Source organism: Mesorhizobium sp. M1006, from assembly GCF_040318825.1.
Taxonomy (GTDB): domain Bacteria; phylum Pseudomonadota; class Alphaproteobacteria; order Rhizobiales; family Rhizobiaceae; genus Mesorhizobium.
In genome coordinates this window covers 1-41,300 of the sequence record NZ_JAMYMZ010000046.1, presented here as the reverse complement: position 1 = coordinate 41,300, position 41,300 = coordinate 1, and the positions used below count along the sequence as shown (strand labels likewise).

Below are 41,300 nucleotides of genomic sequence, written 5' to 3'. Positions count from 1 at the left end.
CGAAAGCTCATCATCCTCGCAAACGCACTACTCAGGGACAATCGGACCTGGACACCATCTCTCCCTTGACCAACACGGATACTCTAGGAAGCGATCGAATCCCTGACGCTGCTCAGCAGGGTCTTTGCCCCAAGCGAAATCAGCGAATGCTCGGAACCCAACGCCAGCAGCCGGTAGCCCATCGACACCACGCGACCGGCAACGGCCGGTTCCATCACATAGATCGCCGCATGCTTGCCGGCCTTGCGGGTGCGCTCGGCGATTGAGGCGACGGTCTCCATCATGCTCTCCAGCGTCGAACTGACGGTGGTCCCCTTCGACCAGGCGATCGAGAAATCCGACGGGCCGAGGAAGATCCCGTCGATACCCGGCGTGTCGAGAATGCCGTCGAGTGCATCAAGCGCGGCGCGCGTTTCGACCATGGCGAACGCCATGGTGCGCTGGTTGCTGTCGCGCAGCCAGTCGGCATAATCGCCCTTGCCATGGCGCGGAAAAGCATAGGTGGGACCCCAGGAGCGCTCGCCGAGCGGCGGGTATTTCATGGCGGCGGCAAACAGCTTTGCGTCCCCCACTGAATTCACCATCGGCGCAATCACAGCCTCGGCGCCGAAGTCGAGCGCGCGGCTGGCCATGTCGAAGCGGCCGACCGGGATGCGCACCAAAGCCGGCTTGTTGGCGGCCAGCACCGGCACAAGCCCGCGCAGCACGCTGTCCTCGTGATGGCCCCCATGCTGCATGTCGAGCGTAACCGCGTCGAACCCTTGCCTGGCCAGTATCTCGACCGTCAAGGCATCCGGCACGCCGGACCATGCGGTGAACAGCGTCTCGTCGACCGCAAGGCGTGACTTCAGGGACATTGGCGATTTCCTCTTTGCTTGCAGCAATTCAGCCGGAAATGACCGCAAAGGCAAAGAAAAACCGCGCGGTTAGGCCGGGCGGTCGATTGGTCCAGCATTCGATCGGTACCGGCTGAAAAATCAGGTGTTCTTGATCTGCTCGATCGCCTGCGCCATCAATTCATCCATGGTGCGGCGGATCTGATGGTCCGACTGGTCGATGCCCGCCGCATCGAAATCCTTGCGTATCTTGCGGAAAACGTCGTGATCGCCGGCTTCCTCGATGTCGCTGACGACTACTTCCCTGGCATAAGCGTCGGCATCGGTGCCGGATTTGCCGAGCTTTTCGGCAGCCCACAGGCCGAGCGCTCTGTTGCGGCGTGCCGCAGCCTTGAACCGAAGTTCCTCGTCGAATGCGAATTTGCGCTCAAAGCCCTCTTCGCGGTCTTTCATGCTGCTCATGGCATCCCTCCGTGAAATCCGATTCGTTGTGCCAATATGTGTTGCCGGAGCACAAACCAAAAGGGCGCAGGCCGGTCAATATGCTACATTGCTTGCTGCGCTGCGGCATTTCGGTGCCCGAAAGCGGTTGATTGAAAGGATTTGCCGATTGAGCAAACAGTGCGATTGGGATAGACACCGGCATTGAACCCCACCGTCGCCATCTTATTTTAGGCAGACGGACAGGAACTGGTCGCTTGCCGCCTGCCCGCAAATCCAGAGAAAAATCAGATGAAAAATCGCCGCCGCATTTATGAAGGCAAGGCCAAGATCCTTTATGAGGGACCGGAGCCTGGCACGCTGATCCAGTTCTTCAAGGACGACGCTACCGCTTTCAACAAGAAGAAGCATGAAATCGTCGATGGCAAAGGCGTGCTCAACAACCGCATTTCCGAGCACATCTTCAACCACCTCAACCGGATGGGCATTCCGACCCACTTCATCCGCCGGCTCAACATGCGCGAGCAGTTGATCAAGGAAGTCGAGATCATCCCGCTCGAAGTGGTGGTGCGCAACGTCGCCGCCGGCTCGCTGGCCAAGCGCCTGGGCATCGAGGAAGGCACCGTGCTGCCGCGCTCGATCATCGAATTCTATTACAAGGCCGATGCACTCGACGATCCGATGGTATCGGAAGAGCACATCACCGCCTTCGGCTGGGCGAGCCCACAGGAGATCGACGATGTCATGGCACTGGCCATTCGCGTCAACGACTTCCTTTCCGGCCTGTTCATGGGCGTCGGCATCCAGCTCGTCGATTTCAAAATCGAATGCGGCCGCCTGTTCGAAGGCGATATGATGCGCATCGTCGTTGCCGATGAGATCTCGCCGGATTCCTGCCGGCTGTGGGACGTGGCGACACAGGATAAGCTCGACAAGGATCGTTTCCGCCGTGACATGGGTGGGCTGGTCGAAGCCTATCAGGAAGTTGCCCGCCGCCTCGGCATCATGAACGAGAACGAGCCGCCGCGCCCGGCCGGACCGGTGCTCGTCGCATCGACCGACGGCGTCAAAGGCAAGCCACATTGATGGCTTGCCAGCTCAACAGGTGAACAGGAGCATGTCCAGCGTGATCAAGGCCCGCATTACCGTAACCCTCAAGAACGGCGTGCTCGACCCACAAGGCAAGGCAATCGAGCATGCGCTGTCCGGAATGGGTTTCGGCGGCGTCGGCCAGGTGCGGCAAGGCAAGGTTTTTGATATCGAGCTTGCCGAGGGCGATAAGGCCAAGGCCGAGGCGGATCTGAAAGCCATGTGCGACAAGCTTCTGGCGAATACGGTGATTGAGAATTATAGTGTGGCCATTACCTGAGGTTGTCCCGGAGGGTAGATGACCGAGATCGATGGAAGCCTGATTTTTGAAGTCCTCAAATCCATTCAGTCGCGGCTGGACAGGATGGATTTGACACTTGGCGAAGTAAAGTCCGAGTTGGGTTCGATCCGTGGTCATCTCATCGCCACCGAGGGCGATGTGAAGAACATTTACGGTGTGCTGGCGCGGCAGGACGATCGCCTTGGGCATAGCGAACGCCGCTTAGAGCGCGCCTAAAACGAGAGCCAGTTTGTACAGCCCGTGAATTCCTGCGGCCAAAAAGAGGCCCGCCACTACCACTGCCGATAACTTCCATCGTCGAGCCTGGGTTGGCCGCCTCACACCGCCGTATTTAGCATGAATGTCCAGTATTTCGGCATGCAGCCCCGAGTCAGTTGGCAAATCGTTATGGTTTCGACGGAGAGCTATCGCTCGAAAGCACAGAATATCCATCATAATAAGCATCCAAGACCCAAAACCAAGCCAGATGCTCATCACGTAAATGCGAATAAAATTAGTATTGTGACTCTGTAGGCATGCGTCAGCTATGCTCAATCGCCGCCCGAAAAATCTGCGGCCTGTTGAACTTAGCCAAAACCCGTCGTCGTTCATCGCCATTGCCAGCAAGATGAGAATGAACGCAGATGTCCCAAGCAGAAGCTTGAGATATCCGGCCCTGTTCGCAGCGTCTCGAACACAAACCACGGCAAGGCACGCCATGAGGCCCAGAAGCACCAGGCAGATCGTCAATGCATAGGAAATCTGCGCCATGATCAGATTGGCAAAAGACGAGGAGCACCGCCCGAGATCGACTTTCAGAGAAAGCGCTTTCGAAAACGCCGTCGCAAAGGTTGCGTCAGCTTGAGAAAAGAACGCATAGATAAATGCGGAAACAAGCAGGACAATCGCACCGGAGACCCCGGCGGCCCAGTGTCGGTCTTCGAATTTCAGTTCCCAGCCGCTCTTCAAATGCGTTCGCCCGGTTTGCCGTCGTTAAATAGCCCAAAAGCCTTAACTGCCGCTTGACCCGTGAATACGCCGCCGATACGCCAAACTTGGATATGCCTCGTGATTCAATTGGACACGCCATGAAATCAGCCGTCGTCCTGCTCCCCGGCCTCAATCGCGACCGCGACATGATCGCGGCGCTGACCAAGATTTCCGGCACGCCGCCGGTCACCGTCTGGCAGACCGACACCGACATTCCCGATGTCGACCTGATCGCCATTCCCGGCGGCTTTTCTTTTGGCGATTATCTGCGCTGCGGCGCCATTGCCGCGCGCATGCCAGTAATGCGGGCTGTGGCCGAAAAGGCGGCCAAGGGCGTCACGGTCATCGGCGTCTGCAACGGCTTCCAGATCCTGGTCGAGGCCGGCCTGCTGCCGGGCGCATTGATGCGCAATACCTCGCTGAAATTCGTCTGCCGTCAGGTGAAGCTGCAGATCGCCAACGCCAACACGATGTTCACCCGCCGCTATCAGCCGGGCCAGATCATCCGCGCGCCGGTGGCGCACCATGACGGCAATTATTTTGCCGATGCCGAAACGCTGGCCCGCCTCGAAGGCGAAGGCCAGGTGGTGTTCCGCTATGCCGTAGGCACCAATCCCAACGGCTCGATCAACGACATTGCCGGTATCGTCAACGGCCGCGGCAATGTGCTCGGCCTGATGCCGCATCCCGAGAACCTGATCGAAGCGGCGCATGGCGGCAGCGACGGCCGGGCGCTGTTCGAAAGCGCGCTGGGCATCGCCGCTTGATGCCTTCAATTTTCCTCCTGGAGCGACGGTCATGAAACTCTATTCGCGGCCGTTGTCGCCCTATTCGTCGATCGTGCGGGCGTTGGCCTACATCAAGAACGTGCCGCTCAAGCTCATTGTACCGCCGCCGGGGTTTCCCATCCCCGAGGCATTTCGTGCCATCTCGCCGCTCAACAGGATTCCGGTGCTGATCACCGGTTCCGGCGAAACGATCGTCGAATCGGTAGTCATTGCCGAATATCTGGAGGAGCGTTTCCCCGAGCCGGCGCTGCTGCCCAAGGATACGAAAGACCGGGCGTTGGTGCGCATGTTCGCCCGCATCACCGACCTCGACGTGCTCGCCCCGACCATGAAGCTGTTCGAACTCTATTTCGTGCCGCAGCGCAACGAGGCGGAGATCAAGGCACAGTTCGCCCAATTGCATCACGGGCTTGCGGCAATCGAGGCCCGCATGGCGCATGGCCCGTTCGCGCTCGGCGACGACATCTCCTTCGCCGATGCCTGGCTGACGCCGACCCGCTTCGTCTTCAACAATTTCAGGGCGACGATCGGCCGCCCCGATTTGCTTGACGCCTATCCGAAATTCGATGCCTACGAGCAGATTGCCTTGCAGCATCCGGCGCTGTCGCGCGTCTGGGGTGAGATGACAGACGGTCTGAAGGTGTTTCTGTCCGAACTCGAGATGGGCGCCGCTTGAACATGAGACCGACGACCACGCGCCTCGCCGTCGCTACTGCCGCCGGGCTTGTACTCGCCTCATGCCAGTCAGGCCCGAAGAGCACGCCGGCGCCGGCGGGCAAGAGCGCGTCACTGCTTGCCATGGAACAGGTGGCAATCGCTGCCCACAAATGCTGGATCGCCAGCAAGGACCCTGCCTTCAAATCTTACCAGATGGCCAACGAACTGAATTCGTTTGGCGGCACGCCCCGCTTCCTGCTGGTGCCGGCCAAGCATTATGGCGGAAAGCCGCTGCTGGTCGTGCAGGCGCAAGGCAATTCGAGCCGCGTCGACGTGTTCGGCCCATTGATGGCGGAACCGCTCGGCGCGCGCATTGGCTCGGACATTGCCCGCTGGCAGGCGGGTAATCCGGCCTGCGGCGCTGCTGCCTAGCCCAATGGGTCGCGTGCTGCAGATCATCGGTCTGGTCGTCGGCCTGGCCGGGCTCGTCCTGCAGCTCTGCATCACCGTCCCGGCATCAATGGAAGCCGGCCGCGGCTTTGCCGGCTCGCTGGTCTTCTATTTCAGCTTCTTCACCATCCTGACCAACATCGGCGCGGTGCTCGTCCTTGCCTCGTTGCTGTCGTCGACGGGTTATGCATGGTTTCCGGCCTTTGCCGCGCCACGGATGCGGGCGGGCGTAGCCGTCGCCATAACGCTGGTCCTCATCGTTTATGCAACGGTCCTGGCGCAGCTTTGGCAGCCGCAAGGGCTGTTCCTGCTCTGCGATGTGCTCCTGCACTATGTGACGCCGGTGTTGTTCGTGCTGTGGTGGCTTGTGGCAGGCGCCGACGGCTCGACGCGGTGGCGCGACATCTCCTGGTGGATGATCTATCCGATCGCCTATCTGGCCTACGCGCTGCTGCGGGCGCCGATTGCCGGTGAAGTGCCCTACCCGTTCCTCGATCTCGCCAAGAACGGCGCGACCAGCGTCGCCGTCTCGGCTCTGGCCATCACCGGGCTCTTTCTGATGCTGTGCATTGTGGCGGTGCTTGTGGACCACGGTGTCACGCGGATCAGGGCGGCGGGCGTCCGCTAACGCGCGATAGCGCCCCGTCGAACTCCTCAGTCCCAGAACGGCCTCAGACCTTCACGATGGGCATCGCAGCGTGAAATGCCGATATCCTTGAGCTGGGCGTCGGTCATCTCGAGCAGGACCAGCCGACTGCGGCGGCGATCCAGCAGGCTGTCGATCCATCGGACGAATGACGTGACCACTTGCACGAGCCCGCGAACATAGGATCTCCGGCCCGACGAGCGGCTTCCGGTCAATTCAACTGCCGCGTAGCGGATTGTCTCTATTGTACCCATTTTCTTTCTGCCAAGATTGCAATTGTGCCTTTTCGTACGGCCCGCTCCATATGTATTGACTCTCATTTCGGTGCAATGTAAAAAATTGTCACCATGACAACTTGGCTTCCAGACCTGACCGCCCGCACCGGCCCGCTCTATCAGCGGCTTGCTGATTCCATCGAGACGGACATCGACCGCGGCCTGATCGGTGCAGGGGCAAAGCTGCCGCCGCAGCGCGATCTGGCATACGACATCGGCACGACCGTCGGCACGGTTGGCAGGGCCTATCAATTGCTGCGCGAGCGGGGACTGGTCAGCGGCGAGGTCGGCCGCGGAACCTATGTTCTCGCTCAACAGTCGGAGAGCGCAAAGCCGGATTTCCTGGGGCCGGTCGAACAAGGCACGCGCTATATGGATGCGCCCGGCGACAAGCTGCGCTTCGATAGCACCGCCGCACCGGATGTCGGCCAGGGTGCCATCGTCGCCGATGTGTTGACACGCACGGCGCAAGACCATCCGCATGAGATTTCAAGCTATACTCGTGATTTCCCGGACCGCTGGTTCGAAGCCGGCAGGCGCTGGCTGTCGCGCAATTCCTATCGCCCGGCGACGGATGCAATCGTTCCCACGCTCGGCACCCACGTCGCCGTGATGGCAACCATTGCGGGGCTCACCGCCCCCGGCGACTATGTCGTCTTCGAGCACCTCACCTATTCGCAGATCTCGCGCAGTGCCGGCCTGATCGGTCGCCGGACCGCACTGGTGGCGACTGACGACGAGGGCATCGATCCCCAGGATTTCGAGCGCGTCTGCGCACAAAGGCACCCGAAGATGATGTTTTTGATGCCGACGGCCAAGAACCCGACGCTGACAACGCTGTCGGCATCGCGCCGCGAGGCAATCGCGCATGTCGCCCGTCAATATAACGTCGTCCTGATCGAGGACGATCTCTATGGCGGACTGACCGATGACCCAACGCCTTTAATGGCCGAATATGCTCCCGAACGGACCATCGTTGCCGGCGGCCTGTCGAAATCGGTTGCGGCGGGTGTTCGCGGCGGCTGGCTCGCTTGCCCGCCGGCCTATCGTCACCGCATCCGGGTTGCCCACAAGATGATGACGGGCGGCCTGCCCTTTCTGCTGGCGGAGGTGGGCAGCCGGCTGGTGCTGTCCGGTCAGGCCGCTGAGGTGCGCAAGCGCAGCATTGCCGAGATCGGTGCGCGCATCGCGATCGTGCGCGAGACACTCGACGGCTTCGATTTCAAGGCGCTGGATAACGTGCCATTCGTCTGGCTCACTTTGCCGGACCCATGGCTTTCCGGCACTTTCAAGCAGGCCTGCCTCGAACATGGCGTGCTCATCGACGACGAGGACGAGTTCAAGGCAGGGCGTTCCGAACAGGCCTTTCACGGCGTACGGTTTGGCATCTCGCAACCGCGACAGCGGGACGATATCGCGCACGGCGTCGCGGTAATCCGGCGGCTTCTGGACGAAGGCCGCGCCGGCTACGACAGCTTTTCCTGAACCGGCTTGAAACCGGCGGGTCGAGTGGCGATCTTTCGCTACTTGCGGTCAGCTGTTGCTTTCCGTCGTTTTAGTCATCCAACGGGGTGTATCGGCTGCAAAGCTTGCGATAAGACGGGACTCGATCCCAAGGACACAAATTGCCGATCATGACCATTTCCAATTCCGTGCCGATCACTCCGGAACTCATTGCCGCGCACGGGCTGAAGCCCGACGAGTACCAGCGCATTCTCGACCTCGTCGGGCGCGAGCCGAGCTTTACCGAACTCGGTATTTTTTCCGCGATGTGGAACGAGCATTGTTCCTACAAATCCTCGAAGAAGTGGCTGCGCACGCTGCCGACCACCGGGCCGCAAGTCATCCAGGGCCCGGGCGAGAATGCCGGCGTGGTCGACATCGGCGACGGCGACTGCGTCGTCTTCAAGATGGAGAGCCATAACCACCCCTCCTATATCGAGCCATATCAGGGAGCGGCGACCGGCGTCGGCGGCATCCTGCGCGATGTCTTCACCATGGGCGCGCGGCCGATCGCGGCGATGAACGCGCTGCGTTTCGGCGCGCCGGACCATCCCAAAACCAGGCATCTCGTTGCCGGCGTCGTTTCCGGCGTCGGTGGTTATGGAAATTCCTTCGGCGTGCCGACGGTCGGCGGCGAGGTCAATTTCGACGCCCGCTACAATGGCAACATCCTGGTCAATGCCTTTGCGGCGGGGCTTGCCAAGACTGATGCGATCTTCCTGTCGGAAGCCAAGGGTGTTGGCCTGCCGGTGGTCTATCTCGGCGCCAAGACCGGGCGCGACGGTGTCGGCGGCGCCACCATGGCCTCGGCCGAGTTCGACGACAAGATCGACGAGAAGCGGCCCACCGTGCAGGTTGGCGATCCGTTCACCGAAAAATGCCTGCTCGAAGCCTGCCTCGAACTGATGGCGTCCGGCGCCGTTATCGCCATCCAGGACATGGGTGCCGCCGGCCTCACCTGCTCGGCAGTCGAAATGGGCGCCAAGGGCGACCTCGGCATCGAGCTCGATCTCGACAAGGTGCCGGTGCGTGAAGAGCGCATGAGCGCCTATGAGATGATGCTTTCGGAGAGCCAAGAGCGCATGCTAATGGTGCTGCGCCCCGAAAAGGAAAAACAGGCCGAGGCGATCTTCCACAAATGGGGCCTCGACTTTGCCATCGTCGGCAAGACCACCGACGATCTGCGCTTTCGCGTGCTGCATCAGGGCGACGAGGTTGCCAATCTGCCGATCAAGGATCTCGGCGACCAGGCGCCGGAATATGACCGTCCCTGGGTCGAGCCGAAGAAGCCGGCGCCGCTGGCCGGCGATGCACCGCAAGCCGACGTGGCCGAGGCACTGCTCAAGCTGCTGGGCGGACCAGACCTGTCCTCGCGCCGCTGGGTGTGGGAGCAGTACGACACGCTGATCCAAGGTAATTCGCTGCAGCTTCCCGGCGGCGACGCCGGTGTCGTGCGCGTCGACGGCCACCCGACCAAGGCGCTCGCCTTCTCCTCCGACGTGACGCCGCGCTATTGCGAAGCCGACCCTTACGAGGGCGGCAAGCAGGCGGTTGCCGAATGCTGGCGCAATCTTACCGCCACCGGTGCTCTGCCGCTCGCGGCCACCGACAACCTCAATTTCGGTAATCCGGAACGGCCGGAGATCATGGGTCAGTTGGTCGGCGCGGTGAAAGGTATTGGCGATGCCTGCAGGGCGCTTGGCTTCCCGATCGTCTCCGGCAACGTCTCCCTCTACAATGAGACCAACGGCCAAGGCATCCTGCCGACACCGACCATTGGCGGCGTCGGTCTGATTGCCGACTGGTCGAAAATGGTGCGCATCGGCTTTGCCGCCGAAGGCCAGATGATCGTGCTGGTCGGCGCGCCGACGATATGGGGCTCGCATCTTGGCCAGTCGGTCTATATGCGCGACATCTTTGGCCGCGCCGACGGCCCGCCGCCGCCGGTCGATCTCGGCCACGAGAAGCGGGTCGGCGACCATGTGCGGGCACTGATCGCCTCCGGTGTCGTTACCGCGGCGCATGACGTTTCCGATGGCGGCATCGCGGTAGCGCTGGCCGAGATGGCGATGGCCTCCGGCATCGGCGCGACCATCCCCGGCCTGATCGGCACAGATCCAATCCCCGTCTGGTTCGGCGAGGACCAGGGCCGCTATCTCTTGACGCTGTCGATCGACCCGCAGAGCGAGCAATGGGACGCCATTCGCGAACAACAAAACAAGCTCGGCGTTTTTGCGCCGTGGATCGGCTCGACCGGCGGCAGCGACCTGAAGCTGGGCGAGGCGCGTGCGATACCGGTCAGCGAATTGACCGCCGCCCACGAATCCTGGTTCCCTCGCTTCATGGCAAATGAGGTCGTGGACCCGTGATGTGATCGAGTGGGCTCTTTCCCTGTGGTTCATCCGCCATTTCGACCATATCTATGAGATCACGACCTGAACAAGGAATCCTCATATGGCAATGGACGCCCACGACATCGAACGGCTGATCAAGGAAGGCATTCCCGACGCCAAGGTGACGATTCGCGACCTGGCCGGCGACGGCGACCATTATGCGGCTGAGGTTGTGGCCGAAAGCTTTCGCGGGAAAAGCCGGGTCCAGCAGCACCAGATGGTCTATGACGCGCTGAAGGGCAATATGGGCGGCGTGTTGCACGCGCTTGCCCTGCAGACCAGCGTGCCGGACTGAGCTCTCTTGCAGTTACCGGCTCGCAAGCTTCTTACCGGTCACGGCGATGATCGGCCCGACCGGATAGCTTCCACCCACAATCATCCGCTCGCCGTTCGACAGCGCCGAAACGACCCCGTCGAAGAAAAGCGCGTTGGGACAATTGAGCGCATCTCGAAACAGTCGCGCGAAGCTGCCGAGGCTGACCTCAGAGCGCGAGATCGCCAGCACGACAGTGTTTTCGTCACGCACGCCGATGCCATTGCGGATATAGCGCGATGTGCCGTTTTGCTCGAAGCGGGGATGAAGCCGGCCGTCGATCACCAGCATCGGGCCGGATTGCGTGGCAAACATCACGTCCAGTCTGGTCGCAGCATAGGCGCTTGTCTCCATGACCGCCGCCTTGCCGTCCTTCCGGACCAGGAAGACGCCATTCGGTTTCAGGAAGAAATTCCCTTCGCTGTCGGCGACGTTGATCGGCGCCTTCTCCCGGCCGTCTTCGACGAGAAGGCCGACCGGAGTCAGGTCTTGGTGATACATGCCGGCGTTCATGGCGAGCAGCACCGGCCGGCCATGATCCGCCATCGCCTTGTCGAATTTGTCCAGTGAACCGAAAGCCTTGCCGTCAAGGCCTGCGTGGAACACACCGATGTCATAGTGGCGCAGATCGATTTCGCAGACGACATAGGCGACCGCCTCGAAGCTCGCGTCGCGGCACGGCGCCGGTAATTCACCGCCGACGACGAGAGATGGCTGTCTCGGCGACCTGGCCCACCAGATCAAGGACAGTGCGGCGAACAGAACGGCGAGGAGGAACCCGGCGAGATATCGTCTTCTCATCGCGCCTCGGGAAAGATGGTGGCCAACGCTCTTGGCCCAAGATCAGACGTTCCTTTGCGCCATTTGCATGGCAAGGCGGCAAACATCTTGTTTCGCGCAACCCATGGGTTTATTTGAAGGGTAATGTTCGAGCCTGACTCCCACAGGCATGAAAGGGTATTCCATGAGCGGCATCAACGACTACATCGACAATGAAGTGAAGGGCAACGACGTCGTTCTCTTCATGAAGGGCACGCCCGGCTTCCCGCAATGCGGATTTTCCGGCCAGGTCGTGCAGATCCTCGACTATATCGGCGCCGACTATAAGGGCGTCGACGTGCTGACGTCGGCCGAACTGCGGCAAGGCATCAAGGACTATTCCAACTGGCCGACCATCCCGCAGCTCTACGTCAAGGGCGAGTTCGTCGGCGGCTGCGACATCATCCGCGAGATGTTCCAGGCGGGCGAATTGCAGACCTTCCTCGTCGAAAAGGGCGTCAGCGTCAAAGGCGCCGCCTGACTTCTGTTTCTGCGTATGACCTTCCGCCTGCGATTTTCGGGGGTCATGCGCTAAGCGCCGGGGCAGCCCCCACCTTGGCAAAAAGTTCTGCCCGCTATCGGGCAATCAACGAATGGATGCGTCGGCCAGCCGGCGCATTTTCGTTTGAGGATCGGACTGGCCTTGGATCAGCAAGCACAAGCGCAGCAAAAGGCAAGCACCTTGCCCATTCCGCGCTGGGAATTCATTGCGCTGTGCGCGGCGCTGATGGCGCTCAATTCGCTGGCAATCGACATTATTTTGCCGGCGCTGCAGCAGATCGGCGCTTCGCTTGGCATCGAAAATGAAAACCACCGGCAATATGTTGTCACCGCCTATATCCTTGGCTTTGGCGGCGGACAGCTGTTCTTCGGGCCGATCTCGGACCGCTTCGGGCGCCGCGCGCCGCTTGTCGCAGGGCTGGTGATCTACGTCCTGGCGGCCGGCGCTGCGGCAATCGCCCCGTCATTCGCCACGCTTCTGCTATGCCGGGCGGTGCAAGGCATCGGCGCGGCGGCGACGCGCGTCATTGCCGTCTCGATCGTGCGCGATACGTTCGACGGAAGGCGCATGGCCGAAGTCATGTCCTTGATCTTCATGGTGTTCATGGCCATTCCGGTGGTGGCGCCCGGTATCGGCCAGTTCATCATGCTGTTTGCGACCTGGCATGTGATCTTCGTCACCATGGCAGCCGGCGCGCTGATCGTGTCCGCCTGGTCGCTGCTGCGCCTGCCCGAGACACTACACCCCGAATATCGCCGGCCGCTGACGCTGTCCTCCATCATCGGCGGCTTCCGCATCGTTCTCACCAACCGCATCGCGCTCTGCTATGCCTTCGCCAGCACCTTCATCTTCGGCGCCATGTTCGGCTTCATCGCCTCGGCCCAGCAGATCTATGTCAGCGTGTTCAATGTCGGCGAGATGTTCCCCGTCATCTTCGCGGGGGTTGCCGGCGTACTTGCTTTTTCGAACTACCTCAACTCGCGCCTCGTCGGCCGCATCGGCATGCGCCGTCTGTCGCAAAGCGCGTTGCTGCTGTTTCTGGCCATCAGCCTTGCCTGGCTGGTCGTTTCCATCGAAATAAAGATGCCGCTCTGGCTCTTCATTACCTTCTTTGCCTGCGCCATGGTCCCGTTCGGCGCGCTCGGCGCGAACTTCAACGCGCTCGCCATGGAGCCGCTGGGGCACCTGGCCGGCACTGCGTCGTCGATCCTTGGGTTCATGCAGACATTTCTTGGCGGCATTCTCGGTACGCTGATCGGCCAAGCCTTCAACGGCACGGTGACGCCGCTGGCCGCCGGGTTCTGCAGCGTGTCGGTGGCGGCGCTGCTGATGATCCTGCTGGCCGAGCGCGGCAGACTGTTCCAGCCGCATAACCCGCCGGTTTAATGCACATTGCGCGTGCGCCTAGGATGCACCCTCACTGACCGCGGTGAAGCGGGGGAACAGCGTACGTCCTCCGATTGCTCCACCCATACTGTCCGAAACGGGCAGTGGAAGAGCCTTGTCGAGCGCCTCGAGGACGGAAGCCACGAAGGCCCGATTGAGCGGACCATCGTCCCCTAGATGGGAGTAAGTGGCGCGCGGCTTGCCGATAAGCGTGCCGTTTCGGCGAATTGAGAACTGCAGCGTCAGGGTCATGCCCGCGGTTCCGGGCGGCGGCTTCCAACAGGCGAAGATCGCGGAGAACATCTCGTCTATGGTGTCGACGGAGTCGGGACTGCGACATGCGCGTTCCCCAGCGCTTGCTTCATTGACACCGGCAACCAAGGCAAGGGCAAAGGCGGTTGCAACAATTGCGGACCGAGGTTTCATTCGAGGTCTCCGGTTTCGCACAGGATTGGACAACTTTGGCAGCGAAGAGTTATTCCGCCCAGAGCTCGCGGCGCAGCTCCCGCCAGCTCTCCCGGTCCGGCGCGACCAGCAGGCCACCTCCGACATGCGACGGCAGATAGGCGCTGCCGTCGAAGCGCGCGGCATGGCCGCCCGCCTCCGCATGGATCAGCACGCCAGGCAGGTGATCCCAGGGCATCAGCTTGTTGTAGACGACGAAATGGCCGTGGCCGCTGGCCAGCAGGCGGTATTCGTGGGCGGCGCAGCGATAATTGAACTGCGATAGCGACTTGGTCTGGTTGCGCGCCAAACGTGAGCGGTCCGGCTCGGGCACGTAGTGCCATGAGACCGCACCGGTCATTTCCGACATCGGCGCCGGTTTGGCGACATGGACCTTTTCCAGATTGCCATGGGCATGGCGGATATGGCTGCCGGCGCCACTAACGCCGATCAGCCAATCCTTGCCGACGGGATCGTGGATGATGCCGGCGACCGTCTCGCCCTTGATCACGACGCCAAGCATGACGCCGAAAAGCGGCACGCCGGAGGCGAAGTTGAAGGTGCCGTCGACCGGGTCGATGACGAAGGCGAGTTCGGCATCGCCGAGACCGTCGAGCAGCGTCGGGTCGTCTGAGCAGGCCTCCTCGCCGACGATCATTGCGTGGGGATAACGCTGGCGCAGCCTGGCGGTGATGAGCCGTTCGGCATTGACGTCGGCCTCGGTGACGAGATCGGCGGCCGAGGTCTTGCGACGGACGTCGCCCTCGCTCAACCGGCGAAAGCGCGGCATGATCTCGGCGACGGCGGCTTCCGACAGAAGGTCGGCAAGCCAGTCGATCGCGCTATCGTCAAATGTCATCGGGACGCCTGGTGGTGAGGGTTTCGTTGAGGGCGGCGAAATCGAACAGTTTCCTGTCGAGCAGATGCGAACGCCGCACATTGGTCATGGCGCGGATCATCGTGTCCTTGCGGCCGGGCATGCGCTTCTCGATGTCGTCGAGCATCGCCTTCATGGCGTTGCGCTGCAGGCCTTCCTGGCTACCGCACAGATCACACGGAATGATCGGGAATTTCATGGCGCCGGCGAATTTCTCGAGATCGGCTTCCGCACAATAGGCGAGCGGCCGCAGCACCATGACATCGCCTTCGTCGTTGAGCAGCTTCGGCGGCATGGCGGCGAGGCGTCCGCCATGGAACAGGTTCATGAAAAAGGTTTCCAGTATGTCCTCGCGGTGATGACCGAGCACCAGCGCCGAGCAGCCCTCCTCGCGGGCAATGCGATAGAGATGGCCGCGCCGCAGCCGCGAGCACAGCGAGCAATAGGTGCTGCCCTCGGCCAGCTTGTCGGTGACCACCGAATAGGTGTCCTGATATTCGATGCGATGCGGAATGGCATAGCTGTCGAGATAATCGGGCAATATGTGCTTGGGAAAGTTCGGCTGGCCCTGGTCGAGATTGCAGGCCAACAGCTCGACCGGCAGCAGCCCGCGCCATTTGAGATCAAGCAGCACGGCGAGCAGGCCGTAGGAATCCTTGCCGCCCGACAGAGCGACCAGCCAACGGTCGCCGGGCCTCACCATGGCGAAATCGTCGATCGCCTGGCGGGCAAGCCGCAACAGCCGCTTGCGCAGCTTATTGAACTCGACGGAGGACGGCACATCGGCAAACAGCGGATGAAAGCCGCCTTCGGTATCGGCGACCGGTTCGAGTGTTTCGGCGTCTGGCAGCATATTCATGGCGCGTCGGCCCCAAGATCCTGTTGCCGCCCGCAGTAGCGCATCGGACCGAAAACCGAAATCGATTTCGGAATCACGCCGCGGAAAAGGAAACGAAAAAAGAAAAGGCCGCCTCGACGGGCGGCCTTCGATTGTATCGCGACGAACGCGCCGATCAGCGCGAATAGAATTCGACGACCAGGTTCGGTTCCATCTGCACGGCAAACGGAACGTCCGCCAGGCCGGGGATGCGCGTGAATGCCGCGGTCATCTTATTGTGATCGGCCTCGATGTAATCGGGCACGTCGCGCTCGGCCAGCCCCACCGATTCCAGCACGATGACCAGCTGCTTCGACTTCTCGCGCACTTCGATGACGTCGCCTGGCTTGCAGCGGTACGAGCCGATGTTGACGCGCTTGCCGTTGACGTTGACGTGGCCGTGATTGACGAACTGGCGCGCCGCAAAGATGGTCGGCACGAACTTGGCGCGGTAGACGACCGCGTCGAGGCGCGATTCGAGCAGGCCGATCAGGTTCTCCGAGGTGTCGCCCTTGCGGCGGTCCGCCTCTTCATAGACCTTGCGGAACTGCTTTTCCGAAACGTCGCCATAGTGGCCCTTCAGCTTCTGCTTGGCGCGCAGCTGCAGGCCGAAATCGGAAAGCTTGCCCTTGCGGCGCTGGCCATGCTGGCCGGGGCCGTATTCACGCTTGTTGACCGGGGACTTCGGGCGGCCCCAGATGTTTTCGCCAAGACGGCGGTCGATCTTGTACTTCGCGGATTCGCGCTTGCTCATCGCATTCCCTTTCAAAACAACACACCCGGAACCTCATGGTCCGGGTGAAGGAAACGCGCCCTCCTCTGGCCTCCGTTTTCGAGACCTGACAGGGTTTTCCACGCAACGCGACGGAAAACCCACGGGACACGTCATTTCAAGCAAGACATAAGGAAAGTAAAACCGGCTTCCCAAACGTCTTGCACACATAAAGAAAACCACCGGGCATTGCGGCCCGGTGTTGGTGGGCTGGTTAAACGGAGATTTAACCGCTGTCAAGCTTCCGGCTGGCGCGAATCGCCGAACCGGATAGTGTTACGGTTGTAGAACGTGCCGGATGTGGCGGGAGGTTGCGCCAGCGGCATCAGGAAGGGACTGAAGTCAGAGGAGCTGGAATTCGCATGAAGAAGTTCTTCCTTACGTTGGTAGGAGCCGCGGTGATGGCCGGCACGATGGCGGTCGCGCCCGAGCCGGCGCAGGCCCGGCATTGGCATGGGCACAGGCATCACCAGGTCTGCCGCATCGTGGTCAAGAAGAAGGTGGTGTGGCGCCACGGTCATCGCAAGGTGATCCGCTACAAAGTGCGGCGCTGCGGGTGGGGCTGGAACTGGTAATTTTCGTCCTCGCCCGTTGAGACTTCATGGCCCGCGGCTCAGCCGCGGGCCTTTTATTGACCGGCATCCGCCGTCAGAATGGCCAGTCGATCAGTGTTTCGACTTCTTTTCCGGCAGGCCCTTGCGCTTGGTCTCGGCGAATTCCTCGAGCTGTTTTTCGCTCATGGATTTATACATTCCCTTCGACGCGCCTTTGAGCGCGCCCTTCTTGGTCTCGCCGCGCTTGGCTGACAATGCCGCGCCGGCCGCTTTCTGCTGGGCTTTTGAGGTGGCTGGCATGATGGTTTCTCCCGTTTCCAATGAGAGGAAAACGCATTGTCCGGTGTGATGTTCCCAAAGCGAAAATTGCCTGCGATCAGGATATCGCCAGGCCAAATCCCTGCATCAGCCGGCGCGTCGGAAAATCGGCGCTGTTCGAGGTGAAGAATGCAAGGTCGGCGCCTTCCGGCAGTGCCTCTCTGCGATAGCGGGCCTCGGTATCGGCAAGCAGCGACAGCGCCCGGCGTGCGATCGCCTCGGCCGGGTCGAGCCAGTCGACCGGCCACGGTGCTGTCTTGCGCATGCGGTTGGCCAAAAACGGATAATGGGTGCAGGCAAGCACGACGATGTCGGTGCGCAGCCCGTCATGCTCGACGAAGCACGGCGCGATCTCGGCGCGCACGGCGTCCTCGTCGACAAAGCCATCGCGCATATAGGCTTCGGCCAATCCCGCCAGCCTGTCGCTGCCGACCAGGCGGACATGGCATTTCTGCGCCCATTTGCTGATCAGGTCGCGCGTGTACTGGCGCTTGACGGTGCCGGGCGTAGCCAGCACCGAAACCAGGCCTGAGCGCGTGCGTTCCGCCGCCGGCTTGATGGCCGGCACGGTGCCGACGAAAGGGTGGCCGGGAAACCTCTCGCGCAAGGCATCGATGACCAGTGTCGAGGCGGTGTTGCAGGCGATGACCGAGATAGCCGGCGAAAACCGGTCGAGCAGCCTGGCGAACAACTCCAGGATATGTGTTCTCAGCGCCGGCTCCTCCCAGCCGCCGAAGGGGAACGCCGCGTCGTCGGCGACATAGATGAAGCGGCGATCAGGCATCAAGACACGCGCCTCACGCAGCACGGTGAGGCCGCCAATGCCGGAATCGAACATCAGGATCGGACGGGCGCTCGATGGATCGGTCATTGTCATTGAGTCACTAAGGGCTGGGAATCACAAACGAGATCACGAGGGAGGCCCGGCCGATGCTTTCTGCTTCGGCCAATGATGCTTTATCCCGGCCGCTTCTATGTGGAACCATCATGGCCTTGATGCGGCGAGCCGGTCACACAAGGCCGCGCTTGCCGAAGCCGCCGGGCCGCGGCCGGCCGTTCGCCGGAGATGCAGGTTGAGATGCAGCGTGGTTCGACGGCACCGGCGCGGCCCGCGTGGCGTAGGCTGGAGCCAGGGCCGTCGCGCCGGCGGCTGACGCTGAATGGAGCGCGGCGGCGCCGCGCAGCGGCCCGGGCGGGTCGAAATCGTCGAAACTCAGGGATGACGCCATATCCGCAGAGCCACCGCCCGCCGGCTTGCCCGCCAAGATGACGGCCCACAGCCCGACAAGAGCCAATCCCAGCAGGTTAAGGCCGGAATGCGAATCTTCGCCGTCGAATTTTACGACAAGAACAGTGCCGGCCTGCAGGATCGCGAACAGCGTCGAGAACACGATATACGACCAAAGGATCCAACCCGACCCTTGCGCGTCGCGGCTTCGACGCCAGGCGAAATTCGCGCGGAACAGAACAATCACCAGCGAGGTAACGAGAACAGCCGCGGCCAGCCCTTCCCTGGAAGGTCCGGGCTTCGAATTGGCCAAACCCTCGATGCCGATGGTCAGCACGACGCACAGCACAAAGGTCACGATTTCCGCAACCAGCAAGGCCGCAGAATAGAAGAAAAAGCGAAGACGCCCGATATTTGAATTGAACATCCGAGGACCCATCGTTCGCCGGACAATGGATCATATCGAATAACATTCGGTTACTGGTGAGGTGGCGGGATTCGAAGCTTAGGGCCGTTGACAAAGTCGGCTTTGTTCACTGAAGCCCAAATGCTACCCGCTTCAAAACGTCGTTCACCTGAAGCCTAAAATCGACGGTGTAGAAGGTCGATTGAACGACTGCGCCTTCTTTGATCTCTAAAATGCTGTCTCGACTGAATGTGCATCCCGTTGCGTCCAGAAGGCTTGATACCGCAGCTATCGCACCGACGGTTTTTTCATCTAGGCGATAGAGTGCCGGATATATCGGGGCGCACTTGTTCCCAGCATTCTCAACTAAGCGCCATTCCGTGTCGAAGAAATACGTCGCACGTGCCTTCGCATCAGATCGCGTGCCACCATGCTCATCGCCCCATCTTGAATGCAAACCGTTGGCCCAGTCGTCTATTGAAATCAGGTTCGAGGTATTTGACTCGACTCCGTATACTATCGAGTAGACGTGGCTGCCGGTTAGCGGCGACGTCAACGCAAACCTATATCTGAATATCAGGTTCTGCTCTTTCTCTTCGTGAGATATTGAGATGGTCTGCAAATATGCAGAGCGAGCCTCCAGTGAAAGTGACATGTCCTTGCGGTTGTTGAGCGCTCGTTTCTTTTCCGAACGCTCCCAATCGGGATAGCGTGACCTGATAACTTCCTCCAGTTCTTGTCTAGGCATTCCGACGCGGAGCACGGAATTGGGTAACAATCTTTCAATGGCTTGCTGTGCGGGAAGTGTGCTCGATGGCTTTTCAAATTCCGACGCCGCAGACATTTCAGATAACAGACAGAATAAGACAAACGCGGGCAAGATAGCTCTGGGCACGATCTCTCTCACTGATTAAGGGCGTCGCCAGCAGAAGAAGCACACCCGCCTTGGCAGTCAATGGCAATTGCTTTTTATGCGCTCCCGTTGGGAACAAACACCTAGTCTTTGTCTGTCGCCTTACCAGCGCGCCGGGCCGCCGCCGGGAGCCGCCTTGGATCGTCGCCGGGCGATCCGTCGCCGCGCGGCATGGCCGGCGAGAACCTGTCCAGCGATGATATTATGCCGCGCAGCACCTTGAGCTCCGCCTCGGCAAAGCCGGGGCGGGTCAGCACAGCGCGCAAATTGTCGACCATCTTCGGCTTCTTCGCTGCCGGGCGGAAATAGCCGCGCGCCTCCAGTGCACCTTCCAGATACGCAAACAGGCCGTGCAATTCTTCCTTGGCAGCCGGCGGCATTTCGGGGCCGGAGAAGTTGGTCCTGGTCTCGTCTTCCAGGCCGGACTTCATCCATTCATAGGACATCAGCAGGGCCGCCTGGGCAATGTTGAGCGAGGAGAAGGCTGGATCGACGGGGAAGGTGACGATCTCGTCGGCAAGGCCGACCTCGTCATTATAGAGGCCGAAGCGCTCGCGGCCGAACAGGATGCCGGTGCGCTGGCCGGCCCGCTGCCGCGCGCGCATTGCCCTGCCCGCCTCGACCGGACCGCGCACCGGCTTGAAATTGTCGCGCGCGCGCGCCGTGGTGGCGAAGACGAAGTTCAAATCGGCAACCGCCGAAGCGAGGTCATCGAACACCTTGACGGCATCGATGACGTGGTCGGCGCGGCTTGCGGCGGCACGCGCCTTCTCGCTCGGCCAGCCGTCGCGCGGATTGACGAGCCGCAGCTCGGAAAGGCCGAAATTGGCCATGGCGCGCGCAACCATGCCGATATTCTCGCCGAGCTGCGGCTCGACCAGGATGATCGCCGGACCGGACGCTGGAGTTCCGGAGGCAAGAGGGGTGGCGGGATCCTGGGTAGCGGCCATGGTTGTCAGTGAACTGCTGTTTGCGGCATTTCGCAGTCCCCTGCCACATTTGGCGGCGAAAATGAAGCTTTCGCAAGGAATGCCGGCACTACGGCGCGGTTCGCCGTTTGCGCGGCCAAAAAGCCTTTGATATACGGGCCGCATCCCAGGGCCGGCAGCCGTGCGGGCAAGGCCGTTCCGTTCCCCAAAAGCGAGGCATTCTTTCCATGGCGAAGATCAAGGTGGCGAACCCGGTCGTCGAACTCGACGGCGACGAGATGACCCGCATCATCTGGCAGTTCATCAAGGACAAGCTGATCCACCCTTATCTCGACCTCAAGCTCGAATATTACGACCTCGGCATCGAGCACCGCGACGCCACCAACGACCAGGTGACCATCGATTCGGCCAATGCCATCAAGAAATACGGCGTCGGCGTGAAATGCGCGACGATCACGCCCGACGAGCAGCGCGTCGAGGAATTCAAGCTGAAGAAGATGTGGAAGTCGCCGAACGGCACCATCCGCAACATCCTCGGCGGCACCATCTTTCGCGAGCCGATCATCATGAAGAACGTGCCGCGGCTGGTGCCCGGCTGGACCAAGCCGATCATCGTCGGCCGCCACGCCTTCGGCGACCAGTACCGCGCCACCGACTTCCGCTTCCCCGGCAAGGGCAAGCTGACGATCAAATTCGTCGGCGAGGACGGCCAGGTGATCGAGCACGACGTCTTCGACGCACCCGGCGCCGGCGTCGCCATGGCCATGTACAATCTCGACGAATCGATCCGCGAATTCGCCCGCGCCTCCCTGAACTACGGCCTGCTGCGTAATTACCCCGTCTACCTCTCGACCAAGAACACCATCCTCAAAGCCTATGACGGCCGCTTCAAGGACATCTTCCAGGAGGTCTACGAGGCGGAGTTCGAAACAGAATTCAAAGCTAAGAAGCTCTGGTACGAGCACCGGCTGATCGACGACATGGTGGCCTCGAGCCTGAAATGGTCGGGTGGCTATGTCTGGGCCTGCAAGAATTATGACGGCGACGTGCAGTCCGACACGGTGGCGCAAGGCTTCGGCTCGCTCGGCCTGATGACCTCGGTGCTGATGACGCCGGACGGCAAGACCGTCGAGGCGGAAGCCGCGCACGGCACCGTCACCCGCCACTATCGCCAGCACCAGAAGGGCGAGGAGACCTCGACCAATTCGATCGCCTCGATCTTTGCCTGGACGCGCGGCCTCGCGCACCGCGCCAAGCTCGACGACAATGCCGAACTGAGGCGCTTTGCCGAGACGCTGGAAAGGGTCTGCATCCAGACGGTCGAGTCCGGCTTCATGACCAAGGACCTGTCGCTGCTGATCGGCCCCGACCAGCCATGGCTTTCGACCACTGGCTTCCTCGATAAGATCGACGAGAATTTGCAGAAAGCGATGGCCTGAGCCCAACCGGCATGGGCAAGCCCGTCGTCTACGGCGCGGATTACAGCGTCTATGTGCGCATCGTGCGGCTGGTGCTGGAGGAAAAGGGCGTCGGCTACGAGCTCGTGCCCGTCGACATCTTTGCCGCGGACGGCATTCCCGGCTGGTATTTCGAGCACCAGCCGTTCGGCCGCATCCCGGCCTTCGAACATGACGGCTTTCGCCTCTACGAGACCGGCGCGATTGCCCGTTATGTCGACGAAGCCTTTGGCGGCCCGGCGCTGCAACCGGTCGAAGCCCGGCCTCGAGCACGCATGAACCAGATCACCGGCCTGCTCGACGCCTATGCCTACAGGACCATGGTCTGGGATGTCGCGGTCGAGCGGCTGGAAACAACGCCGCCCGACGAAGCCGTGATCGCCAACGGGTTGCGGCAGGCAAGAACGGCATTGCAGGCGCTCTCCTCGCTGAAAGCTGAAGGGCCTTGGCTGTTGGGAACGGACCTGACGCTGGCCGACCTGCACGCCGCACCGATCATCGGCTATTTCGTCAAGGTCGCCGAGGGACAAGCCCTGCTGGCCGAGTTTGCCGAGATCCAGAATTGGTGGACCCGCATTGCGGCGCGTGCGAGCGTTGCCGGCAGGCTGACTTAACTCTCGAGCGCATTCATGGCCAAGCTCTCTCACCAGGACGCACTGACGGTGGCCAGAATAGTCAGAGTCAACCACGCCGGCGAGTACGGCGCGATCAGAATCTATTCGGCACAGATTCTTGTCGCGAAGCGTTTCTGGCCGGACTGCGTGCCGTCTTTGTCGGAGATGCTTGGGCACGAGCGCACCCATTGCGCGTGTTTCCATGCAGCCATGCCACTGCGAAATTCCCGACCGTGTCGCGTGATGCAATTCTGGAGCTGGGGCGGCTGGCTGCTGGGTTTCCTCACTGCCCTGCTCGGCCCGCAAGGCGTCTGGGCCTGCACCGCAGCTGTCGAAGCGGCGGTGCACCGCCATCTCGATGATCAGCTGTTCTTTCTCACCGGACGCGATCACGAGTTGCACGGCATCATCCTGTCCATCCGCGAAGAAGAGCTTGCCCATCTCCGTCACGCCGAAGAGCAGCTGACCTCGCCTGGACCGTTGCTGAACCGCCTGCGCGCAGCGATCTCCGTTACCACCGACTGCCTGATTTGGCTGTCGACCTGGGGGGACTCGACGCGAATGACGCGTGCCCTGAAGGCATCAAGGCATCTCTGATGAGCGCTATGCCGTTCTAGCGCCGCCTCTTTGGGGCCACTGCCCTGCGCCATCGGGCCGCCGCCCGGCCCTAACGCCATACCGTGATCTGGACACCTGGCTCAGGCGAAGCAGCCACCGAATTGGCAAGCCGCTCAATCGGGAAGGTAGATCTCCGCCTTCATGAAGGTCTTCGCACGGCCTGTGATCAGCACGCGATCTCCGGCCAGTTCGCATAGCAAATGCCCGCCGCGCTGCGAGCATTGGAATGCCGACAGATGCGTCTTGCCGAGTTTTTCAGACCAGTAAGGCACCAGCGTCGCATGAATGGAGCCGGTTACCGGATCCTCGGGAATGCCCGCCCCAGGCACGAAGTAACGGGAGACGAAATCGTGGGCTCGCCCAGGCGCGGTAATAACCAGGCCGAGAGGATGAAAACGTCCGATCCTGAGCAGATCGGGAACGAAAGATCGCACGGTTGTCTCGTCGGCAAGCTCGACAAACAGGTTCTCGAAATTGCGGAAGCTCGCAACCGGCCGCTGAGGCAATATCGCTTGCAGCGCCGAGTTCAGCTCTTCCTCGACGGGCTGCGGCGGAAAACAAGGCAGATCGAGCTGATAGCCCCCTTCCCACCGGGAAACCCGCAGCTCGCCGACCCGGGTGGCGAAGGCCATTTCGCCCTGACCATTGTATTCCGTAGCCAGCACATGGGCGGCCGCAAGAGTGGCGTGGCCGCAGAAGTCGACTTCGTGGACCGGCGTGAACCAGCGCAAATCCCAACCTTTGCCATTCGGCCGCACAAACGCGGTTTCAGCAAGATTGTTTTCGTTGGCGATGGCCTGCATTACCTGCTCCGACAGCCATTCCTCTAAAAGGAGAACGGCGGCAGGGTTACCCTGGAAGGCCCGTTCGGCAAAGGCATCGACCTGATACATCGTCAGCGTCGGCATATCGGCCCTCAAAGATATCCGCTGGGCGACGCGCCATTTCGGCCGTGCCGCCCCCGGTGCAGGTTCACGCCGCTTCGAGAGCCGCCTTCACCGCAGCGATCGCGTCTTCGGCCTTCGAGGCGTCCGGGCCGCCGGCCTGAGCCATATCGGGTCGCCCGCCGCCGCCCTGCCCGCCCAATGCCGCGGACGCGACGCGCACCAGATCGATGGCGCTGAAGCGGCCGGTCAGATCATCGGTGACGGCGACGACGACGCTTGCCTTGTTGTCCTCGCCGGCGCCGACAAAGACGACGATGCCGGAGCCGAGCGACTTCTTGCCGGCATCGGCCAACGGCTTAAGATCCTTTGGCGAGACGCCCGATACCGCCTTGCCGAGAAAACCGACACCGGCAATGGTTTCGTTTTCCGCCGGCACACCGGCTGGCGAGCGATCGCCCAGCGCCAGCTTCTTGCGCGCCTCTGTCAGCTCCTTTTCGAGCTTCTTGCGTTCGTCGAGCAGCGCCTCGACGCGGGCCGGCACATCGGCCGGCGAAATCTTCAGCGCGGCGGCGGCCGCCTTCAGCCGCTTGTCCTGTTCGTCGAGATGCTTTCTGGCCGCCTCGCCGGTCAACGCCTCGATGCGGCGAACGCCGGCAGCGACCGCGCTGTCGGACAGGATGCGCACCAAGCCGATATCGCCGGTCGCCCTGACATGCGTGCCGCCGCATAGCTCGACCGAATAAGGCCGGTTGGCCTTGGCGCCATGCAAGCCCGTGCCCATCGAAACGACGCGCACTTCATCGCCATATTTCTCGCCAAACAGCGCCATGGCGCCTTCGGCAATGGCGTCGTCGACAGACATCAGCCGCGTGGTTACAGGGCCGTTCTGAACGACGATCTCGTTTGCCATGCGCTCGACCTCTTCGAGCTCGTCAGGCGAGATCGGCTTGTTGTGGGAGATGTCGAAGCGCAGACGCTCGGGCGCGACCAGCGAGCCCTTCTGCGCCACATGGGTACCCAGCACCTCGCGCAGCGCCTCATGGATCAGATGCGTGGCGGAATGGTTCGCGCGCAGCCTGGTGCGCCGCGCGTGGTCCACCTTCAGCTCGACGGTCGCGCCCGTCTTGACCGTGCCGGTAGCCACCTTGCCGAGATGGACGAAAAGCCCATCGGCCTTCTTCTGGGTATCGGATATTTCGATCGAGAACCCGTCGCCCGAAATGACGCCGGTGTCGCCCATCTGGCCACCGGACTCGCCATAGAACGGCGTCTGGTTGACAACCACGGCAACGGCGTCACCCTTGCCGGCGCTGTCGACGGTTTTGCCGTCCCTGACCAGCGCCTGGACGAGGCCTTCGGCCTGCTCGGTCTCATAACCCAGGAATTCGGTGGCGCCGGTCTCCTCACGCACCGCGAACCATATCGTCTCGGTTGCGGCCTCACCGGAACCAGCCCAGCTTTTGCGCGCCTCCGCCTTCTGCCGCTCCATCGCCTCGGTGAAGCCGGCAAGGTTGACCGAGATGTTGCGCTGGCGCAGCGCATCCTGCGTCAGATCGAGCGGAAAGCCATAGGTGTCGTAGAGCTTGAACGCTGTCTCGCCATCCAGCATGTCGCCGGAGGCCAGCGTTTCCGTCGCCTCGGAAAGCAAGCCCAAGCCGCGCACCAGCGTCTTGCGGAAACGAGTTTCCTCAAGCTTCAGCGTTTCGGTGATCATCTGTTCGCCGCGCACCAGTTCCGGGTAGGCTTGGCCCATCTCGCGGACCAGCGCCGGCACCAGGCGCCACATCAGCGGATCGTGGGCGCCGAGCAACTGCGCGTGGCGCATGGCGCGGCGCATGATGCGACGAAGCACGTAGCCGCGGCCTTCGTTGGACGGCAGCACGCCGTCGGCGACCAGGAAGCAGGACGAACGCAAATGGTCGGCGATGACGCGGAACGATGCGGCGGTGCCCGCATCCGGACCTTTGCCAAGCGCCGAAGACGCAGCGTCGATCAGGTGGCGGAACAGGTCGGTTTCGAAGACGCTTTCAACCCCTTGCAGGATAGATGCCATGCGCTCGAGACCCATGCCTGTGTCGATCGACGGACGCGGCAGGTCGACGCGCTCGTCCTTCGTCACCTGTTCATACTGCATGAACACCAGGTTCCAGAATTCGAGGAAACGGTCGCCATCCTCCTCGGGGCTGCCGGGAGGGCCGCCCCAGATATGCTCGCCACGGTCGATGAATATCTCCGAACACGGCCCGCAAGGCCCGGTGTCACCCATCGCCCAGAAATTGTCCGAAGTCGCGATGCGGATGATGCGATCGTCCGAAAGGCCGGCGATCTTCTTCCAGTACGAAGCCGCCTCGTCGTCGGTGTGGTAGACGGTGACCAGCAGCTTGTCCTTCTTCAGCCCGAACTCCCTGGTGATCAGGTTCCAGGCAAGCTCTATGGCCCGCTCCTTGAAATAGTCGCCGAAGGAGAAATTGCCGAGCATCTCGAAGAAGGTCAGGTGGCGCGCAGTGTAGCCGACATTGTCGAGGTCGTTGTGCTTGCCGCCGGCGCGAACACTCTTCTGGGCGGTCGTGGCGCGCGAATACGGCCGCTTCTCCAGACCGGTGAAAACGTTCTTGAACTGCACCATGCCGGCATTGGTGAACATCAGCGTCGGGTCGTTGCGCGGCACCAGCGGGCTTGACGCGACGACCTCGTGACCTTCCTTGCGAAAATAGTCGAGAAATGCCGACCGGATCTCGTTGACGCCACTCATGAATACTGCCTTTTCGAGAGAACCGCCGGCTGCCGGCGGAAAATAGACATGGCCTTTTAGCGGTCGCACCGCAGCCTGTCCAGAAACACCAAATGGGCTCAAATCCCGGCTTTCACCAGCGCCTTGAAATGCGTCTGCCTCGCCGTCAAACGCGAACCGCCGGCCCTGGGCCGGCGGTTCGAAACGCATCGATTACGCAAACTCACAATCAAAACATCAAATCGAAACCTGGCTGAGGCTCAGCGAGGCGTCGCTTGCCCTACATCACCCCAGCGTCGTCCTCGAAACCGTCGTCGCTGCTTTCGGAGCCGCCGTTCTCAAGGAATTTCTCAGCGATCAGCCCGGCATTCTGCCGTAGCGCCAGCTCGATCTCGCGCGCCGTGTCGGGATTGTCGCGCAGGAACAGTTTTGCGTTTTCGCGGCCCTGGCCAAGACGCTGCGAATTGTAGGAGAACCAGGCGCCCGACTTTTCGACCACGCCCGCCTTGACGCCGAGATCGACCAGCTCGCCGGTCTTGGAGACGCCCTCGCCATACATGATGTCGAACTCGACCACCTTGAAGGGCGGCGCCAGCTTGTTCTTGACGACCTTGACGCGGGTCTGGTTGCCGACGACCTCGTCGCGATCCTTGACCGAGCCGATGCGGCGGATGTCGAGGCGGACCGAGGCATAGAATTTCAACGCATTGCCGCCGGTCGTCGTCTCGGGCGAACCGAACATGACGCCGATCTTCATGCGGATCTGGTTGATGAAGATGACCATGGTGTTGGAGCGCGAGATCGAGGCGGTCAGCTTGCGCAGTGCCTGGCTCATCAGGCGGGCCTGCAGGCCGGGCAGCGAATCGCCCATCTCGCCTTCGATTTCCGCTCGCGGCGTCAGCGCCGCCACCGAATCGACCACCAGCACGTCGATGGCGCCGGAGCGCACCAGCGTGTCGCAGATCTCCAGCGCCTGCTCGCCGGTATCGGGCTGCGAGATCAGCAGGTTTTCGAGATCGACGCCGAGCTTGCGGGCATAGACCGGGTCGAGCGCGTGCTCGGCATCGACGAAGGCGCAGATGCCGCCCTTCTTCTGGGCTTCGGCCACCGTGTGCAGCGCCAGCGTCGTCTTGCCCGAGCTTTCCGGCCCGTAGATCTCGACGATGCGGCCGCGTGGCAGGCCGCCGACGCCAAGCGCGATGTCCAGCCCAAGCGAGCCGGTCGGCACCGTTTCGATCTCGACGACCTGCTCGTTCGCGCCGAGCCGCATGATCGAGCCCTTGCCGAAGGCACGCTCGATTTGCGACAGCGCCGCATCCAGAGCCTTTGATTTGTCCACCGCTTTGTCCTCTACAAGCCGCAAAGAATTCTGAGCCATGATACATCACCCCGTGGTCGTCAATGGAGGCCGGACAATCCCGCAATCCTTAAAAGAATGTACCTCATTTGTTCTCATTTGTCAATGAGCACCAAGGGTTTGAAAAATAACGTATATCGCTATTTGTTCTATTTTTGTTTCGCAATTATTGCTTCCGATGTGTCTCGCCTCGCATACGGCGCCGTTGCCGTCACCAACCGAATCGGACCCGCGATTGCGGGGTTCCGCCCGGCGACCTAGTCTCCCCCGGGCAACAGCTAAAGGGCATTTTGACGGCATGATCAAATCCTCAACGATCCTGGCCGTGGGCGGCGCCTATATCGAGCGGCGCGGCCGGGTTGCCGGCGCCTTCGTGCCAGCAGCGTCTAATCCGGGCACGATGCGCGAGCATGTCGGCGGCGCCGTCTTCAACGCCTTGCGCTGTGCCGTGCGCCGCGGCGTCTCGGCCTCGCTGCTTTCGGTGCGCGGCGGCGATGCCCTTGGCGACACGGTTTTACGCGCCGTCACCGAGGCCGGCATTGCCGACCTGTCGGCGGTGTTCCTCGACCGCGCGACGCCAAGCCATACGATGCTGATCGACAGCGACGGCGGGCTGATCGCCGGCCTTGCCGACATGGTGCTCTACGAACTGGCGCTTCCCAAGCAGATCCGCCGTGCCAAGGTGCGGGAAGCGATCGGTTCGGCCGACGCGGTGCTGTGCGACGCCAACCTGCCGTCGACCGCGCTGGAGCGGCTGGCGGCACTCGCCGCCGGCAAGCCGGTGTTTGCGCTTGCGGTCTCGCCCAACAAAGCGGCGCGGCTGACGCCGGTGCTCGACCGTCTGGCGATGGCCTTCATGAACCGGCGCGAGGCCGGCGTGCTCGCCGGCGTCCAAATCGATCAAGGCATCGTCGACGGCCTGAGACGCGCCGGGCTGAAAAGCGGCGTGATCACCGCCGGCGACGAACCAGTGCTCGGTTTGGACGAATTGGGCGCGTTCTCGATCTCGCCACCGCCGCTGCAAAAGCGGACCGATGCTGCCGGCGCCGGCGACGCATTGGCAGGCGCCACGATCGCTGCCCTGCTGCGCGGCCTGACGCTGCGCGCGGCACTGCGCGAAGGCATTGCCGCAGCTATGCTCGTCGTCGAGAGTGCCGCCTTCACCAGCGCTGGCTTTGCCGAGGCGCTGGCGCTCGTGCCCGAGGCGCGGGACCTGGCATGAAGTGCGGCCCGGAATTGCCGAAGCATGACGCAGCCTATTTGCCGGCGCGCCGTGCTGCCTCGTAGGCGCGGCGCGACCAGATCGCCATCTCGTCGGGATCGTCGAACGCGCTGTCGGGAACGCTCCAATAGGGCATCGACACGAGCTTGCCGTGGCGCGAGCCGGTATAGGTCCATTGCCGGCAGCCGGCCGCTTCGAAATCCGGGGCGCTTTCGGCGTCGGCCTTCAGCATCAATTCGCCACCGATGACGATGGCGACGATGACGCCGTCGAAATAGATGCCCTTGCCGCCGAACAGCTTGCGGATGCTGACCGGGCCGAGGCCTTCGAAAAGCTCTTCTATGCGCTCGTTGTCCATGCGGCGATCATGTCACCCGGATTTCCCCTTGTCATCGCCGCAACCGGCGCCATCCTGACAAAGTGCAAATCACTTTCGTCGGAGTTTCTCATGCCGCTTCTGCTCAAAGGGTCCTGCCGGTGCAATGCCGTGCGTTTCGAGGTGGAAAGCCACACGCCGGTGCCGTTCATGCTGTGCTACTGCTCGATCTGCCGCAAGCAGCAGGGCGGCGGCGGTTTTGCCATCAATCTCGGCGCCGATTACCAGACGCTGAAAATCCAGGGCAAGCGCCATCTCGGCGTCTACCGCGCCGAGATCGAGGACGACGAGCACCCGCAACGCGAGATCTCGACCGGCGAGCGGAACTTCTGCACGAAATGCGGGACGGCACTCTGGCTCTACGATCCGACCTGGCCGGAGCTGGTGCATCCGTTTGCCTCGGCGATCGACACCGACCTGCCAAAGCCGCCGGAGAAGGTGCATCTGATGCTGAAATACAAGGCGAACTGGGTCGAGCCGGATATCGGCAAGGGCGACAAGGTTTTCGATGTCTACCCGGAGGAGTCGATCGCAGACTGGCACAAGCGAACGGGGATGTGGGTGGATTAGCGTTCTTCTCCCCGTCGCTATACGGGGAGAAGATGCCGGCAGGCAGATGTGGGGCGGCGCAAACATTGCGAACGCCGGCTCGGCCCCTCATCCGGCCCTTCGGGCCACCTTCTCCCCGTATAGTGACGGGGAGAACGAAAACCTCAGGCCGAAGCGCGCGCCTCGGCCAGTGCCTTCAGATCAGCCGGCTTCAATTCGACCGATTCGCCGCAGCCGCAGGCCGAGCTCTGGTTCGGATTGCGGAAGGTGAAGCCGGTTCGCAGTGTCGTCTGCTCGAAATCCATCTCGGTGCCGAACAGGAAAAGTGCCGCCTCCGGCGCGACATAGACATGGGCGCCATCGCGCTCGATATGGTCGTCCTTGGTGTTCGGCTCGGTCACCAGATCGACCGTATATTCCATGCCGGCGCAGCCGCCCTTCTTGATGCCAAGGCGAATGCCATGCGCATTCTCACGGGTCGCGACGATCTCGCGCACCCGGTCGGCAGCCTTTTCGGTCATCGTGATGACGGCGAAGCGTCCCATGTCTTTCCTTCTCCATTCTTTGCAGGTTCAAGGCCTGCCGAATGATTCCTCACCTAAAATGGTGAAGTTTTGTACCCGGCGCAAGTGCGCCAGCCTCTGTCTGGTCGGATGCTAATACCAGCCCACCGCCACCTGTGCCTCTTCCGACATGCGGTCGGGCGACCAGGGGGGATCGAAGGTCATGTTGACCTCGACGCCGGAAACGCCTTCGACGGCGCCGACGGCATTTTCGACCCAACCCGGCATTTCGCCGGCCACCGGGCAGCCGGGCGCGGTCAGCGTCATGTCGATCTTGACCGAGCGGTCGTCCTCGATGTCGATCTTGTAGACCAGGCCGAGCTCGTAGATGTCGGCCGGGATTTCCGGGTCGTAGACCGTCTTCAGCGCCGAGACGATGTCGTCGGTCAGCCGCGCCAATTCGTCGGCGGGGATTGTCGATCCGGAAACCGCCGCATTGGTCGTCGCTTCCGAATTGGTCTCGGCGGTGTGGCTGGCATCATCCATGATCGTCACCCGAAGAATTTTCGCGCTTTTTCCAGCGCATCGGCCAAAGCATCGACTTCGGCCCTGGTATTATACATGCCGAACGACGCCCTGCATGTGGATGTTACGCCGAAGCGTTTCAACAGCGGCTGGGCGCAATGCGTGCCGGCGCGGACCGCCACTCCCTGCCGGTCGATGACCATCGACACGTCATGGGCGTGGATGCCCTGCAGCTCGAACGAGATGATGGCGCCCTTGCCGGGCGCATCGCCGAAGATGCGCAGCGAGTTGATGGCGCGCAACCGCTGATGCGCATAGTCCTTCAGATCGGCCTCGTGCGCGGCGATGCGCTCGCGGCCGATCTTTTCCATGTATTCGAGCGCGGCACCAAGCCCGATTGCCTGCACGATCGGCGGCGTGCCGGCCTCGAAACGGTGCGGCGGGTCGTTGTAGGTGACGATGTCTTGCGTCACCTCCTCGATCATCTCGCCGCCGCCCATGAACGGGCGCATGCGCTCCAGAATATCCTTCTTGCCGTAGAGCACGCCGATGCCCGACGGGCCATAGACCTTGTGGCCGGTGAAGACGAAGAAATCGCAGTCGAGATCCTGCACGTCGATCGGCATATGCACGGCGCTCTGGCTGCCGTCGACCAGCACCGGAATGCCGCGGGCATGCGCGATGCGCACAATCTCCTTGATCGGCGTCACCGTGCCCAGCGCGTTCGACATATGGGTGATGGCAACCAGCCTGGTGCGGTTGGTCAGCCGCTTCTCGAACTCCTCGATGTGAAAGGCGCCGAGATCGTCGACCGGCACCCAGACCAGCTTGGCGCCCTGCCGCTCGCGGATGAAATGCCACGGCACGATGTTGGAATGGTGCTCCATGATCGACAGCACGATCTCGTCGCCCTCGCCGATGTTCGGCATGCCGAAACCATAAGCAACCGTGTTGATCGCCGCCGTGGTGTTGGAGGTGAAGACGATATTGTCGGTGCTCGGCGCATTCAGAAATCTCTGCACTATCTTGCGCGCGTTCTCATAGGCGTCGGTCGCGGCATTCGACAGGAAATGCAGGCCGCGATGGACGTTGGCATATTCCTGGGAATAGGCGTGCTGGATGGCGTCGAGCACCGCCTGCGGTTTCTGCGCCGAGGCGCCATTGTCGAGATAGACCAGCGGTTTGCCGTAGACTTGCCGCGACAGGATCGGGAAGTCGCGGCGGATCGCCTCGACGTCGTAGGGGATGTTTTCGACTTTCTGGTCCATTACAAGCTCTCTCGAGGCACCGCCTCATTCCGTCCAGCACCCCTCATCCGACCGAGCTTCGCTCGGCCACCTTCTCCCACAAGGGGAGAAGGAAGAGCGCCTCTCCTTCTCCCCTTGTGGGAGAAGGTGGCGCCGAAGGCGACGGATGAGGGGTGTTGGCACCAACCCCTCGGTCACCTCTACCCGTGCGTCAAAAACCAATCGTCGAGCCGTGCTTCCAGCGCCTCGACGATGGCCTCGTCGTCCAGTTCCTCGATCACCTCGGCGACGAAGGCCTTGACCAGCAGGCCGCGCGCGGTCTTCTCGTCGATGCCGCGCGCCATCAGGTAGAACAGATGGCTGTGGTCGATCTCGGTGACGGTCGCGCCATGGCCGCAGACGACGTCGTCGGCGAAGATTTCGAGCTCCGGCTTGGTCGAGAACTCGCCGTCGTCCGACAGAAGCAGCGTGTTGCAGGCCATCTTGGCGTTGGTCTTCTGCGCATATTGGTGGACGTTGATGCGGCCCTGGAAGACGCCGCGCGCCTTGCCGGTCACCACGTTGCGGATGACTTCGGTCGAGGCTGTGTGCGGTACGGCGTGGTCGAGCACCATGGTGACGTCGGTATGGGTGTCGCCGGCGAGCAGATTGATGCCGCGCAAGGTGAATTCGGCGCCCTCGCCGGTCGTCTTCACAACGACCTCCTGGCGGACAAGCTTGCCGCCGGCATTCATGACGAACAGCGTCAGTTTCGAATTCTTGCCGAGATGCGCCTTGAACTGGGCGAGATGCGTCGCCGTATCCGGATGCTCCTGCACGATGAGCCATGTCACTTCGGCGCCCTCGCCAAGCACAAGCTGGCTGACCGAACTGACCAGCGCCGCCCCCTCGCCTGCCTGGCGCTCGACGACGACAGCCTTGGCGCCGGCGCCGACACGGACGGCCAGGCGTACATGCGTCTGTCCACCGGCCTGCAAATTCTGCAATTCGATCGGCTTTTCCAGTTGGGCACCGTCGGCGATGTCGACGAAATAGCCGTCGGCGACAAAGGCAGTGTTGAGCGCGCCGATGGCATCGTCGGCGCCATAGGAATCTAACCCCGGAGCGATGCTGCCGTCGGTCAGCTTCTCCGACAGGCGCTGCACCGTGACGCCCTCGACAACAGCCCATTTCGCGCTCGAAACGCCGTTCAGCACCGGTAAAACGCTGGAGCCTTCGACGATCGGCGCAATGGCTTTCGCGACCGCTGCCGGATCGAAGTCCGGCACCGAGGTCAGCAGCCGGCGCAGGTCCGTATAGTGCCAGGATTCGATGCGCCGCGTCGGCAGGCCGCTCTTGATCGCCTCGATGGCGTCGTCGCGCTTTAGCATCACCGCGCCGTCGCCGGGCAGCAGCGACAGCCGCTCGCCAAAGGCGTCGATCAGCGCCGTTTCGGCTAATGTCCGCTGGGGTGTCGTGTGCATATTCATCAGTATCGCCTTGTTTGGCTTGCCTTCCGGGCCCGCTTGCATCTCACGCGGCTTGCCCGATCACGCCGGCATAGCCATTGGCCTCGAGGTCGAGCGCCAGCGACTTGTCGCCCGACTTGATCACCTGGCCCCTGTAGAGCACGTGCACCGTATCCGGGACGATGTATTGGAGCAGGCGCTGGTAGTGGGTTATGACGACAATGGCCCTATCCGGCGAGCGCAGCGTGTTGACGCCGTCCGCGACGATCTTCAGCGCATCGATATCGAGTCCGGAATCGGTCTCGTCGAGGACACACAGCTTCGGCTCGAGCAGCTTCATCTGCAGGATCTCGGCACGCTTCTTCTCGCCGCCGGAGAAGCCGACATTGAGCGGCCGCTTCAGCATCGCCATGTCCATGTTGAGCGAGGCGGCCGCTTCCTTCACGCGCTTGAGGAATTCCGGGATTTTCAGCGGCTCCTGGCCACGCGCCTTGCGCTGCTCGTTCATCGCAACCTTCAAAAATTCCATCGTCGCCACGCCCGGTATCTCCATCGGATACTGGAAGGCGAGAAAGATGCCGGCGGTAGCGCGCTCGGCCGGATCCATTTCGAGGATCGACTGGCCGTTGTAGAGGATATCGCCCTCGGTGACCTCATAATCCTCGCGCCCGGCGAGGATATAGGACAGCGTCGATTTTCCCGAGCCGTTCGGCCCCATGATGGCGGCAACCTCGCCAGCCCTGACCGTCAGGTTCAGGCCGCGGATGATCTCGGTGCCGTCATCGACGATACGGGCATGGAGGTTTCTGATTTCAAGCATTATTTTCCACTTTCTTGTTCGCGGTGCCCGGCCTGCGACGGAACTTTTCTAAAAGCTCGAAAAGGGCGTACAAACTTGCTGGTGACCAACATCCAGCCAAAAAACCCAGCCGCGCTTAAGCCTGCAATCGAACCACCAATAGTTTTTGTCGAACTCAAGCCAAACACTGCGCCTATCAACACCATCACAGCACCACCAACAGCCAATGTCAGCAAGAGCATCAGAACGGCAAATATCAAGCCTTCTATCCGCTTGAACAAATCCATGATCGCCGTTCCAGTTAACTCACCCAACACTCCCCTCAAGACTAATCCCGATCAGCTTCTGCGCTTCGACCGCGAATTCCATCGGCAGTTGCTGGATGACGTCCTTGACGAAGCCGTTGACGATCAGCGCAATCGCCTCTTCCTCCGGGATGCCGCGCTGCATGACGTAGAACTTCTGGTCCTCGGAAATTTTCGAGGTTGTAGCCTCATGCTCGAACTGCGCCGTCGAGTTCTTGGCTTCCATGTAGGGGACGGTATGCGCGCCGCACTGGTCGCCGATCAGCAGGGAGTCGCAATTGGTGAAGTTGCGGGCGTTGGTCGCCTTGCGGTGGGCCGAGACCTGGCCGCGATAGGTGTTCTGCGAGAAGCCGGCGGCGATGCCCTTGGAGATGATGCGGCTCGACGTGTTCTTGCCCAAATGGATCATCTTGGTGCCGCTGTCGACCTGCTGATAGCCGTTGGAGACGGCGATCGAATAGAACTCGCCGCTGGAATCGTCGCCGCGCAGGATGCAGCTCGGATATTTCCAGGTGATGGCCGAACCGGTCTCGACCTGTGTCCACGAAATCTTCGAGCGATGGCCGCGGCAGTCGCCGCGCTTGGTGACGAAATTATAGATGCCGCCCTTGCCTTCGGCGTCGCCGGGATACCAGTTCTGCACCGTCGAATATTTGATCTCGGCATCGTCGAGCGCGATCAGTTCGACCACCGCGGCGTGAAGCTGGTTCTCGTCGCGCTGCGGCGCCGTGCAGCCTTCGAGATAGGAGACGTAAGCCCCCTCCTCGGCGATGATCAGCGTGCGCTCAAACTGGCCGGTATTCTTCTCGTTCATGCGGAAATAGGTCGACAATTCCATCGGGCAGCGCACGCCCTTGGGCACGAAGACGAACGAACCGTCGGTGAACACGGCCGAATTCAGCGTTGCGTAGAAATTGTCGGAGGTCGGCACGACAGAACCGAGATATTTCTTCACCAGTTCCGGATGCTCGCGGATGGCTTCCGAGATCGAGCAGAAGATGACGCCGGCCTGCGCCAGTTCCTTCTTGAAAGTGGTGACGACAGAGACGGAATCGAACACCGCATCGACGGCGACGCGGCCCGACTTGTAGACGTTGTCGCTGGCTTCCTCGAGCTCCGACGCATCGGTCTTCTGCACGCCGGCGAGGATTTCCTGTTCCCTGAGCGGAATGCCGAGCTTCTCATAGACCTTCAGCAGTTCGGGATCGACCTCGCTGAGCGAAGTCGGCCCCGGCGTGCTCTTGGGCGCGGCGTAATAATGGAGGTCCTGGAAATCGATTTTGGGATAGTGGACGCGCGCCCATTTCGGCTCGTCCAGCGTCAGCCAGCGGCGATAGGCTTCCAGGCGCCATTCCAGCATCCAGGACGGCTCGTCCTTCTTCGCCGAAATGAAGCGGATAATGTCTTCGCTCAGGCCTTTGGGGGCCTTGTCCATCGCGATTTCGGTCTGGAATCCGTATTTATACTGGTCGACATCGATCTTTCGAACTCGATCGATCGTCTCCTGCACAGCAGGCATCAGCGTTCTCCATCCACGCCGGGGTCAAGGCCCGGCAGTTTTCAAACTATGGCACCGCAAACGAGCACCCATCAGGCACCCGAGGCGGCGTACGTTTCATATAGTGCGTTCATGCCGGAAATTCACCCGGCCAAATTCGAACGCACGGCTCTACCAGGCCGCAAGGCCCAAACGTTCCGTTGCCGCGCTCAGGCGGCCTTTTCGCTGTTTGCCTTTTCCTTACCGGCTTGGCGCGCGACGATCGTCGCCAGCGCCGAACGAAACAGCTCAATGTCTTCAGCGCTGGTCGCGTGGCCGATGGACACGCGCAACGCGCCGAGGCCGTCACCGTAACCCATGGCTTTCAGCACGTGACTCGGCCCGACTTTGCCCGACGAACAGGCCGATCCGGCCGACAGCGCCACACCGGCCAGGTCGAAGGCAATCTGCGCCGTCTCGGCCTTGATGCCGGCAATAGCGAAGAATGTCGTATTGGCAAGCCTTGGCGCGCCGGTCCCGAAGATTTCGGCGTCCGAAACAAGCGTTTTCACGATCGCCTCGATTTCGTCGCGACGCTGCCGCACCGTTTCGATCGTTTGCAAGCCGGCAGACGCCTCTCGCGCCGCCGCGCCAAACCCGGCAATCGCCGCCAGGTTTTCGGTGCCGCCGCGATGGCCTTTTTCCTGGCCACCGCCGCTGACCAGCGGCTTTGGCATCATCAGGTCCGACGCCGCGACAATGGCGCCGACGCCCTTTGAGCCGCCGATCTTGTGCGACGAGAGAATCAGATAGTCTGCGTAACCCGCTGACATATCGAGCGGAATGCGGCCGGCCGCCTGCACGGCATCGACCACCAGGATGCCACCCGCCGCCTTGACGATTTCGGCAATGCGGCCAACCGGCTGGATCACGCCGGTCTCGTTGTTGGCGGCGTGTATCGCCACCAGCGGCAAGCCTTCGGCCTTGTCATGCTGGGCGAGAGCCTCGGCCAAAACGTCGAGCCTGACGACGCCGTCGGCGTCGACGCCGATCCGCATTACCTGCCCCGTGGGGAAACGCCCGCCGTGCAGCAGGCAAGGATGATCGGCCTCAGACACATAGAGCCGGCTCATACGGACAGCGCCGCGCCCCATTTGCCAGTCCGGCGTCAGCAGCGTCGAGGCCGCTTCCGTCGCGCCGGAGTTGAATACGACATGCTCGGCCCTGGCGTTGACCAGTCGCGCCACGTCGCGCCTGGCGTCCTCGATCAGCCGCCGTGCAGCGCGGCCCTCGGCATGAACCGAGGACGGGTTGGCGGCAACGTCGAGCGCAGCCACCACCGCCGCGCGCGCCGAGGCAAGCAGCGGCGCGCTGGCGTTGTAGTCGAGGTAGGCGCGTGCTCCGGCCATTTCTGTCCAACTGGTCCCTTCAAAAGCCGTTCCGCGAAGATAGCGCGTTATTTCCTTGAAATTGCAAGGCAAGACGTCCTATTTACGCGGCTTGCGGCGCGGGTGGCCGAGCCACAATTTTTGGCCGCCCAGTTTTGAACAATTCTAAACTAGCTTCTAGAAAGACGCTCGCCCTGCGTCAAGGCCTAGGGAAGACTGGGGCCAGAGGAAGAGTTGTTCCGGGCGCCGCGCAATTTATGCCAAGTGGAGTATTTCATGCCTGAGGTCATTTTCACCGGTCCGGCCGGCCGCCTGGAGGGTCGTTATCAGCCCTCGAAGGAAAAGAGCGCGCCGATTGCCATCGTCCTGCACCCGCACCCCCAGTTCGGCGGGACGATGAACAACAAGATCGTCTACGACCTCTTCTACATGTTCCAGAAGCGCAATTTCACCACGCTGCGCTTCAATTTCCGCGGCATCGGCCGCAGCCAGGGCGAGTTCGACCACGGCACCGGCGAATTGTCCGACGCCGCCGCGGCGCTCGACTGGGTGCAGTCGCTGCATCCGGATTCCAAGAGCTGCTGGGTTGCCGGCTATTCGTTCGGCTCGTGGATCGGCATGCAGCTTCTGATGCGCCGGCCGGAGATCGAGGGCTTCATCTCGGTCGCGCCGCAGCCCAATACCTATGATTTCTCGTTCCTGGCGCCATGCCCGTCGTCCGGCCTGATCATCCACGGCGACGCCGACAAGGTCGCGCCGCCCAAGGACGTGCAGGGCCTGGTCGACAAGCTGCACACGCAAAAGGGCATTACCATCACCCAGAAGACCCTGCCCGGCGCCAACCATTTCTTTGCCAACCATGCGGAGCTTCTGATCGAGGAATGCGCGGACTATCTAGATCGCCGGCTGGCTGGGGAACTGTCCGACCCACGGCCGAAGCGGCTGAGATAATCGGCGATGTACCAACCGCCTCACTTCCAGGAAACACGGCCGGACGTCCTGCACGGGCTGATCCGGGCGCATCCGCTTGGCCTGCTGGTGTCGAACGGCGTCGAGGGGCCGGTCGCCAACGCGATTCCCTTTCTTCTAGACGCGGATGTGCCACCGAACGGCAGGCTGCGCGCCCATTTGGCCAAAGCCAATCCGCAATGGCGGCTTTTGGCCGACAATCCCCTGGCGCCGGTACTGGTCGTCTTCCAGGGCGCCGATGCCTATGTGACGCCGTCCTGGTACGAGACCAAGCGTGAAACCGGCAAGGTGGTACCGACCTGGAACTACGCCATCGTCCAGGTGCGCGGCAGCGTCACGGTGATCGAAGACCAGGATTGGCTGGCCGAGCAGATTTCCGATCTGACGATGTCGCAGGAGGGCAGCCGCTCGGCGCCGTGGGCGGTGACCGACGCGCCGGCACCCTTCATCCAGTCGCAGATCAAAGGCATCGTCGGCCTGGAGATCGAAATCACCGAAATCAGCGGCAAATGGAAAGTCAGCCAGAACCGCCCGGCCGCCGACCGCGTCGGTGTCGCCGAGGGGCTCGAGAGCGAGACTGCCGATTCGGCCGACATGGTCCGGCTGGTAAGGTCTTACGGCGGGCTGGACGGCAAGTAATCCGGATTGCTTGCTCGACCGGTTCAGGCCGCGGTGGCGGGCTCAATCGACCTTGGTCATCGCCGCCTTGCGCTCGTTGGCGATCAGCCAGAGATTGCGGATGTAGATCAACAGGCCCATGGCCTGGCCGGCGATGAACACCGGATCCTGACGCTGGATGGCGTAGATCAGCAGCAGGCCGCCGCCGAACAGCGAAAAGAACCAGAAGGCGATCGGCACGACGCTGCGCTTGGCCTTTTCCGACGCCACCCACTGCACCAGAAAGCGCATGGTGAAGAAGAACTGGGCGACGAAGCCGAGCAGAACCCAGGCATCGAATTGCTTGACGAAAACATCGTGAAGCCAGGTCGCCAATTCCTGAAGCACGTTACCCATGCCTGATTTCCTCTACTTTGGGCATTCTGCGGCGCCTGCGGCGCAGCCACCAGACGCCGGCAAGATCGAGCACGCCCTGCAGGCCGCGATCGAAGATGCCGTAATTCGATTTGCCGTGACGGCGGGAGCGGTCGACGACATCGCAATGGACGACGCGGTAGCCCTCCTGGATGACCAGCGCCGGAACAAAGCGGTGGGTGCCGTCGAAGAACGGCAATTTCCGCAAAATGTCGGTGTAGATCGCCTTGAGGCCGCAGCCGGTATCCCGCGTCTCGTCGTGCAGGATGGCTTTTCTCAGCCCGTTGGCGAAACGCGACGCCAGTTGCTTGATCTTGCTGTCGCGGCGCTTCAGACGCTGTCCCTGCGCGGCCCCGACTTCGGGACCAGCCTGCCGCAGCGCGTCGATCAACACTGGGATATAACAGGGGTCGTTCTGGCCGTCGCCGTCGATGGTGGCGACGATATCGCCGCGCGCCGCCCAGGCGCCTGAGCGCACCGAGAGCGACTGGCCGGCGGATTTTTCATGCCTGAGATGGCGCAGCGGAAACCGGCGAAGCGCTGCCTCTGCGGCAAGCACCGAAGGTGTATCGTCTGTCGAGCCGTCGTCGACGACAATGACCTCGAAGTCCCGCCCGGCCATGGCAGTGCCGATCTCGTCGAGCAGAAGCGGCAGGTTCGCCGCCTCGTTCCGGCAAGGAATGACGATGGATATCTCCGGCATCTCGACTCTGTCACAGGATATGGCATTCGATCGATGCCGCGCGGTCCAGTGGAAGAGCCCCGCTGGCGCGGCGCCTCATTACGCCAGCCGAAACAATGACGCAAGCAGGCCGCACGCTTGGGGTTCTCCCTTCTCCCCTTGTGGGAGAAGGTGGCCGCGCGAAGCGCGGTCGGATGAGGGGTGTTCCAGCTTGGCAACGACGGCACTCCGTCCAACACCCCTCAACCGTCTTGGCGCTGCGCGCCAATCCACCTTCTCCCACAAGGAGGGCTTTGCATGAAGGGTGTGCTTAACCTGATTGGCCTACTGGGCGTCTTTTGAGGGCGTCTAAGGCCTCGCCCTGTCGCCCTGGCGCGGCATCGACCGGCATCATTGGCCCGATCGGCTCGATTTTGGACGCACTCCTC

48 protein-coding genes are annotated in these 41,300 nt (G+C 61.9%); 20 read left to right on the top strand and 28 right to left on the bottom strand.

Going from position 1 to position 41,300, the window contains the following annotated elements; all coding sequences use genetic code 11:
• Nucleotides 1-83: 83 nt before the first annotated feature.
• Together NKH60_RS28430 and NKH60_RS28425 are read right to left on the bottom strand one after the other, a co-directional pair.
• The gene (locus NKH60_RS28430; protein WP_352874207.1) at nt 84-857 is read right to left on the bottom strand and encodes an HpcH/HpaI aldolase family protein; all 774 of its coding nucleotides are present in this window, start codon (nt 855-857) and stop codon (nt 84-86) included.
• A 120-nt stretch (nt 858-977) separates the two neighbouring features.
• The gene (locus tag NKH60_RS28425) at nt 978-1,298 is read right to left on the bottom strand and encodes a DUF1476 domain-containing protein (RefSeq protein ID WP_254817651.1); all 321 of its coding nucleotides are present in this window, start codon (nt 1,296-1,298) and stop codon (nt 978-980) included.
• 270 nt (nt 1,299-1,568) lie between these two features.
• Between NKH60_RS28425 and purC the strand changes: the two genes are divergently transcribed.
• Genes purC through NKH60_RS28410 form a run of 3 tightly spaced genes read left to right on the top strand, consistent with a single transcriptional unit; the run spans nt 1,569 to nt 2,883 of the window.
• On the top strand, nt 1,569-2,363 hold the full coding sequence (purC, locus tag NKH60_RS28420; protein WP_023674725.1) for a phosphoribosylaminoimidazolesuccinocarboxamide synthase: 795 nt from the start codon (nt 1,569-1,571) through the stop codon (nt 2,361-2,363).
• A gap of 40 nt (nt 2,364-2,403) precedes the next feature.
• Nucleotides 2,404-2,646, top strand: a complete 243-nt coding sequence (gene purS / locus NKH60_RS28415; protein WP_352766801.1) for a phosphoribosylformylglycinamidine synthase subunit PurS — start codon at nt 2,404-2,406, stop codon at nt 2,644-2,646.
• An 18-nt stretch (nt 2,647-2,664) separates the two neighbouring features.
• Complete coding sequence (locus NKH60_RS28410) at nt 2,665-2,883, top strand: hypothetical protein (protein WP_352766803.1); 219 nt, start codon at nt 2,665-2,667, stop codon at nt 2,881-2,883.
• Here the strand turns inward: NKH60_RS28410 and NKH60_RS28405 are convergent.
• Nucleotides 2,869-3,615: a hypothetical protein gene (locus NKH60_RS28405; RefSeq protein WP_352766805.1), complete on the bottom strand. Its 747-nt coding sequence runs from the start codon at nt 3,613-3,615 to the stop codon at nt 2,869-2,871. The two genes, NKH60_RS28410 and NKH60_RS28405, sit on opposite strands and share 15 nt — an antisense overlap.
• Nucleotides 3,616-3,734: 119 nt before the next feature.
• Between NKH60_RS28405 and purQ the strand changes: the two genes are divergently transcribed.
• The 4 genes from purQ to NKH60_RS28385 are packed head-to-tail and all read left to right on the top strand — an operon-like array spanning nt 3,735 to nt 6,159.
• Nucleotides 3,735-4,403 (top strand): phosphoribosylformylglycinamidine synthase subunit PurQ, encoded by a 669-nt coding sequence (gene purQ / locus NKH60_RS28400; protein ID WP_352836305.1) that lies wholly within the window; start codon nt 3,735-3,737, stop codon nt 4,401-4,403.
• A gap of 31 nt (nt 4,404-4,434) precedes the next feature.
• Nucleotides 4,435-5,100 (top strand): glutathione S-transferase family protein, encoded by a 666-nt coding sequence (locus NKH60_RS28395; protein WP_352836307.1) that lies wholly within the window; start codon nt 4,435-4,437, stop codon nt 5,098-5,100.
• Nucleotides 5,101-5,102: 2 nt separating this feature from the next.
• Complete coding sequence (locus NKH60_RS28390; RefSeq protein WP_352836309.1) at nt 5,103-5,513, top strand: hypothetical protein; 411 nt, start codon at nt 5,103-5,105, stop codon at nt 5,511-5,513.
• 4 nt (nt 5,514-5,517) lie between these two features.
• Nucleotides 5,518-6,159: a Pr6Pr family membrane protein gene (locus tag NKH60_RS28385; RefSeq protein ID WP_352836312.1), complete on the top strand. Its 642-nt coding sequence runs from the start codon at nt 5,518-5,520 to the stop codon at nt 6,157-6,159.
• Nucleotides 6,160-6,185: 26 nt separating this feature from the next.
• Here NKH60_RS28385 and NKH60_RS28380 read toward each other — a convergent pair whose 3' ends face one another.
• Nucleotides 6,186-6,431, bottom strand: a complete 246-nt coding sequence (locus NKH60_RS28380) for a DUF1127 domain-containing protein (RefSeq protein WP_352449398.1) — start codon at nt 6,429-6,431, stop codon at nt 6,186-6,188.
• Nucleotides 6,432-6,524: 93 nt separating this feature from the next.
• Between NKH60_RS28380 and NKH60_RS28375 the strand changes: the two genes are divergently transcribed.
• The 3 genes from NKH60_RS28375 (at nt 6,525) to NKH60_RS28365 (ending at nt 10,643) form a co-directional block, all read left to right on the top strand.
• Nucleotides 6,525-7,937 (top strand): aminotransferase-like domain-containing protein, encoded by a 1,413-nt coding sequence (locus tag NKH60_RS28375; RefSeq protein ID WP_352836315.1) that lies wholly within the window; start codon nt 6,525-6,527, stop codon nt 7,935-7,937.
• A 149-nt stretch (nt 7,938-8,086) separates the two neighbouring features.
• Entirely contained in the window at nt 8,087-10,324 is a 2,238-nt protein-coding gene (gene purL / locus NKH60_RS28370; protein ID WP_352874206.1) for a phosphoribosylformylglycinamidine synthase subunit PurL, read from the top strand.
• 85 nt (nt 10,325-10,409) lie between these two features.
• Nucleotides 10,410-10,643 carry a BolA/IbaG family iron-sulfur metabolism protein gene (locus NKH60_RS28365; RefSeq protein ID WP_023674714.1) on the top strand — a complete coding sequence of 78 codons (234 nt, stop codon included), beginning with the start codon at nt 10,410-10,412 and terminating at the stop codon, nt 10,641-10,643.
• A gap of 12 nt (nt 10,644-10,655) precedes the next feature.
• On the opposite strand, the gene NKH60_RS28360 is transcribed toward NKH60_RS28365, so the two are convergent.
• The gene (locus tag NKH60_RS28360) at nt 10,656-11,462 is read right to left on the bottom strand and encodes a phosphodiester glycosidase family protein (RefSeq protein ID WP_352874205.1); all 807 of its coding nucleotides are present in this window, start codon (nt 11,460-11,462) and stop codon (nt 10,656-10,658) included.
• Nucleotides 11,463-11,625: 163 nt separating this feature from the next.
• Here NKH60_RS28360 and grxD point away from each other — a divergent pair, with 163 nt between their 5' ends.
• Both grxD and NKH60_RS28350 read left to right on the top strand, forming a co-directional pair.
• Nucleotides 11,626-11,961, top strand: a complete 336-nt coding sequence (gene grxD, locus NKH60_RS28355) for a Grx4 family monothiol glutaredoxin (RefSeq protein WP_023674712.1) — start codon at nt 11,626-11,628, stop codon at nt 11,959-11,961.
• A gap of 207 nt (nt 11,962-12,168) precedes the next feature.
• Nucleotides 12,169-13,368, top strand: a complete 1,200-nt coding sequence (locus tag NKH60_RS28350) for a multidrug effflux MFS transporter (RefSeq protein ID WP_502893744.1) — start codon at nt 12,169-12,171, stop codon at nt 13,366-13,368.
• Between the two features lie 18 nt (nt 13,369-13,386).
• On the opposite strand, the gene NKH60_RS28345 is transcribed toward NKH60_RS28350, so the two are convergent.
• From NKH60_RS28345 to rpsD, 4 genes are all read right to left on the bottom strand, one after another.
• Entirely contained in the window at nt 13,387-13,794 is a 408-nt protein-coding gene (locus NKH60_RS28345; RefSeq protein WP_352874204.1) for a UCP034077 family protein, read from the bottom strand.
• Nucleotides 13,795-13,843: 49 nt separating this feature from the next.
• Nucleotides 13,844-14,671 (bottom strand): inositol monophosphatase family protein, encoded by an 828-nt coding sequence (locus NKH60_RS28340; RefSeq protein ID WP_352772761.1) that lies wholly within the window; start codon nt 14,669-14,671, stop codon nt 13,844-13,846.
• Nucleotides 14,661-15,548 (bottom strand): tRNA 2-thiocytidine(32) synthetase TtcA, encoded by an 888-nt coding sequence (ttcA, locus tag NKH60_RS28335; protein WP_352819658.1) that lies wholly within the window; start codon nt 15,546-15,548, stop codon nt 14,661-14,663. The genes NKH60_RS28340 and ttcA overlap by 11 nt, the downstream gene beginning before the upstream one ends.
• 154 nt (nt 15,549-15,702) lie before the next feature.
• The gene (rpsD, locus tag NKH60_RS28330; protein ID WP_023717376.1) at nt 15,703-16,320 is read right to left on the bottom strand and encodes a 30S ribosomal protein S4; all 618 of its coding nucleotides are present in this window, start codon (nt 16,318-16,320) and stop codon (nt 15,703-15,705) included.
• 380 nt (nt 16,321-16,700) lie between these two features.
• On the opposite strand from rpsD, the gene NKH60_RS28325 reads away from it, so the two are divergent.
• Complete coding sequence (locus tag NKH60_RS28325; RefSeq protein ID WP_023674706.1) at nt 16,701-16,913, top strand: hypothetical protein; 213 nt, start codon at nt 16,701-16,703, stop codon at nt 16,911-16,913.
• 90 nt (nt 16,914-17,003) lie between these two features.
• Here NKH60_RS28325 and NKH60_RS28320 read toward each other — a convergent pair whose 3' ends face one another.
• From NKH60_RS28320 to NKH60_RS28300, 5 genes are all read right to left on the bottom strand, one after another.
• Nucleotides 17,004-17,192 carry a DUF3008 family protein gene (locus NKH60_RS28320; RefSeq protein ID WP_023674705.1) on the bottom strand — a complete coding sequence of 63 codons (189 nt, stop codon included), beginning with the start codon at nt 17,190-17,192 and terminating at the stop codon, nt 17,004-17,006.
• A 76-nt stretch (nt 17,193-17,268) separates the two neighbouring features.
• Nucleotides 17,269-18,081 (bottom strand): glutamate racemase, encoded by an 813-nt coding sequence (murI, locus tag NKH60_RS28315; protein WP_352745689.1) that lies wholly within the window; start codon nt 18,079-18,081, stop codon nt 17,269-17,271.
• 139 nt (nt 18,082-18,220) lie between these two features.
• Nucleotides 18,221-18,865: a DUF805 domain-containing protein gene (locus tag NKH60_RS28310; RefSeq protein WP_352836321.1), complete on the bottom strand. Its 645-nt coding sequence runs from the start codon at nt 18,863-18,865 to the stop codon at nt 18,221-18,223.
• Nucleotides 18,866-18,971: 106 nt separating this feature from the next.
• Entirely contained in the window at nt 18,972-19,724 is a 753-nt protein-coding gene (locus NKH60_RS28305) for a hypothetical protein (RefSeq protein ID WP_352745694.1), read from the bottom strand.
• 116 nt (nt 19,725-19,840) lie between these two features.
• A complete protein-coding gene (locus tag NKH60_RS28300) occupies nt 19,841-20,707 on the bottom strand; it encodes an RNA methyltransferase (RefSeq protein WP_352874203.1) in 867 nt (288 codons plus the stop codon).
• Nucleotides 20,708-20,913: 206 nt separating this feature from the next.
• Between NKH60_RS28300 and NKH60_RS28295 the strand changes: the two genes are divergently transcribed.
• The 3 genes from NKH60_RS28295 to NKH60_RS28285 are packed head-to-tail and all read left to right on the top strand — an operon-like array spanning nt 20,914 to nt 23,354.
• Nucleotides 20,914-22,125 (top strand): NADP-dependent isocitrate dehydrogenase, encoded by a 1,212-nt coding sequence (locus tag NKH60_RS28295; protein WP_352449387.1) that lies wholly within the window; start codon nt 20,914-20,916, stop codon nt 22,123-22,125.
• An 11-nt stretch (nt 22,126-22,136) separates the two neighbouring features.
• Nucleotides 22,137-22,757 (top strand): glutathione S-transferase family protein, encoded by a 621-nt coding sequence (locus tag NKH60_RS28290; RefSeq protein ID WP_352614106.1) that lies wholly within the window; start codon nt 22,137-22,139, stop codon nt 22,755-22,757.
• 15 nt (nt 22,758-22,772) lie between these two features.
• On the top strand, nt 22,773-23,354 hold the full coding sequence (locus tag NKH60_RS28285) for a demethoxyubiquinone hydroxylase family protein (protein WP_352819650.1): 582 nt from the start codon (nt 22,773-22,775) through the stop codon (nt 23,352-23,354).
• A gap of 134 nt (nt 23,355-23,488) precedes the next feature.
• Here NKH60_RS28285 and NKH60_RS28280 read toward each other — a convergent pair whose 3' ends face one another.
• The 3 genes from NKH60_RS28280 to recA form a co-directional block, all read right to left on the bottom strand.
• The gene (locus tag NKH60_RS28280; RefSeq protein ID WP_352772780.1) at nt 23,489-24,283 is read right to left on the bottom strand and encodes a PhzF family phenazine biosynthesis protein; all 795 of its coding nucleotides are present in this window, start codon (nt 24,281-24,283) and stop codon (nt 23,489-23,491) included.
• A 64-nt stretch (nt 24,284-24,347) separates the two neighbouring features.
• Nucleotides 24,348-27,014: an alanine--tRNA ligase gene (gene alaS / locus NKH60_RS28275; protein WP_352851220.1), complete on the bottom strand. Its 2,667-nt coding sequence runs from the start codon at nt 27,012-27,014 to the stop codon at nt 24,348-24,350.
• Between the two features lie 259 nt (nt 27,015-27,273).
• On the bottom strand, nt 27,274-28,371 hold the full coding sequence (gene recA / locus NKH60_RS28270) for a recombinase RecA (RefSeq protein ID WP_023674696.1): 1,098 nt from the start codon (nt 28,369-28,371) through the stop codon (nt 27,274-27,276).
• Between the two features lie 277 nt (nt 28,372-28,648).
• Here recA and NKH60_RS28265 point away from each other — a divergent pair, with 277 nt between their 5' ends.
• Nucleotides 28,649-29,572 (top strand): PfkB family carbohydrate kinase, encoded by a 924-nt coding sequence (locus tag NKH60_RS28265; RefSeq protein WP_352874202.1) that lies wholly within the window; start codon nt 28,649-28,651, stop codon nt 29,570-29,572.
• A gap of 34 nt (nt 29,573-29,606) precedes the next feature.
• Here the strand turns inward: NKH60_RS28265 and NKH60_RS28260 are convergent, their stop codons facing one another.
• Entirely contained in the window at nt 29,607-29,930 is a 324-nt protein-coding gene (locus NKH60_RS28260; RefSeq protein ID WP_352541445.1) for a TfoX/Sxy family protein, read from the bottom strand.
• 90 nt (nt 29,931-30,020) lie between these two features.
• Between NKH60_RS28260 and NKH60_RS28255 the strand changes: the two genes are divergently transcribed.
• Nucleotides 30,021-30,518: a GFA family protein gene (locus NKH60_RS28255; protein ID WP_352541446.1), complete on the top strand. Its 498-nt coding sequence runs from the start codon at nt 30,021-30,023 to the stop codon at nt 30,516-30,518.
• A 143-nt stretch (nt 30,519-30,661) separates the two neighbouring features.
• Here the strand turns inward: NKH60_RS28255 and sufA are convergent, their stop codons facing one another.
• The 8 genes from sufA to NKH60_RS28215 form a co-directional block, all read right to left on the bottom strand.
• Entirely contained in the window at nt 30,662-31,042 is a 381-nt protein-coding gene (gene sufA, locus NKH60_RS28250; protein ID WP_006206001.1) for a Fe-S cluster assembly scaffold SufA, read from the bottom strand.
• Between the two features lie 111 nt (nt 31,043-31,153).
• The gene (locus tag NKH60_RS28245) at nt 31,154-31,546 is read right to left on the bottom strand and encodes an SUF system Fe-S cluster assembly protein (RefSeq protein ID WP_352474719.1); all 393 of its coding nucleotides are present in this window, start codon (nt 31,544-31,546) and stop codon (nt 31,154-31,156) included.
• A 5-nt stretch (nt 31,547-31,551) separates the two neighbouring features.
• A complete protein-coding gene (locus NKH60_RS28240; RefSeq protein ID WP_352836331.1) occupies nt 31,552-32,793 on the bottom strand; it encodes a cysteine desulfurase in 1,242 nt (413 codons plus the stop codon).
• A 179-nt stretch (nt 32,794-32,972) separates the two neighbouring features.
• Nucleotides 32,973-34,241, bottom strand: coding sequence for a Fe-S cluster assembly protein SufD (gene sufD / locus NKH60_RS28235; RefSeq protein WP_352836334.1), 1,269 nt, complete (start codon nt 34,239-34,241; stop codon nt 32,973-32,975).
• 43 nt (nt 34,242-34,284) lie between these two features.
• Nucleotides 34,285-35,040 (bottom strand): Fe-S cluster assembly ATPase SufC, encoded by a 756-nt coding sequence (sufC, locus tag NKH60_RS28230; RefSeq protein ID WP_023674687.1) that lies wholly within the window; start codon nt 35,038-35,040, stop codon nt 34,285-34,287.
• Nucleotides 35,040-35,306, bottom strand: coding sequence for a hypothetical protein (locus NKH60_RS28225; RefSeq protein WP_352836337.1), 267 nt, complete (start codon nt 35,304-35,306; stop codon nt 35,040-35,042). Before NKH60_RS28225 ends, sufC begins: the two co-directional genes overlap by 1 nt.
• Nucleotides 35,307-35,325: 19 nt before the next feature.
• Complete coding sequence (gene sufB, locus NKH60_RS28220; RefSeq protein WP_023674685.1) at nt 35,326-36,843, bottom strand: Fe-S cluster assembly protein SufB; 1,518 nt, start codon at nt 36,841-36,843, stop codon at nt 35,326-35,328.
• Nucleotides 36,844-37,031: 188 nt separating this feature from the next.
• A complete protein-coding gene (locus NKH60_RS28215; protein ID WP_352836340.1) occupies nt 37,032-38,210 on the bottom strand; it encodes a cysteine desulfurase family protein in 1,179 nt (392 codons plus the stop codon).
• Between the two features lie 255 nt (nt 38,211-38,465).
• Here NKH60_RS28215 and NKH60_RS28210 point away from each other — a divergent pair, with 255 nt between their 5' ends.
• Together NKH60_RS28210 and NKH60_RS28205 are read left to right on the top strand one after the other, a co-directional pair.
• Complete coding sequence (locus NKH60_RS28210; RefSeq protein ID WP_023674683.1) at nt 38,466-39,140, top strand: alpha/beta hydrolase; 675 nt, start codon at nt 38,466-38,468, stop codon at nt 39,138-39,140.
• Nucleotides 39,141-39,146: 6 nt separating this feature from the next.
• Nucleotides 39,147-39,797, top strand: coding sequence for an FMN-binding negative transcriptional regulator (locus NKH60_RS28205; protein ID WP_352836343.1), 651 nt, complete (start codon nt 39,147-39,149; stop codon nt 39,795-39,797).
• Nucleotides 39,798-39,839: 42 nt separating this feature from the next.
• Here NKH60_RS28205 and NKH60_RS28200 read toward each other — a convergent pair whose 3' ends face one another.
• Nucleotides 39,840-40,172, bottom strand: coding sequence for a lipid-A-disaccharide synthase N-terminal domain-containing protein (locus tag NKH60_RS28200; RefSeq protein WP_023674681.1), 333 nt, complete (start codon nt 40,170-40,172; stop codon nt 39,840-39,842).
• Entirely contained in the window at nt 40,165-40,893 is a 729-nt protein-coding gene (locus tag NKH60_RS28195) for a glycosyltransferase family 2 protein (RefSeq protein WP_352766841.1), read from the bottom strand. The genes NKH60_RS28200 and NKH60_RS28195 overlap by 8 nt, the downstream gene beginning before the upstream one ends.
• Nucleotides 40,894-41,300: the final 407 nt, after the last annotated feature.

Excerpts from the sequence above, each read along its gene's own strand:
- NKH60_RS28365 (WP_023674714.1), top strand. The coding sequence starts at position 10,410 with ATGGCAATGGACGCCCACGACATCGAACGGCTGATCAAGGAAGGCATT.
- grxD (WP_023674712.1), top strand. The coding sequence starts at position 11,626 with ATGAGCGGCATCAACGACTACATCGACAATGAAGTGAAGGGCAACGAC.
- NKH60_RS28245 (WP_352474719.1), bottom strand. The coding sequence starts at position 31,546 with ATGGATGATGCCAGCCACACCGCCGAGACCAATTCGGAAGCGACGACC.
- NKH60_RS28215 (WP_352836340.1), bottom strand. The coding sequence starts at position 38,210 with ATGGCCGGAGCACGCGCCTACCTCGACTACAACGCCAGCGCGCCGCTG.
- NKH60_RS28310 (WP_352836321.1), bottom strand. The coding sequence starts at position 18,865 with ATGTTCAATTCAAATATCGGGCGTCTTCGCTTTTTCTTCTATTCTGCG.
- NKH60_RS28285 (WP_352819650.1), top strand. The coding sequence starts at position 22,773 with ATGGCCAAGCTCTCTCACCAGGACGCACTGACGGTGGCCAGAATAGTC.
- NKH60_RS28290 (WP_352614106.1), top strand. The coding sequence starts at position 22,137 with ATGGGCAAGCCCGTCGTCTACGGCGCGGATTACAGCGTCTATGTGCGC.
- NKH60_RS28200 (WP_023674681.1), bottom strand. The coding sequence starts at position 40,172 with ATGGGTAACGTGCTTCAGGAATTGGCGACCTGGCTTCACGATGTTTTC.
- NKH60_RS28205 (WP_352836343.1), top strand. The coding sequence starts at position 39,147 with ATGTACCAACCGCCTCACTTCCAGGAAACACGGCCGGACGTCCTGCAC.
- NKH60_RS28390 (WP_352836309.1), top strand. The coding sequence starts at position 5,103 with ATGAGACCGACGACCACGCGCCTCGCCGTCGCTACTGCCGCCGGGCTT.
- NKH60_RS28345 (WP_352874204.1), bottom strand. The coding sequence starts at position 13,794 with ATGAAACCTCGGTCCGCAATTGTTGCAACCGCCTTTGCCCTTGCCTTG.
- NKH60_RS28410 (WP_352766803.1), top strand. The coding sequence starts at position 2,665 with ATGACCGAGATCGATGGAAGCCTGATTTTTGAAGTCCTCAAATCCATT.
- recA (WP_023674696.1), bottom strand. The coding sequence starts at position 28,371 with ATGGCTCAGAATTCTTTGCGGCTTGTAGAGGACAAAGCGGTGGACAAA.
- NKH60_RS28375 (WP_352836315.1), top strand. The coding sequence starts at position 6,525 with ATGACAACTTGGCTTCCAGACCTGACCGCCCGCACCGGCCCGCTCTAT.
- NKH60_RS28425 (WP_254817651.1), bottom strand. The coding sequence starts at position 1,298 with ATGAGCAGCATGAAAGACCGCGAAGAGGGCTTTGAGCGCAAATTCGCA.
- NKH60_RS28340 (WP_352772761.1), bottom strand. The coding sequence starts at position 14,671 with ATGACATTTGACGATAGCGCGATCGACTGGCTTGCCGACCTTCTGTCG.
- NKH60_RS28240 (WP_352836331.1), bottom strand. The coding sequence starts at position 32,793 with ATGGACCAGAAAGTCGAAAACATCCCCTACGACGTCGAGGCGATCCGC.
- NKH60_RS28395 (WP_352836307.1), top strand. The coding sequence starts at position 4,435 with ATGAAACTCTATTCGCGGCCGTTGTCGCCCTATTCGTCGATCGTGCGG.
- ttcA (WP_352819658.1), bottom strand. The coding sequence starts at position 15,548 with ATGAATATGCTGCCAGACGCCGAAACACTCGAACCGGTCGCCGATACC.
- NKH60_RS28360 (WP_352874205.1), bottom strand. The coding sequence starts at position 11,462 with ATGAGAAGACGATATCTCGCCGGGTTCCTCCTCGCCGTTCTGTTCGCC.
- NKH60_RS28320 (WP_023674705.1), bottom strand. The coding sequence starts at position 17,192 with ATGCCAGCCACCTCAAAAGCCCAGCAGAAAGCGGCCGGCGCGGCATTG.
- NKH60_RS28265 (WP_352874202.1), top strand. The coding sequence starts at position 28,649 with ATGATCAAATCCTCAACGATCCTGGCCGTGGGCGGCGCCTATATCGAG.
- sufA (WP_006206001.1), bottom strand. The coding sequence starts at position 31,042 with ATGGGACGCTTCGCCGTCATCACGATGACCGAAAAGGCTGCCGACCGG.
- NKH60_RS28195 (WP_352766841.1), bottom strand. The coding sequence starts at position 40,893 with ATGCCGGAGATATCCATCGTCATTCCTTGCCGGAACGAGGCGGCGAAC.
- NKH60_RS28280 (WP_352772780.1), bottom strand. The coding sequence starts at position 24,283 with ATGCCGACGCTGACGATGTATCAGGTCGATGCCTTTGCCGAACGGGCC.
- NKH60_RS28300 (WP_352874203.1), bottom strand. The coding sequence starts at position 20,707 with ATGGCCGCTACCCAGGATCCCGCCACCCCTCTTGCCTCCGGAACTCCA.
- NKH60_RS28385 (WP_352836312.1), top strand. The coding sequence starts at position 5,518 with ATGGGTCGCGTGCTGCAGATCATCGGTCTGGTCGTCGGCCTGGCCGGG.
- purC (WP_023674725.1), top strand. The coding sequence starts at position 1,569 with ATGAAAAATCGCCGCCGCATTTATGAAGGCAAGGCCAAGATCCTTTAT.
- NKH60_RS28225 (WP_352836337.1), bottom strand. The coding sequence starts at position 35,306 with ATGGATTTGTTCAAGCGGATAGAAGGCTTGATATTTGCCGTTCTGATG.
- NKH60_RS28380 (WP_352449398.1), bottom strand. The coding sequence starts at position 6,431 with ATGGGTACAATAGAGACAATCCGCTACGCGGCAGTTGAATTGACCGGA.
- NKH60_RS28260 (WP_352541445.1), bottom strand. The coding sequence starts at position 29,930 with ATGGACAACGAGCGCATAGAAGAGCTTTTCGAAGGCCTCGGCCCGGTC.
- NKH60_RS28295 (WP_352449387.1), top strand. The coding sequence starts at position 20,914 with ATGGCGAAGATCAAGGTGGCGAACCCGGTCGTCGAACTCGACGGCGAC.
- purQ (WP_352836305.1), top strand. The coding sequence starts at position 3,735 with ATGAAATCAGCCGTCGTCCTGCTCCCCGGCCTCAATCGCGACCGCGAC.
- murI (WP_352745689.1), bottom strand. The coding sequence starts at position 18,081 with ATGACCGATCCATCGAGCGCCCGTCCGATCCTGATGTTCGATTCCGGC.
- NKH60_RS28255 (WP_352541446.1), top strand. The coding sequence starts at position 30,021 with ATGCCGCTTCTGCTCAAAGGGTCCTGCCGGTGCAATGCCGTGCGTTTC.
- alaS (WP_352851220.1), bottom strand. The coding sequence starts at position 27,014 with ATGAGTGGCGTCAACGAGATCCGGTCGGCATTTCTCGACTATTTTCGC.
- NKH60_RS28430 (WP_352874207.1), bottom strand. The coding sequence starts at position 857 with ATGTCCCTGAAGTCACGCCTTGCGGTCGACGAGACGCTGTTCACCGCA.
- sufC (WP_023674687.1), bottom strand. The coding sequence starts at position 35,040 with ATGCTTGAAATCAGAAACCTCCATGCCCGTATCGTCGATGACGGCACC.
- NKH60_RS28325 (WP_023674706.1), top strand. The coding sequence starts at position 16,701 with ATGAAGAAGTTCTTCCTTACGTTGGTAGGAGCCGCGGTGATGGCCGGC.
- NKH60_RS28210 (WP_023674683.1), top strand. The coding sequence starts at position 38,466 with ATGCCTGAGGTCATTTTCACCGGTCCGGCCGGCCGCCTGGAGGGTCGT.
- rpsD (WP_023717376.1), bottom strand. The coding sequence starts at position 16,320 with ATGAGCAAGCGCGAATCCGCGAAGTACAAGATCGACCGCCGTCTTGGC.
- purL (WP_352874206.1), top strand. The coding sequence starts at position 8,087 with ATGACCATTTCCAATTCCGTGCCGATCACTCCGGAACTCATTGCCGCG.
- sufD (WP_352836334.1), bottom strand. The coding sequence starts at position 34,241 with ATGAATATGCACACGACACCCCAGCGGACATTAGCCGAAACGGCGCTG.
- sufB (WP_023674685.1), bottom strand. The coding sequence starts at position 36,843 with ATGCCTGCTGTGCAGGAGACGATCGATCGAGTTCGAAAGATCGATGTC.